The sequence below is a fragment of the Jatrophihabitans endophyticus genome, from assembly GCF_900129455.1.
GTDB lineage: Bacteria > Actinomycetota > Actinomycetes > Mycobacteriales > Jatrophihabitantaceae > Jatrophihabitans > Jatrophihabitans endophyticus.
Genome location: NZ_FQVU01000004.1, coordinates 399951 through 440844 on the forward strand (window position 1 = coordinate 399951; position 40894 = coordinate 440844).

Here is a 40894-nt window from a genome sequence, read left to right on the forward strand (position 1 = left end):
ACACGACGCCGAGGGAGTTGATCGACGCGCACGCGCGCAGCTCGATGTCGGCCCCGGTGCGCTGCGCCAGGAAGTCGCGGGCGAACGCGACCCGCTCGGCCAGCACCGAGCCGTCCTCGACGAGCTCGCGCAGCGGCCGCCAGCCACCGGCCGCGTCACCGGCCGGATCGGCGACCTCGAAGTACGCGCCCACCCGCGAGGCATGCGCCAGCGCGGCCCGCACGGCACGGCTGTCGGCGCTCATGCCGCCAGCGTGCCAGTCCAGGAAGGAGGGTCGTGACCCAGTTCCCGTTCAGCGCCGTCGTCGAGATGGCCGACATGCGCCTCGCCCTGCTGCTCAACGCGGTGTCGCCGGCGATCGGCGGCGTCCTCGTCCGCGGCGAGAAGGGGACGGCGAAGTCGACGGCCGTCCGCGCGCTGACGTCGGTCCTGCCGGCCGTCGACGTGGTGGCCGGCTGCCGGTTCGCCTGCTCGCCCGCCGCGCCCGACCCGCAGTGCCCCGACGGCCCGCACGAGGCCGGCGCCGAGGCGATGGTCCGGGCGACGCGGCTCGTCGAGCTGCCGGTCGGCTCCACCGAGGACCGGCTCACCGGCTCGCTGGACGTCGAGGCGGCACTGACCCGGGGTGTCACGAGCTTCCAGCCCGGCCTGCTCGCGGCCGCGCACCGCGGCGTGCTCTACGTCGACGAGGTCAACCTGCTGCACGACCACCTCGTCGACCTGCTGCTCGACGCCGCGGCGCTCGGCACGAACTACGTCGAGCGGGACGGCGTCTCGGTGCGCCACGCCGCCCGCTTCCTGCTCGTCGGGACGATGAACCCGGAGGAGGGTGAGCTGCGCCCGCAGCTGCTGGACCGGTTCGGGCTGACCGTCGAGGTGGCGGCGCCGCGGGAACCGGCGGCGCGGGTCGAGGTCGTGCGGCGCCGGATGGCCTTCGACGACGACCCCGACGCCTTCGCCGTGCGCTTCGCGGCCGAGGAGGCGGCGCTCGCGGAGCGCATCGCCGCCGCCCGGTCGGCCCTGTCGTCGGTGACGCTGCCCGATCACGCGCTGCTGCAGATCGCCGACGTGTGCGCCGCCTTCGACGTCGACGGCCTGCGCGCCGACATCGTCATGGCCCGCACCGCGATCGCGCACGCGGCCTGGGAGGGGCGCGAGACCGTCGGCACCGAGGACGTCCGGGTCGCAGCACGGCTCGCCCTGCCGCACCGCCGCCGTCGCAACCCCTTCGACGCCCCGGGCCTCGACGAGCAGCAGCTCGACGACGCGCTCGGCGAGCCGGAACCGCCGGACGACGACCCGTCGCCGACACCACCGGACGGCGATCCCGACGGTGGCGGCGACGGTCCCGAGCGGCCGGTGGACGCGCAGCCCGATAGCGGCGCCGACGACACCGCGGCAGCGCCGGAGCAGCCGACGGCACCGCCGGAACCGCGGGACGCCCCGGCCGGCCCCGGCGGCGGCACCCAGGCGGCCGCGGCGCCGGGCGAGACGTACCGCATCCGCCGCCTCGAGGCACCGGGCGTGGGCCGCGGCGCCGCCGGCCGACGCTCACGGGCCGAGACCGACACCGGTCGGGTGCTGGGCTCGCGCGTCCCGGACGGCCGGCTGCGGCAGCTGCACCTCGTCGCCACCCTCGCCGCGGCCGCGCCGCACCAGCGGGCCCGCGGCCGCCGCGGCCCGGGGCTCGTGCTGCAGCGTGACGATCTGCGTGACGCGCGCACCGAGGGTCGCGAGTCGAACCTGGTGCTGTTCCTCGTCGACGCGAGCGGGTCGATGGCGGCGCGCAAACGGATGTCGGCGGTCAAGGGCGCGGTGCTCTCGCTGCTGCTCGACGCCTACCAGCGCCGCGACAAGGTCGGCATGATCTCCTTCCGCGGCGGTGCCGCCGAGGTGCTGCTGCCCCCGACGTCCTCGGTCGAGGCCGGCGCGGCGCGGTTGACCACGCTCGCCACCGGCGGCCGCACCCCGCTCGAGGCCGGCCTGCTCGAGGCGCACGCGACCCTGCGTCGCGAGCGGCTGCGCGACCCCGACCGGCGCGCGCTGCTCGTCGTCGTCACCGACGGCCGGCACACCGCGGGCGGCGAACCCGGCCGCGCCGCGGAGCTGCTGCGTCGCGAGGGCGTCGCGGCCGTGGTGGTCGATTGCGAGTCCGGCCCGGTACGGCTCGGGCTCGCCGGGGCGTTGGCCGGTCAGCTCGGCGGGTCGGCGGTGCAGCTCGGCGAGCTCGCCGCCGGGTCGCTGGCCGAGGCCGTCCGCACCTGGCGGGAGGCCGCCTGATGCCGCAGGGTGTCCCGACCAGCGTCCCCGACGACGGCCTGACGACCCGGCAGCGCCGCAACCGGCCGCTGCTGATCGTCCACACCGGGGCGATGAAGGGGAAGTCCACCGCCGCGTTCGGCCTCGCGCTGCGGGCCTGGAACCAGGGCTGGGACGTCGGCGTCTACCAGTTCGTGAAGAGCGCGAAGTGGAAGGTGGGCGAGGAGGCCGCCTTCCTCGCGCTCGGCCGGCTGCACGAGCAGACCGGCGAGGGCGGTGCCGTCGCGTGGCACAAGATGGGCGAGGGGTGGTCGTGGATCCAGCGCGGCCCCGAGGAGGACCACGCGGTGAACGCCCGCGAGGGCTGGGAGCAGATCAAGCGCGACCTCGCCGCCGAACGCTTCGGCTGCTACGTCCTCGACGAGTTCACCTACCCGATGAAGTGGGGGTGGATCGACGTCGCCGACGTCGTCGCCACGCTGCGGGCGCGGCCGGGCCGCCAGCACGTGGTGATCACCGGCCGCGACGCGCACCCGGACCTGATCGCCGCCGCCGACCTCGTCGTCGAGATGACGAAGGTCAAGCACCCGATGGACGCCGGGCAGAAGGGCCAGCGGGGCATCGAATGGTAGGGCTCCGCGTGCCGCGCGTCGTCGTGTCCGCGCCCGCGAGCGGGCAGGGCAAGACGTCGGTGGCCACCGGGCTGCTCGGCGCGTTCCGGCAGGCGGGGCTCACCGTGTCGCCGCACAAGGTCGGGCCCGACTACATCGACCCCGGCTACCACACGCTCGCCGCCGGCCGGCCCGGTCGCAACCTCGACCCGTTCCTCGTCGGCGAGGAGCGCATCGTGCCGATGTTCGCGCACGGCGCGGTCACGCCGCAGCCCGCCGACGTCGCGGTGGTCGAGGGGGTGATGGGGCTGTTCGACGGCGCGTCCGGCCGGGCCGACTTCGCGTCGACCGCGCACGTCGCGCGGCTGCTCGCCGCCCCCGTCGTGCTCGTCGTCGACGCGTCGGGCGCCGCCCGCTCGGTCGCGGCGCTGCTGCACGGCTTCGCCACCTTCGACGACTCGGTGCGCCTCGGCGGGGTGATCTTCAACCGGGTCGGCTCGCCCGCGCACACCGCGCTGCTGCGCGAGGCCGTCGAGCCGCTGGGCATCCCCGTGCTCGGTGCGATCGGACGTCGCGACTCGCTCGCGGTGCCGTCACGCCACCTCGGGCTGGTGCCCGCGGCCGAGCGCAGCGCGGCCGCGCTCGACGTCGTCGCGGAACTGACCCAGGTCGTGCGCGAGGCGGTCGACCTGGAAGCGGTGCTGCGCCTCGCACGCTCGGCACCCCCGCTGGACGTGCCCGAGATCGGACCGCCGCCCCCGGCGCCGGTGTCGGCACGGATCGCGGTCGCCGCCGGACGGGCCTTCACCTTCGGCTACGCCGAGCAACCCGAGGTGCTGCGCGCCGCGGGGGCCGAGACCGTCCCGTTCGACCCGATGGTGGACGAGCGGCTGCCCAAGGGCGTCGACGGCGTCGTCATCGGCGGCGGCTTCCCCGAGGTCCACGCCGCCGATCTCGCCGCGAACGCCGCGCTGCGGGCCGAGCTCGCCGCGCGGGCCCGGGCCGGCATGCCGGTCGCCGGAGAATGCGCGGGACTGCTCTATCTCGGTCGCCGACTCGACGAGCACGAGATGTGCGGCGTGCTCGACAGCGAGGCCGTCATGACCGAGCGGCTCACGCTGGGCTACCGCGAGGCGGTGGCGCCGGTGGCGTCCGTGCTCGCCGCGGCGGGGACGACGGTCCGGGGGCACGAGTTCCACCGCACCGCGCTGGTGGGCCGCGGCGACGGCGAACCAGCGTGGCGGTGGCGCACCCGGACGGCCGACGTCGCCGACGGTGCGGTGCGCGGCAACGTCCACGCGTCCTACCTGCACCTCAACTGGGCCGGGAACCCCGGCATGGCCGAGCGCTTCGTCGCCGCCTGCGCCGCCGGTGCGGGGGCCGGGCCGTGACCGACGTCGACCTCGCCCACCACGGCGACCGCGACACCGTGCCGGGGCTCGTCGACCTCGCCGTGAACGTCCGGGCCGGCGGTCCGCCGGCGTGGCTCGGCGAGCGGATCGCGCAGGCCGACGTCGTCGCCTACCCCGACCAGACCGCCGCGCTCGCCGCCGTGGCCGCGCGGCACGGCCGGCCGCCGCGCGAGGTGCTGCTGACCGCGGGGGCGGCCGAGGCCTTCGTGCTCCTCGCGCGGGCGCTGCGGCCCCGCCACGCGGTCGTCGTGCACCCGCAGTTCACCGAGCCCGAGGCGGCGCTGCACGCGGCCGGCCACCGGGTCGAGCGGCTGTTGCTCGCGCCACCGTTCGGCTTCGACCCGGCGGCGGTGCCGGCGGACGCCGACCTCGTCGTCGTCGGCAACCCCACCAACCCGACCTCCGTGCTGCACCCGGCCGGGGCGCTCCGGGCGCTGCTGCGGCCCGGACGCACCGTCGTGGTCGACGAGGCGTTCGCCGACGCCGTGCCGGGCGAGCCCGAGTCGCTGGCGGGGGAGTCGCACCCGGGCCTCGTCGTGGTGCGCAGCCTGACCAAGACGTGGGGGATCGCCGGACTGCGGGCCGGCTACGTCCTGGCCGGGCACGAGACCGTCGACCGGCTGCGCGACGTGCAGCCCGCGTGGCCGGTCTCCGCCCCCGCGCTCGCGGCGGCCGCGGCGTGCTCGCTGCCGGCCGCCGTCGTCGAGGCCGAGGCCTGGGCCGCCGCGCTCGGCGCGGTGCGCGACGACCTCGTGACCCGCCTCGGGGCGATCCCGGACGTACGGGTCGTGCCGGCGCCGGCCGCGTCGTTCGTGCTCGTCGAGACGCCGTGCGACGACGTCCGGACCCGGCTGCTGCGCCGCGGGTTCGCCGTCCGGCGGGGCGAGACCTTCCCCGGGCTCGGCGCGCGCTGGGTGCGCATCGCCGTGCGCGACACGGCCACGTCGACCGCGCTGGCCGACGCGCTGCGCGCCGCGCTGGCCGAGGCGCCGGCGTGACGGGGCGGGTCGTGCTGGTCGGCGGCGGGCCGGGTGCCGACGACCTGATCACGGTGCGCGGCCTGGACCGGCTGCTCGCCGCCGACGTCGTGGTCGTCGACCGGCTCGCGCCGACCGGCCTGCTCGACCGGCTCGGCCCCGACGTCGAGGTGGTCGACGCCGCCCGCACCCCGACCCGCCGCACCCTCACCCACGACGAGATCGTCGCGCTGCTGGTCGACCGCGCCCGCGCCGGCAAGCTCGTCGTGCGGCTCAAGGGCGGCGACCCGTTCGTCCTCGCCCACGGCGCGCAGGAGGTCGCCGCGTGCGCCGCGGCCGGAGTCGAGGTCGAGGTCGTCCCGGGCGTGAGCAGCGCCACCGGTGCCCCGGTGCTGGCGGGCGTCCCGCTCACCGCCGTGGACGGGGCCACCGGCTTCACCGTCGTCTCCGGCCACGCGGACCCCGAGGACCCGGCGAACCCGCTCGACTGGAGTGCCCTGGCGCGGGGCGGGACGACGCTCGTGGTGTTGATGGGCATGAAACAGCTGCCCGCCATCACGGCCCGGCTGCTCGCCGAGGGCGTGCCCGCCGACGCTGTGGCCAGCTGCGTCGCCGACGCCAGCCTGCCGACACAACGCAGCGTGCGAGGCACATTGCGCGATTTCGCGCAGACCGTCGCCGACGCCGGCCTGCGCAACCCCGCCGTCGTGGTGATCGAGACGGGGGCACGGCACCCGGCGCGCCGCACCCTGGTGCTCGGGGGCAGCCGGTCGGGCAAGTCGGGCTACGCCGAGTCGCTGCTCGCCGGCCGTCCCGACGTCACCTACGTGGCCACCGCGGCCGACCGGCCCGGTGACGCCGAGTGGGACGAGCGGATCGCCCGGCACCGGCAGCGCCGGCCCGCCGCGTGGACGACGCTCGAGACCGGCGACCTCGTCGCCGCGCTGCGTGGCGCGCGCGGTGCCCTGCTGGTCGACAGCGTCACGACGTGGCTGGCCCGGGCGATGGACGACTGCGGGTACTGGACCGACGACGACCGGTCCGCCCCGACGGCCGAACAGGCGCTCGCCGACCGCGTCGACGCGCTGGTCGCCGCCTGGCGCGACTGCCCCGGCACCGTGGTCGCCGTGAGCGACGAGGTCGGCTCGGGCGTCGTCCCGGCGACCCACGCGGGCCGCGCGTTCCGCGACGCGCTCGGCGAGCTCAACCAGCGCCTCGCCGCGGCGGCCGACGAGGTGCAGCTCGTCACCGCCGGCATCGCCCGGCGGCTCCGGTGAGCGGGCAGCGATGAGCGGGCTGCGCACCGCGCTCGGGCTGTTCACCGTGCTCCCGGTCGGCGCCCCGCCGACGCTGACGCCGACCGACGCCCGCCGGGCGCTGCGCTGGCTGCCGGCGCTCGGTCTCGCCCTCGGCGCGGCGGCCGCGCTGCCACTGGCCGCCGTCCGCGCGGGCGCGCCGCACGCCGGGCTGCTCGGCGCGGTCGGGGCGGTGGCCCTGCTCGCGCTGCTCACCCGCGGCCTGCACCTCGACGGCCTCGCCGACACCGCCGACGGCCTCGGCAGCCGCGCCCCCGCGGCCCGCGCGCTCGCGATCATGCGGCAGTCCGACATCGGGCCGTTCGGCGTCGTCGCGATCCTCGTCGCCGTGCTCGTCGACATCGCGGCGCTGGCGGCGGTGCCGCACGGCACGTGGGCCGGCTGCGCCGCGCTCGCGGTGGCCGCCGCGACCGGCCGACTGGCCGTCGTGCACGCCGCCGCCGCGCGGCCCGCCCACCCCGACGGCTTCGGCGCGCTCGTGCAGGGCGCGGCGCCCGGCGGGGTCGTGGTCGTCGAGACGGCGGGCGTGCTCGCCGCGGGCGGGCTGCTCGCCGCCGCGGTCGGGGCGTCCTGGTGGTGGTGGCTCGGCGGTCAGGCTGTCGCGCTCGCCGCCGCGGCCGGGCTGCGGTGGCACGCGTCGCGTCGCCTCGGCGGCACGACCGGCGACGTCTACGGCGCGCTCGTCGAGACCGCCACCGCGCTCACGCTGGCGGGGCTGTGCCTGCGATGACGAGTTCGCGGTGCCGCCCCGGGTCGGCGAGCACGAAGACGGCGGCCGAGCGCACCGTCACCCACGGGCCCCGCGCCGGCTCGTGGCCGTCCCACCAGCCGACCGCGTGCCGGACGGCGTCGCCGTGACTCACCAGCACCGCCACGCGGTCGCGGTAGGCGGTCACGACGGCTGCCATCCGATCGTGCACCTGCCGCGCCGACTCGCCGCCGCCGATCGCGACGTCGGGATCGGTCCAGTCGACGCCCTCGGTGGCGGCGGCCGCGGCGTCGTCGGCCATGCCCTGCAAGCGGCCCAGGTGCTGCTCGCGCAGCCGCCGGTCCAGCACGACCGGCCGCCCCGCGGCCAGGATCGCGGCCGTCTGCCGGGTGCGCAGCAGGTCGCTGCTGACGAACACGTCGACCCGTCTGCCCGCCGCCTGCAGATCGGCGGTGATCGCCGCGCCCGCCGCCGCCACCTGCCGCCGGCCGCGTGCGGTGAGCGGCGGGTGCGACAGTTGACCCTGCGTGCGCCGCTGGACGTTCCAGGTGGACTGACCGTGGCGCACCAGGTAGATCACGAGACCGGAGCATGCCCTACGCAGCCGGGGAGGACGACATGACCTGGCCGCGCCCGGTGCCCACCGTCGGCGACCCGAGCTCGGCGGCCGAGCGGCGGGCCGACCCCACCGGCTGGGCCCTCGGCGCCGACGTCGTGGCCGCGCTGCACGAGGTCGTCGCCGCCCGCCGCGACGTCCGCCGCTTCCGGCCCGACGACGTCGCGCCCGAGCTGCTGGAGCAGGTGCTCGCCGCGGGCCACCGCGCGCCCTCGGTCGGACACTCGCAGCCGTGGCGCTTCGTCGTGGTGCGCGAGCAGGCCACGCGCGACCGGGCCGCGGGGCTGGCCGATCGTGAGCGGCTGCGGCAGGCCGAGGGGCTCACCCCCGACCGTCGCGCCCGGCTGCTGGACCTCCAGCTCGAGGGCATCCGCGAGGCGCCGGTCGGCGTCGTCGTCGCCTGCGACCGGCGGGCCGCGGCGGACGGCGTGCTCGGCCGCGCGACCTTCCCCGACACCGACCTGTGGAGCTGTGCCTGCGCGATCCAGAACATCTGGCTCGCCGCCCGCGCCGCGGGTCTCGGTCTCGGCTGGGTGACGCTGTTCCGTCCGATCGACCTCGCCGGGCTGCTCGGCCTGCCCGACGGCGTCGAGACGCTGGGCTGGCTGTGCCTCGGCTGGCCCGACGAGCGTCCGCCCGAACCGGGCCTGGAACGGCGCGGCTGGTCGCAGCGCGTGCCGCTGGCCGACGTGGTGCTGCACGAGCGGTGGCCGGCCGCCGGCGCGGCGCCCGAGCCGCCGCCGTCCTACCTCGCCGCGCCCGACCCGGCCGCCGTGGTCGCCGCTCGCGACACCGGCGACGACCTGCTCGCCGCCCCCGGCTCGCTCGGTGTCCTCGACGCGACGATCGACCGCGTCGTCGCGCTGCCGGGCGCCGACCCGGTGGGCGGGACGCTCGTGCTCGCCGCCGGCGACCACCCGGTCGCCGGGCTCGGGGTCTCGGCCTACCCGGCGTCGGTGACCGCCGACGTGCTCGCCGCGACCGCGGCGGGGGAGTCCCTCGCCGCCGTCACGGCCCGCGCGGCCGGGCTGCGCCTCGTGGCCCGCCATGCCGTGCCCACCCGGCCGCAGGGCGACCTGCTGCACGCCGACGCGCTGCACCCCGACGACGTCGCCACCCTGCTCGCCGACGGCGTCGCGCTCGGCCGCGAGGCGGCGGCGCACGGGCTCGTCTGCCTGGGCGAGGTCGGCATCGGCAACACCACCGTCGCCGCCGCGCTGGCCTGCGCGCTGCTCGACCGGCCCGCGGCCGAGCTCGTCGGGCTCGGCGCCGGCGCCGACACCGCCATGGTGCGACGCAAGACCGAGGTCGTCGCCGGCGCACTCGACCGGGTCGGCACGCGCGCTGCGGACGCCCCGGCCGCGGTGCTCGCGGCGCTGGGCGGCCCGGAGTTCGCGCTGCTCACCGGGGTCGTGCTCGGGGCGGCCGGCGCCGGCGTCCCCGTCGTGCTGGACGGTCTGGCGACCTCGGTGGCGGCGTTGCTCGCGGTCCGCACCGACGCGGGGGTCCGGTCGGCCCTCGTCGCCGGCCAGCGCAGCCGCGAACGCGGCCACGCGGCGATCCTCGTCGAGCTCGGACTCGAACCACTGCTCGACCTGCGGCTGCGCGCCGGCGAGGGCGTGGGCGCGTGCCTCGCCGCGCAGGCCCTGCGCAGCGGGCTGGCCGTCCGGCGCGCGGCGGGACGCACGCGATGACCCGGTCCCCGCTGCGCCGCCGCCTCGGGCGGGCCGCCGGGCTCGCGCTCGGCGTGCTCGCCGACCGGCGCTTCGGCGACCCGCGCCGCGGCCATCCCGTCGCGGTGTTCGGCTCGCTCGCCCACCGCGCCGAGGCCCGGCTGTACGCCGACGACCGCGCGCACGGCGTGCGGTACGCGGCGGCGTGCGTGGCCGGCCCGGTGGCGCTGGGGCTGCTGGCCGAGCGCGGCCGGTGGCGGCCGCTCGCCGTCGCCGCCGCGACGTGGACGGTGCTCGGCGGCCGCTCCCTCGCCGCCGAGGCCGAGGCGGTAGGCGCGCTGCTGGCGCGCGGCGAGCTGCCGGCCGCGCGGCTGCGGCTCACGCACCTGGTGGGGCGCGACACCTCGCAGCTCGACGAGGCCGGTGTCAGCCGCGCCGTGGTCGAGTCGGTGGCCGAGAACGCCTGCGACGCCGTCGTCGCGCCGCTGCTGTGGGGCGCGGTCGTGGGGCTGCCCGGGCTCTTCGGGTACCGCGCCGCCAACACGCTGGACGCGATGGTCGGGCACCGAACGCCGCGCTACGAGCGCTTCGGCTGGGCCGCGGCCCGCTTCGACGACCTGCTCAACCTGGCCCCGGCCCGGTTGACCGCGCTGCTCGCGGGCGTCGGCGCCCCGGCCGCCGGCGGGTCGCCGGCCGCGGCCTGGCGGGCCGCGCGTCGCTGGGGGCGGGCGCACCCGAGCCCGAACGCCGGGATGAGCGAGGCCGCGTTCGCCGGCGCGCTCGGGCTGCGCCTCGGCGGGCGCAACGTCTACGGCGGGACGGTCGACGACCGCCCCGTCCTCGGCGACGGCCGCGCGCCGGGGGTCGCCGACATCGACCGCGCGGTCGTCCTGCTGCGGGCGGTGACGACCGGGGCCGCGGCGGTCGCCGTCGTCGCGGCGGTGACGACGTGACCGGCAATGCCCCGACCGGCGGTGCTCCGACCGGCGGTGCCCTGCTCGTCGCCGGGACGACCTCGGACGCCGGCAAGAGCGTCGTCACGGCGGGGCTGTGCCGCTGGCTGGCCCGCGAGGGCGTGGCGGTCGCGCCGTTCAAGGCTCAGAACATGGCGCTGAACTCGGCGGTCACCCGCGACGGCGCCGAGATCGGCCGCGCGCAGGCGATGCAGGCGGCGGCGTGCGGCATCGAGCCCGAGGCCGCGATGAACCCCGTCCTGCTCAAGCCCGGCAGCGACACCCGCTCGCAGGTGGTGCTGCTCGGCCGGCCGATCGGCGAGGTCGGCGCGCTCGACTACCACGAGTTCAAGACCCAGCTCGAGGACGCCGTGCAGGCCGCGCTCGCCGACCTGCGCTCGCGCTTCGACGCGGTGATCTGCGAGGGCGCCGGCAGCCCGGCCGAGATCAACCTGCGCGATCGCGACATCACCAACATGGGGCTCGCCCGCCGGGCGGGGCTGCCGGTCGTGGTCGTCGGCGACATCGACCGCGGCGGGCTGTTCGCGGCACTGTTCGGGACGCTCGCCGTGCTCTCGCCCGACGACCAGCGACACGTCGCCGGCTTCGTCGTCAACAAGTTCCGCGGCGATCAGCGGCTGCTCCAGCCCGGCGTCGACATGCTCGACCGCCTGACCGGCCGTCCCACGCTCGGCGTGCTGCCGTGGCAGCGCGACCTGTGGCTCGACGCCGAGGACTCGCTCGACCTCGACTCCCGGCCGCGCACCGTCCTGCCACCGCTCGGCGCGCAGACGCTGCGGATCGCGGTTGTCCGGCTGCCGCGGCTGTCGAACGTCACCGACCTCGATCCGCTCGCCGCCGAGCCGGGCGTCGCGGTCACGCTCGCCACCGAGCCCGAGCAGCTCGCCGACGCCGATCTGGTGATCCTGCCCGGCACCCGCGCCACGGTCAGCGACCTGGCGTGGCTGCGCACGACCGGGCTCGCCGACGCGATCGTCGCGCGCGCGGCGGCCGGGCGTCCGGTGCTCGGCGTCTGCGGCGGCTACCAGATGCTCGCCGGCACGATCACCGACGACGTCGAGAGCCGGCGCGGGACGGTCGACGGCCTGGGGCTGCTGCCCTGCGACGTCCGCTTCGCGCGGGAGAAGACGCTGCGACGACCGAGCGGCACCGCTCTCGGCGAACCCGTCGACGGCTACGAGATCCACCACGGGGTCGTCACGGTCACCGGCGGCGAGCCCTTCCTTGACGGCTGCGAGCGCGGAACCGTACGCGGCACGACCTGGCACGGCATCTTCGACAACGACGCGTTCCGCCGCGCCTATGTGCGCGACCTTGCGCACATGACGGGTCGGGCGTTCGTGGGCGCCGACGACGTCGTCTTCGCCGAGGTGCGACGGCGCCGCTTCGACGTCCTCGCCGACCTCGTCGCGGACCATCTCGACACCGCGGCGATCCGCCGGCTGCTCGACGCCGGCGTGCCGCCCGGGTTGCCGACTCTGAGCACCCAGTTGTCCTGATCGTGGACCCAGCTGCTCGGAATCCGAGCAGCTGGGTCCACGATCGGTGGGGTCAGCGGGGCGGGCCGTCCGGAGCCGGCTCGGCGGCCAGGATCTCGACATCGTCGCCCACCGCGATCTGCGCGCCGGGGGTGTCGGGGACGAGGTTCATGGCGAACCAGGTGGCGCCGTCCCAGCGTCGGTACCGCGCGAGCGTCGCGATCGGCTCCTTCCCGCGGGCGGCCGTCCACGGGTCGGTGGTGGTCATGACGCAGCGGTCGCAGCCCTTGACGGCGCGGAACACGGCCTCGCCGATCCGCACCGACCGCCAGCCGTCCTCGGCCCACGGTTCGGCACCCTCGACCACGAGGTTGGGCCGGAAGCGGGTCATCGGCAGTGGCCCCTCGTCGGCGCGTCGACCCTCGGCGATCCAGCCGTTGAGCGCCGCCAGCGAGGAGGTGCTGGCGAGCAGCAGCGGGTAGCCGTCGGCGAAGGTCACCCGGTCGTCGGGGCGGGTGAACCGGGGATTGGTCGAGCGGCGGGTCGGGTCGTCGAGGTGGACGAGCCGCGCCGAGCGGCCGAGCAGCGTCGTGAGCCAGGCGTGCGCGGCCGGGTCGGCGGGCGTCGCGGCCACCGGTGTGCGGAACACGCTGACCTCGACGAGCTCCGGCCCGCGCGGCACGGCGACCGCGAGGTCGGGCAGGTCGGGATGCGTCAGCGTCAGCGCGCCGTCGGCGGCGAGCCGGGGGACGGCGAGCAGCAACCCCGGCAGCTCGCGCGCGGTGAGCTGCGCGCCGTCGTCGTCGACGACCATCCACCGGCGGTCGCCGGCCAATCCCCACGGCTCGACGACGGCCGAGTCGAGGTCCTCGCCGCGGCAGGACTTCACCGGGTACCGATGGAGGGACGCGAGCCGCACCCGACGAGCCTAGCTACGAGCTCGGCGGGTACTTCGCGTCGCGCAGCAGCCGCGCCAGATGGGCCGCATTGGCCGCGGCCACCTTCGTCGTGCTCGCGGTGCCCTCCGGCGTCTCGTCCAGGTCCTTGAAGTCGGTGGGATGCATGGCCTCGCCGTTCCAGTACGTGACGCCCTGGGCCGGGACGGTGAAGCCGGTGTCGCCCAGCACCTGCGCGGCGATGCCGCTGATGTGGTGCGCACCGTCCTCGTTGCCGACGACGGCGATGACCGCCACCTTGCCGAAGGTGTGCGGGTTGCCGTCCTCGCCCGTCTCCGAGATCTCGGCGTCGAGCCGCTCGAACACGCGCTGGGCGACGCTGCTGTGCTGCCCGACCCAGGTCGGGGTCGCCAGGACGAGGATGTCGGCGTCGAGCAGCTGCGCGCGGATCGCCGGCCACTGGTCGCCGTCGCCCATGTCGACCTCGACCCCCGGCTTCACGTCGTGGTCGACCACGCGGACCACCGAGCCGACCACACCGTGCCCGTCCAGCTCGGCGAGCACCTGGTGGGCGATGAGGTCGGTGCTGGAGTCGGCCGACCCCGGCTTGAGCGTGCAGACGAGGGCCAGGGCGCGCAGGGGGGTGGTCGCGGTCATCGGGACTCCGTTCGGTCGGCGCGGCCGTGGTGCCGCATCCGCCAACGCGGGTACCCCGGCTGCATGAGGACGTCGACGCTGCTCGAACGACTGGTCACGCGGATCGAACACGCCACCGTGCTCGACGCTCCGGCCGAGGCCTACGCGTCGGTGCTGCGCACCGTGGTGCGGCCCGGCCCGGTCGAGGACACGCTGAGCGGGGTGCCGGTCGGCCACCCCGTCCATCCGGCGCTCGTCGCCGTCCCGATCGGCGCCTGGGTCTCGGCCGGCGTCCTCGACGCGCAGGGCGAGCGGGGCGCCGCACGTCGGCTCGTCGGGCTCGGCGTGCTGGCCGCGCTCCCGACCGCGGCCACCGGGGGCAGCGACTACCTGACGACCGCCGGCGCGGAGCGGCGCGTGGGGTTCGTGCACGCCGCGACGAACCTCGCCGCGATCGCCTCGTACGGGGTCAGCTGGCTGCTGCGTCGCCGGGGCAACGATCGCGCCGGCGTGGTGGCATCGCTCGTCGGCGCCACGGCGCTCGGGGCGGGCGGCTGGCTCGGTGGGCACCTGGCGTACGCGCAGGGCGTCGGTGTCGACACCACCGCCTTCCAGAAGCTGCCGACGGAGTGGACCGAGGCCGCCCAGGTCGCCGACCTGCCGACGGACGGCTCGCCGAGCGAGGTCGAGGTCGACGGCGTCCCGCTGCTCGTGGCCGCCCTGGACGGCGCGTGGGTGGCGATGGCCGACCGCTGCACGCACCGCGGCGCGCCGTTGCACGAGGGCACGGTCGAGGACGGCTGCATCGTCTGCCCCTGGCACGACAGCGCGTTCGCCCTGGCCGACGGCAGCGTGCGGTCGGGCCCGGCCACGCGCCCGCAGCCCTCGCTCGAGACCCGGCAGGACGGCGGCCGGCTGCTGGTGCGCCGCAGCGAGGAGCGCACGCTGCGCACCAACCCGACCGGTCGGTGACCGCAGGTCGCGCGGTCGGGGTAGGCGACTGGCGACGGCCCGCGACGAAAGGCACATCGTGAAGATCGGTTACTTCCTGTCCTGCGAGGAGTACGGCCCGGATTCCCTGCTGCAGCAGGCCCGGCTCGCCGAGGAGGCGGGCTTCGAGTCCCTCTGGATCTCCGACCACTTCCACCCGTGGACCGAGGAGCAGGGCAACAGCCCCTTCGTGTGGTCGATGATCGGCGCGATCAGTCAGGTGACGTCGCTGCCGATCACCACCGCCGTAACCTGCCCGACCATCCGCACCCACCCCGCGGTCGTCGCGCAGGCCGCCGCCACCAGCGCCGTCCTGACGAAGGGCAACTTCGTGCTCGGCCTCGGGTCGGGCGAGGCGCTCAACGAGCACGTCACGGGCGCCCGCTGGCCGTCCGCGCCGGTACGGCTGGAGATGCTCGAGGAGTCGATCGAGGTCATGCGCGAGCTCTGGAGCGGCTCCGCGGTGGAGCACCACGGCACGCACTACACCGTCGAGGACGCGCGTCTCTACACGCTGTCCGACACCCCGCCGCCGGTCTACGTCAGCGGCTTCGGGCCCCGCGCGACCGAGTTGGCCGGCCGGGTCGCCGACGGCTTCATCACGCTCGAGCCCGGCCTCGACCTGATCGCGAAGTTCCGGGACGCCGGCGGCGCGGGCAAGCCCGTCCACGCCGGCTACAAGGTGTGCTGGGGGCGTGACGAGCAGACCGCGATCGACACCGCGCACTCGATGTGGCCCAACGAGGGCATGCCGGGCGAGATCGTCCAGACGCTCTACAGCCCGAAGCAGTTCGAGCAGGCGGCCGCGCTCGTGACGAAGGACGCGATCGCCTCCGGCATGCCCTGCGGGCCCGATCTCGACAAGCATGTGGACGCGTTCAAGCCGTTCGCCGAGGCCGACGTCGACGTCGTCCACATCGCCCAGATCGGCGCTGCTCGCGACGCCACCTCGGCCGAGGGGTTCTTCGAGTTCTACCGTGACCAGGTGCTGCCCCGGCTGCGAGAACTCGCCTGAGCGATACTGCCGCCGTGACGCCCCGGAACCGCCGTGACGCCGACGGGTACGCCGACCTGCGGTCCTACGCGGCGATCGGCGACGGTCGCACCGTCGCGCTCGTCGCGACCGACGGCCGCGTCGACTGGCTGCCGCTGCCGCAGGTCGACTCGCCGCCGCCGTTCGCCGCCCTGCTCGACGCGGAGCACGGGGGCTGGTTCGCCCTGCGTCCGGTCGAGGACTTCACCGTCGAGCGCCGGTACGTCGACGGCACCAACGTGCTCACCACCACCTTCCGCACGGCGACGGGCTCGGTACGCGTCACCGACTCGCTCAACACCGGCGTGGCCGGCCGACTGCCGTGGGCGGAGCTCGCGCGTCGCGTCGTCGGCGTCGAGGGCGAGGTGGAGCTGACCGGCGAGCTGCGACCGGGTACCTGCCTCAACACCGCGGCGCCGTGGATCGCCGACTCGGCGGCCGGTCCGGTCGTGCGCGTCGACCGGTTGACGATGGCGCTGCGCACGTCGGCGGTCGAGGTGAGGACCGGCGAGCGGGCGGCGACGTTCACGCTGCGGACGGCGCCCGAGAGCCGGCACCTGGTCGCGCTCGTGGCCACCGAGGCCGAGCCGCTGTTCCTGCCCGAGCCGGACGACATCGACGCCGGCATCGACCGCACCGCGCAGAACTGGTCGATCTGGTTGCGGACCTTCGGGTGGGACGGCCCGTGGCAGGAGGAGGTGAGCCGCAGCGCGCTGGCGTTGAAGCTGCTGATCCAGGCCTCGACGGGCGCGGTGATGGCGGCGGCCACGACCTCGCTGCCCGAGAGCCCCGCCGGTGGCAAGAACTGGGACTACCGCTACGCGTGGGTGCGCGACATGGCGTACTCGCTCACCGCACTGTTCCGCTTCGGATTGCGCGAGGAGGTGCAGGCGGCGATCAGCTGGCTGCTCGCGACGATCCGCGAGCACGGCCCGGACCCGCGCGTCTTCTACGCATCGGACGGGTCGGTGCCCACCGCCGACGTCGTCGAGCGTGACGTGCCCGGCTGGCGCGGCATCGGCCCCGTGCTGACCGGCAACCGCGCCGGCGGGCAGCTGCAGCTCGGCGTGTTCGGCGACCTGTTCAGCATCGTCCGGCTCTACGTCGACAACGGCAACGTGCTCGACGAGGCGACCGGACGGCTGCTCGCCGGCGTCGCCGACACCGCCTGCGACGCCTGGCGCAGCAAGGACTCCGGGATGTGGGAGCTGCCCGAGGAGCGGCACTACACGACCTCGAAGCTGGGGTGCTGGCAGGCGTTGACCAGCGCCGTCCACCTCGCCGAGCAGGGCGAGATCGCCGGCGACCCCGGGCGGTGGCGCACCGAGGCCGAGCTGATCCGGCGGTGGGTCGACGAGCACTGCTGGTCGGCCGAGCGCAACGCCTACGTCTGGTACCCCGGCAGCGAGCAGCTGGACGCGTCGATCCTGCTGCACGCGATCAGCGGATTCGACCGCGGCGAGCGGATGAGCGCGACCCTCGACGCGCTGCGCGCCGAGCTGGGTGCCGGGCCACACCTGTACCGCTTCTCCGGCGCGCAGCGCGAGGAGGGCGCGTTTGTCGCGTGCTCGTTCTGGCTGGCCTCGGCGCTGCACCTGTGCGGCCGACGCGACGAGGCGCGGACGCTGCTGGACGAGCTGCTCGCGACCACGCCGAACGACGTCGGGCTGCTCGCCGAGATGATCGACCCGGGGACCGGCGACTGGCTGGGCAACCTGCCGCAGGCGCTCAGCCATCTCGCGCTGATCCACGCCGCGATCACGCTGGCCGACGAGCCGTCCGTCGCCGACGCCGGCGGTGGCACGTGACCGACGCCGAGCATCTCGTCACCGCGCTGCGCCTGCCCGGGACGACCGCGGCGCAGCTGCGGGCGGGACTCGACCTGCTGCTCGCCGAGGCGGACCCGGGACCCGGGATCGCGCTGGCGCTGGACGTCCTCGCCGGCGGGCCACGGATCAAGCCGTCGCGTGGCCTGCTCGTCGACCCGGGCGACTCGGTGCGCGCGCGGTGGGGGTGCCGCGTCGTCGCGGCGGCGGCGCTGCTGGAGTCGGCCGCGGGCGCTCGCGTGGTCGCCGAGCTGCGCGACGAGCTGTCGGACTCCGCGGAGCTCGCCGCGGACGTCCGCGCCGCCTGCGCGCCCGACCCGTCGGTGGCGGCCGTCGCCGGGTCGCCGGCACCGTGGGCCGGCCCGTCGAATTGACGCTCCGACACGGCGCCGATCGCGACGCGAAGTCGGGCGCACCGTGTGAAGATCTGGTGCACACGCGTCCGCTCGCGACGCGCCCGGCCTTCGGGGGGAGGTCACGCCGGTGTATCGCGTCCGCACGTCACGCTGCGCCTGCTGCGAGCTCGAGCTCGACATCCCCGTCGACGTCGACCGGCCGTTCGACGCGCCGGTGTGCCCGCGCTGCCGGCTGCACCAGGACGACGACTGGGTGCGGCTGGTCGACCACACCGCCATGCTGCGCCACGTCGTCGCGGACGCGCGCGACGAGGCCGACCTCGCCCACGGCGAGCGCGACTTCTACCGCGAGCGCGCCACCGTCAACGCCAAGAGCGGTGAGGCGCTGGTCCGGGTGCTCACCGAGATCGACGACCTGCACCACCTGCGCGGCACCCGCTGCGCGTGCGGGGTCGTCGAGTGCCGCGTCATGGAGCTGCTCTCCGACCCGGCCGTCGCGCGGTTGATCGGCACCTACGACGAGCAGCGACACACGCTGTTCGAGCTGCGCCGCGCCAACCCGGGGGCATGGGCCGAGGAGTGGGACGACATCGACGTCACGCTCGTCTACCCGCAGCGTGCCCGGCGTGCCGGTGGCCGGCACCGCGCCGCGGGCTGACCCGCGGCGATCACCCGGCCCGCCCGCGATGCCCGGTGCCGGCGGACGGGTAGATCCTTGACGGAACGGGTGGCCGGTCGCGAGCACGAGCCGTCGCCGCCCGGCGAGAGGAGCGCATGACCACGATCGCCGCCGTCCGGGCCGTCCTGCCCGAGCACGCCTACCCGCAGGACCAGCTGACCGACGAGTTCGCGCGGCTGGTGCTGCCCGGCAACGCGCGCGCCCACGAGCTCACCGCGCGCTTCCATGCGAACTCGGGGGTGGTGACCCGCCATCTCGCCCTGCCGATGACGGAGTACCGCGAGCTCGCCGGCTTCACCGCGGCCAACGACGCGTTCCTGCGCGTCGCGGTCGAGCTCGGCAGCCGTGCCGTCGTCGAGGCGCTCGCCGACGCCGGCCTCGAACCCGCCGACGTCGACACCATCGTGTCGGTGACGACCACCGGCCTCGCGGTGCCGTCGCTCGACGCGCGCATCGCCGCCCGGATCGGGCTGCGTCCGGACGTGAAGCGGCTCCCGGTGGTCGGCCTGGGCTGCCTCGCCGGTGCCGCCGGGATCGGCCGGGTCCACGACCTCGTCCACGCGACGCCGGACGCGGTCGCCGTCCTGCTCTCCGTCGAGCTCTGCTCGCTGACCTTCCAACGTGACGACCGCAGCGCCGCCAACATGGTGGCCTCCGGCCTGTTCGCCGACGGTGCGGCCGCCGTGGTCGCCGTCGGCGACGAGCGCGCCCGCGACCTCCCGGCCGGCGGCCCCCGCCCGGTCGTCGTCGACTCGCTGAGTCACCTGTATCCGGGCACCGACCGGGCGATGGGCTTCGACGTCGGTGACACGGGGCTGCGCATCGTGCTCGGCGCCGAGGTGCCCGACCTCGTGCGCGGCTACCTCGCCGACGACGTCAAGGCGCTGCTCGACCGGCACGGCCTGACGATCGGCGACGTCGCCCGCTGGATCAGCCACCCCGGCGGGCCGAAGGTGATCGAGGCGATCGAGGCGGTGCTCGGTCTCGACCGCCACGAGCTGCAGCTGACGTGGGACTCGCTGGCCAACGTCGGCAACCTGTCCAGCGCGTCGGTGCTGCACGTGTTCGCCGACACGCTGGCGCGACGCCCCGCCGCGGCCGGTGACTGGGGCGTGCTGATGGCGATGGGGCCGGGGTTCGCCGCCGAGCTCGTGCTGCTGCGATGGTGAGTGCCGCCTGGTACACCGTGCTCGTCGCGCTGGTGGGCCTGGAACGACTGGCCGAGCTGGTCGTCGCCAAGCGCAACTTTGCGCTGAGCCTGCGCGCCGGCGGCCACGAGGCGTCGCCCGGGCACTACCCGGTGATGGTGATGCTGCACACCGGGTTGCTCGCCGGTTGCCTGGTCGAGGTGTGGACCGCGTCGCGCCCGTTCGTCCCGGTGCTCGGGTGGACGATGCTCGCGGTGGTCGTGGCCAGCCAGGCGCTGCGGTGGTGGTGCATCCGCACGCTCGGCTCGCAGTGGAACACGCGCATCGTCGTCGTGCCGGGCGCGCGACGGGTGACCGGCGGCCCCTACCGCCTCCTCGATCACCCGAACTACGTCGCGGTGGTGGCCGAGGGCCTGGCGCTCCCGCTCGTGCACTCGGTGTGGGTCACCGCGCTCGTCTTCACCGCGGCGAACGCCGTGCTGCTGAGCGTGCGCATCCGGGCGGAGAACGCCGCACTGCGCGCGGCCTACGTGTGAGCGCGGACGTCACGGCCGCCGCGGATGTCGTCGTGGTCGGCGCCCGGTGCGCCGGGGCGTCGCTGGCCGTCCACCTCGCGCGCGCCGGCGTGCGGGTACGGCTGCTGGACAAGGCGCGCTTCCCGAGCGACACCGCCTCGACCCACATCGTCCAGCCGAGGGGGACGGCGGCGCTCACGCGTCTCGGCGTCGCCGACCGGCTGCGGGCCGCCGGCGCCGCCGCGATCGAGCGGCTCGCCCTGCGCTACGACGACGTGCACCTCGAGGCGGAGTACGCCGACGCCCGCGCGCGGCCGGCACTGTCGACCGGCACGACGCCGGGTCTGTCGCTACGCCGGACGGCGCTCGACGCGATCCTGGTCGATGCCGCGCGCGACGCCGGGGCGCAGGTGTGCACCCGCACGGCGGTCACCGGATTGCTGCGCGACGGAACCGGCCGCGTGTGCGGCGTCCGCACGGCGACGGGTGACATCGCCGCGGGCGTGGTGGTGGGGGCCGACGGCCGCGACTCGACGGTGGCCCGGCTCGTCGGCGCGCGGCGGCACTCGGTCTACGCCGCACCTCGCCTCGCAGCCTGGGTGTATCTGCGTGGTGCCCGCGACGACGCCGGCCGGCTGCGCATCGGACGGATCGGTTCGTCGGCGCTGATCGCGGTGCCGGCCGAGGACGGCCTGCAGCTGGTGGGTGTCGTCCCGTCCGTACGAGAGCGTACGGAATTCCTCGCCGACCGTGACGACTGCTTCGAGCGCGAGCTGCGCCGCTGGCCCGAGCTGCACGAGCTCGTCGCCGGCGCCGAGCGGGTCGGGCCGATGCGGGTCGTGCCGGACTGGCAGGCGTACTTCCGCACGTCGGCCGGACCGGGCTGGGTGCTCTCCGGCGATGCCGGGCACTTCAAGGACCCGGCCGCGGCGCAGGGCATCACCGACGCGCTGCGCCAGGCCGAGTGGCTCGCGTCGTCACTCGCCGCGTCGCTGCCGCACGGCGCGCGGCACGTCGACGCCGCGACGCGGGACTTCGCGCGCCGCCGCGACGACGACTGCCGGGAGATGCACTGGTTCGCCCACGACATGGGCGCGGCCGGCCCCACCGGCCCGCTGCTGCGCGAGCTCGTGCGCGGTATCGCGCGCGACGACCCGATGCTCTTCGCGCGCGTGCTGAACCGCGATCTCGCCCCGAGCGAGGTGGTCACCGCCGGCCGGCTGGCACACGCCGCCGGGGCGGCGCTGCGCGGCGGACCCGGCATGCTCGTCCCGCTCGGGCGGGAGGTCGCGTCGGTCGGTCGCCGCCGGACGCACCGGGCGCTCGCGCGAGCGGCGCGCGGACGGGGTAGGAAGCCGGTATGACCCAGGTGACCGCGCGACGGTTGTGGCAGCTCCTCGAGCCGATCCACGCGGTCACCTATTTCTCGCCCGAACCGCTGGCCGCGCTGCGCTCGGCCGGCTACCGCGGCTTCTGGATGGGCTACTTCGCCGGGCGGGCCGCGCCGCTCGGCCCCATCGGCGCGGACGTCGTCGCGGCGCTGTTCTACAACTTCGACCCGGCCCGGGTCGCCCGCGCGCTGCCGGCGGCGTGGGACTTCGCCGCGCCCGCGGCCGCGCTCGCGGCACGTCAGGAGGGCTCGACGGCGGCGCTGGCGCGGCTGCTGAGCGCCGAGGCGCCGGACGCCGATCCCGCCGACCCGGTTGACTCCGCCGACCCGGTTGACTCCGCCGACCGGGTCGACCCCGTCGACCCGGCCGCCGTCACCCGGGTGGCCGACCTGGCCCTGGACGCCGCGGCGTCGGCCCCGCTCGCCGGCCGGGCGCTCTTCGCGGCGAACCACGCCCTGCCGGTGCCGAGCGACCCGGTCGCGCGCCTCTGGCACGCGGCCACCCTGCTGCGCGAGCACCGCGGCGACGGCCACGTCGCCGCCCTGCTCGCGTCGGGCGTGGGCGGTCGCGAGGCGCACGTGCTGCTCTCGCTGGGTGCGGGGACCCCGCGCGAGGTCTACCGCGCGGCACGCGACTTCGACGACGACGAGTGGGCGGCCTGCCGCGCGGCGCTCGCCCGCCGCGGACTCGTCGACGCCGACGGGCTCACCGAGCTCGGCCGGGTGATCCGCAACGACGTCGAGCGGCGCACCGACGAGCTGGCGGAGTCCGCCTTCGCGAGCCTCGGGGCCGACGGACGGGACGAGCTGGCGGCTGGGCTGCTGCCGATCACGCGGCGGGTCGTGGCGGCCGGTGAGATCCCGTTGGACTCGCCGATGGGCCTGGACCTGCGCGTCTCGGCCTGACCGCCGCGCGGCGCGTCCGGCGGGCGAATCCGCCCCTTCCCGGCATCTCAGCGGGTGTTCGCTTCGCAATCCGATGATGTCCGTCGTTCGACACGGGACCTAGGTCACTGTTGTGCGTCGGTCCTCGGCCGAGCCCCTTGTGCCTTTCACTGTGCGTCACGTAGGAAGTGCGCACCTAACCTCGTCTTTACACGAAGGGCCTGCCATGAAGTTGTCGGGATTTCCCGGGGGGCGTGACGCCGAGTCGCGTCGTCCCTGGGGCCTGCCGGGACGGCGTGCCGTCTCGCTGATCGGTGCGGCGAGCACCGTCCTCGCGGGGGCGGTGCTCGCGCAGGCGCCCAGCGCCGCGGCCGACTCGCCCTGCGCCGACGGTTCCACGCCGGCGCTGCTGTCCAGCGTCACCTGCAACGCGGCGGGCAACTACACGTTGACCGTCCCCGGTGGCACGACCGACGTCGACGTCGACGCCATCGGCGGTGGCGGCGGCGCGGGCTACCCGGCGCGGTCGCACATCGGCGGCAACGCCGCCGAGGTGACCGGCAACCTGACCCTGCCCGCGGGCACCGCGTACCTGTACGTGATCGTCGGCACCGGTGGCTCGGGCGACAACCACGGCAGCGGCATCGGCGGCGGCGCGTCGGCGGTCCTCGCCGAGGACTCCGGCCACAACCTGATCGCCAAGCTCGTCGTCGCGGGCGCCGGCGGCAGCGGCGCCTACAACGGCGACGGCGGCAACGCCGGCTCCGCCGGCACGTCGGAGAACACGTCGCTGTCCAACGCCGGCACGCCCGGAATCGGCGCGACCGGCGGCGCGGGCGGCACCGGCAACTACGCCGCCGGCAGCGCCGGCGGCACCAACAACCCCAGCGCCTTGACCGTGGCCGCGGGCGGCAACGGCGGCGGCGTCCCCGGCGGCGCCTACGGCGGCGGCGGTGGCGGCGGCTACGGCGGCGGCGGCGGCGGCGGTGGCGGCACCAGCGGCGTGCTCACCCGTAACGTCGCCGGCGGCGGTGGCGGGTCCTCGCTCGCCTCGGCCTACCTGGGCGCAGCGGCGATCTCGGTCAAGTCGGGCACCGGCGGCGTCCAGCTCCCCGGCCTCGTGGCCGGCGACGGCGCGACCGGCACGGTCACGCTGACCTTCAACGGCCTGGCCACCCCCGGCACGCCGACCGGCGTCACCGCGACCCCCGGGGACGGCAAGGCGTCGGTGTCGTTCACCGCGCCCGGTGACAACGGCAGCCCCATCACCTCCTACACCGTCACGGCCAGCCCGGGCGGCACCACCAAGACCTGCCCCGGCTCGCCCTGCGTGATCGGCGGCCTCACCGACGGCACGTCGTACACGTTCACCGTGCACGCGACCAACGCCAACGGCGACTCGGCGGAGTCGTCGGCCTCGAACGCGGTCACCCCGGCGATGGTGCCGGGCGCCCCGACCGGCGTCTCGGCGACCGCGGGCGACGCCCAGGCCTCGGTGTCGTTCACCGCGCCGGCCTCGAACGGCGGTGCCTCGATCACGTCGTACACGGTCACCAGCAGCCCCGGCGGCATCACCACCACCTGCCCCGGCAGCCCCTGCACCGTCGGCTACCTCGACAACGGCACGAGCTACACGTTCACCGTGCACGCCACCAACGGCATCGGCGACGGCCCGGAGTCCGCGGCGTCCGCCGCGGTCACGCCGGTCGGCGTGCCGAACGGGCCGGGCGACGTCACGCTCACCCCGGGCGACGAGCGCTTCACCGCCTCCTTCCCCGTTCCCGACGCCAACGGCGCGCCCATCACGGGCTACCAGGTGTCGCTCGACGGCGGTCAGACCTGGCAGACGCTCGACGCGACCTCGGCGAATGGCACGGTCACCGGCACGGTGACCGGCCTGATGAACGGCGTCACCTACTCGGTGCAGCTGCGCGCGGTCAACTACGCCGGCACCGGCTGGGCCTCCAAGGCGCAGGACGTCACCCCCGCCAGCAAGCCGGGCGCGCCCACCGGAGCGGTCGCCACCGCCGGTGACGGCCAGGCCTCGGTGAGCTTCACCGCCCCGTATTCCGACGGCGGTGCCGTCATCTCCTCCTACACCGTCACCGCGAGCCCGGGCGGCGCCTCGGCGACCTGCCCCGGCAGCCCGTGCACCGTCACCGGTCTCGACAACGGCACGACCTACACCTTCACCGTCCGCGCGACCAACGACATCGGCGACTCGCCCGAGTCAGCCGCGTCGGCGGCGGTGACCCCGGTCGGCCCGCCGAGCGTCCCGACCGACGTCACGTTCACGCCGGGCAACGAGCGCATCGACGTGTCGTTCCCGGTTCCCGGCGACGGCGGCTCGGCGATCGCGGGCTACCAGTACACGCTCGACGGCGGGCAGACCTGGAGCACCCTCAACGCCGCCGTCGCGAACGGCAAGGTCACCGGCACGGTGACCGAGCTGGTCAACGGCACCACGTACGCGGTGCGGGTGCGCGCGGTCAACGCCAACGGTCCGGGCGACGCGTCGGACGCGCAGTCGGTGACCCCGGCCACGGTGCCCCACGCCCCCACGGGTGTGACGGCGCAGCGCGGCGATCACAGCATCTCGGTGTCGTTCACTGTGCCGGACTCCAACGGCGGCGCGCCCGTCACGTCCTACCGGGTGACCACCTCGCCCGGCGGCAAGACCGCCGTCTGCGGCTCCACGCCGTGCGTCGTCGACGGGCTGACCAACGGCACGAGCTACACCGTCACCGTGGCGGCGACCAACGACGTCGGCACGTCCGTGGAGTCGGCGGCGAGCAACCCCGTCACGCCGGCATCCGTGCCCGACGTGCCGACCGACCTCGTCGTGCAGCCGGGCAACCAGCAGGCCGTCCTCACCTTCGGCAGGGCCGACAACAACGGGTCGCCAATCACCGGCTACGAGTACTCCCTCGGCAGCGAGGGGACCTGGCAGACGCTGACGACCACGGGCAGCGGCACGCTGACCGGCACCGTCACCGGCCTGACCAACGGCACGGAGTACAAGATCTCGGTCCGCGCCGTCAACGCCGTTGGCGCAGGGCTGCCGGCCAAGCCGGTCCGGGTCACCCCGGCCGCCGTGGCCGACGCGCCGAAGGACGTCCACGCCATGGGCGACGACGGCAAGGCGGTCGTGTACTTCACCGCGCCGGCGTCCGACGGCGGCTCGGCGATCACCTCGTACACGGCGACCGCGAGCCCCGGTGGCGCGTCGGTCACCTGCCCCGGCAGCCCGTGCACGGTGCCGGGCCTGAAGAACGGCACCGCGTACACCTTCACGGTGCACGCCACCAACAAGGCCGGCGACTCCCCGGAGTCGGCGGCGAGCCAGCCGATCACCCCGGCCGGTGCGCCGATCGCGCCGGCGAAGCCGACGCTGGAGAAGGCCACGGCGACGTCGGTCACCGTCTCCTTCCCGCCGGCGGACGACAACGGTCTGCAGATCCTGAAGTACCAGTACTCGACCGACGGCGGTGACACCTGGACGACCCTCGACACGCAGCAGCACGGCGACCGTCTCGTCGCCACCGTCACGGGTCTGCAGCCGGGCACCGGGTACAAGCTCGTCGTCCGCGCCCTGAACGAGATGGGCACGAGCGACCCGTCGCCGGCGGTGGCCGTGGCCACCACCCCGGCCGCCGTGACCGTCCCCGCCGCCAAGGCGGGTGTCTCCTCGGTGCTGGTCAGCTGGCCGCGCACCCAGGGCGACGACGCGACCACCGGCTACACGGTGTACGCGTCGCCGGGCAAGGCGACCTGCTCGACGTCGAGCCGCACGGACACCTCGTGTGTCATCGGCGCGACCGCGGGCGTCCGGTACCGCTACGTCGTGGTGGCGCACAGCGCCGGCGGCGACGCAGTTCCGTCCGCGGCGTCCGCCCCGGCCGTCGCCTCGGCGCCGAAGGTGCCCGCGGCCACGCCGGCCAAGGCGACCAAGCGGCTCACCACCCCGTCCGGCGCGCTGCACTCGGTGCGTCCGGGGCAGCGGGTCACGCTGGTCGGGACCGGGTTCCTGCCGCGCTCGTCGGTGACCCTCGTGGTCTACGGCAAGCACGGGACGGTCCTGCGCAAGGTCGTCACCGACGCCAAGGGTGCGTTCCGCGCCGCGGTCCGCTCGCCGAAGTCGGCCGACGTGCGTCGCGAGACGTTCGTCGCGCTGGGTGTGACGAACGCGGGCTCGACCAGGGCCATCCGCATGCCGGTCTCGGTCGCGCAGTCGACGGGATGGTTCACCGACCCGATGACCAAGGCGCAGCGTCGCCACCTGGCCACCGTGCCGGCCCACCCGAGCTCGGCTCGCGGCAAGGCGCGCATGACCAAGGCGTGGGAGCGCACGCACGGCGGCAAGCTCGCCGTGCCGGTCACCAAGGCCCGCGGTCACCAGCTGACCAAGGGGCAGGCCGTCCAGCTCACCGGGCTGTTCGCGTTCGACTCGGCGCGGCTGTCCGCGAAGGGTCGCCAGATGGTCCGCACGCTGGCCCACAGCCTGAAGTCCGCGCACGGCATCACCTGCGAGGGCTACGCGGACTACGCCGGTCCGGCGTCGCGTGCGCAGCGGCTGTCGGTGGACCGGGCCCGTGTGGTCTGCGCCGCGCTCCGGCACTACCACCCGGGTCTGCACGTGAAGACCGTCGGCTACGGCAACACCCGCCCGGTCGTCATCGGCGGCACCAGGGGCGAGCGCGCCGCGAACCGTCGCGTCGACGTCCTGGTCCCCAAGGGGTAACCCGCAAGACCGGTAACACCTGACACCGCGGGCCGGTGAGTCGCAGTCACGACTCACCGGCCCGCGGCCGTTCACGTAGTGGGCTGCTCGGGGGTCGGACGTTCCGGGGTCGCGGCGCCGTCACGGCGGCGCCGCGCCCGGCGACGCGCCTCGTCACCGACGATGCCGCCCACGCCGGCGGCAGCGCCGGCCCAGACGCCGCTCCACACGCCGCTGCCGTGGAAGCCCAGGACGAAGCGGAACAGCAGGCCGAACGCGACGGCGACCGCGACGGCGAGTGCCGCGCAGATCCAGGTGCCGCGCTCCTTCATCGCCGCCGCGTAGTCGCGGCGGGTCGGCCGCGTCGCCGGCCACGATCGTCGCCCGTCGCGGCGCCGCCACCCGTGTCGTCGGCCGTGTCGTCGGCCGTGTCGTGCCACGGCCGCAGACTAGTGCCAGACGCGGCCGTTCGTGGCGCCGGCTGCTCCGGTGAACGGCCGGAGGTCGGTCCGTGGAAGGTATTGCGATCGCCCGCTGGTGGGTGGAGCATCACCTGCGCTGCCAACCGAGGGGACACACAATGCACCGGAACGCACGCCACGCTCTCGCCCTCGTCGCCGCAGGACTGTGCGCCGGGGTCGCGACGGCGGTGCCGGCGGACGCCGCCGGCACCTTCTACTCGGTGTCGACCTCGTGGGGAACGGCAGGCTGGAATCCCACGACCAATCAGCTGCGCGTCACGGACCAGGCGTGCGACGGGTTCGCCGTGTACGCCCGATGGGACTGGGGCGGACGCTCGGACACGCCCGTCAAGCTGTGGGACCACAACTGCTACAAGACCGACGGGCCGATCACGGCCACGCTGCAGGTGCCCAGCGGGGTGAAGTCGATCAACATCCAGCTCTGCAAGTACTACAAGTCGAAGGCCGACCTCTGCCCGACGCAGGCCAGCGAGAGCGTGGTGACCTGAGCCCCGACGGCTCTGCGCGCAGCAGTTCCCGGCAGCGCACCCCACCGCGCGTGACGGCGGTGCTGGTGGCGGCGGCCCGACTGACCGGGACCGTGCCGGGAGTGGTCGCCGTCGGCCTCGCCGGCTCGTGGGCGCGCGGGACGGCCCGGCCCGACTCCGACGTCGACCTCGTCGCGCTGACCGACCGGCCCGAGCGGCTGCTCGGCACCCACGACTGGTTCGCCGCGTTCGGGCCGGGGGCGGAGCTGGTGCGCTCGGCCGACTTCGGCGCGATCCAGGAGCGTCGGCTGCGGCTGCCGGACGGGCTCGTGGTCGAGGTGGGGGTGGGATCGCCGTCGTGGGCGGCGACCGACCCGCTCGACGCCGGGACGGCGCGGGTAGTGCGCGACGGCTTCGTCGCGCTCGCCGACCCCGCCGGTCTGCTGGCCGCGCTCGTCGCCGCGGTGCGCTCGTCGTGACGCCCGCGGTCGACTAACGCGTCTCGACGAACGGCCAGACGGCGTCGATCAGCTCCTGCGGCGTCTCCAGCTGCGGCAGGTGCCCCGTGCGCTCGAGCAGCGTGAACTCCGCACCCGGGACGGCGGCGGCGTAGGCGCGGCCGAACTCAGGGTCGCCGATCCGGTCGGCCTCGCCCCAGACCACGAGCATCGGTGTCACCACGTCCGCGAGCCGCCCGGCGAGGGTCGGGTCGGTCATGCCCACGCCGCCGTACACGGCGATCGTCTGCCGGTTGCCGGCCATGCGGGCGAGCGCCTCCGGCGGGAGCGTGCTCGGGTCGAGACCGTAGGTCGCCGGGTCGTGGTAGCTGCGCTGCGCGAGCTCGGCGGGGGAGAGGGCGAAGAAGTCGGCGACCGGGTGCCCGGGCACCTCGATGCCCACCGCGTCCACCAGGACGTACCCGCTCACCCGCGGCGGCGCCAGCAGCGCGAGCTCGGCGGCGATCCAGCCGCCGATCGAGTTGCCGACGACCGTGACGTCGTCCAGGTCGAGCTCGTCGAGCAGGGCCGCGTAGACCGCCGCGAGGCCGGGGATCGAGTCGAGCGCGTCCGGCCGCGGCGTCCCGTCGAAGCCGGGGTGCACGGGGGTGATGACCCGGGCGGGCCGCAAGGCTGCGAGCCGGTCGGCCCACGGGGCGACGGTCCCCGGTCCGCCACCACCGTGCAGCAGCAGCACCGGGCGGCCCGCCCCGCGGTCGGTGACGGTGACCTCGACGGCGCCGATCGCCGCGACGTCGAGCGGGTGGGTGGAGCTGGAGGTCATGTGGACTCCTTCGTGTCGGATGAGCGGTGATGGGGAGGGAGTGGTCAGCGACGCGCGGCGGCCAGGACGCCGCACACCGCGAGCGTGGCGGTGCCGAGCACCACGAGCAGGACGACGACGCAGGCGTGCACGGCCCCGGTCGTGCCGACGGTGTGGGGCGAGAGCACGCCCCCGACGACGGCCGGGCCGAGCGCACCGCCGAGTTGCCGCACGACGCTGTTGGCGGTCCCGGCCATGCCGGCGAGGGAGGCGGGCACCGACTGCACCGCGACGGCCGTGCTGGTCGCGACGACGGTGCCGCAGCCGGCGCCCACGAGCGCGAGCCGCCAGGAGAGTCCGGCCATCCCGGCCAGCTCGCCGGCGTCGGTCGACAGCAGGGTGACGAGGCCGCCGACGGCGACGAGCAGACCGGCGACGAGGACCGGCCGGGATCCGTAGCGCGTCTGCACCAGGCCCGCGAGCACGCTGGCGATCGCGTTGCCGGCGAACAGGCAGCCCAGCCGGGCCGCGATGGCGAGGTCGCCGACGTGCGCCCCGGCGAGGACCAGGCTGACGGCGAACACGACGCCGATGACCGTGAACAGCGCGACCGTCGCGGCGATCGCGGCGGCGGTGAAACCCGGGAACGTGAACAGCGACGGTCGCAGGGTCGGTGCCTCGCTGCGCGACTCGACGACGAGGAACGCGACCAGGGCGACGACGCCGGCGGCCAGGGCGAAGAGTGCGGCCGGGTCGTGCCAACCCGCGGACCCGCCCCGGATCACCCCGAAGACGAGCACGACGATGCCGGCCGTGCCGAGCAGCCGGCCGAGGCGGTCGCGCGTGCCGGTGCGGTGACCGGCGACCTCCCGCGAGCACGCGGCGCCGACGGCGGCGACCAGCGCGGCGCAGCCGACTATCGGCGGGAACAACCACCGCCAGCCGGCGAGCTCGGTGATCGCCCCCGACAGGAACGGCCCCGCCCCGAGCCCCACCACGTTCGCGGCCGCCCACACGGCGATGGCCCGGGTCCGCGCCTGCGGGGACGGTGCGGTGGCCGCGACCAGCGCCAGGGTGGCCGACATGACCAGCCCGGCACCGAGCCCGGCGAGCCCCTGGCCGACCCAGAGCACGCGGATCCCCGCCACCCCCGACACCCCGCCGGCCACGAAGCCGACCGACGACCCCAACCCGGTGAGGGCGAGCCCGACGATCGTCACCCGGCGCCGGCCACGGCGCTCGGCGAGTGCGCCACCGGCGAGGACGGCCCCGGTCAGCGCGACCGTGAAGGCGTCCACGACCCACTGCAGGTCGCCGGTGCCGGCGCCGGCACCGCGGCCGATCGTCCCCAGGACGCCGTTGACCGCGGACAGCGGCAGGTAGCTCACGAGCATCGCCGCGGCCGCGAAGGCGACGGTGGCGCGGACCGAACGGTCGCGCGCCGCGGTGGCCGGGACGGCGGCGGGCGGCGCGGCGGCGGAGGACATGCCGACGACGCTATATCAGCAAACTTAGATAAGCAACCTTAGAAAGCTACGACGTGGCCTTGCCCAGCAGCTCGACGAGGGTTGCGCGCTCCGCGCGGGTGAGTCGGCCGACCGATTCGCTCAGCACGCCGTCGAAGACGCGGGAACCCGCCTCGCGCAGCCGTTCGCCCTCGGCGGTCAGCGTGTGTCGCACGGCGCGGCCCGGGCCGCCCACCCGCGCCAACAGGCCACGGTCGATCATGCGGCCGGCCAGCGCGCCCATCGACTGGTCGGTCTGGAAGGTCAGCGTGGCCAGTGCGTGCAGCGACGCGTCGGGATTGTCGTGCAGGTGCCGCAGGACGTCCCATTGCGGCAGGGACAGGCCCAGCTCGGCCAGTCGGGTGTTCGCCTCGCGGTGATGCCGCCACTGCAGGCGTTTGACCGCGAGTCCGACGTCCTGCAACGACACCGCCATCTGCTCCTCCGTCCGTAGGACTAAGCAAGCTTACTTCCGTGTGGACGCGGCGGGGTGACGTCAGCGGCGGGTGGTCACCGACCCGCGGGGCTGCTCGATCGGCGTGAGCAGCTTGCGCCGCGAGTGCCTGCCCTCGGCCACGGCGCGCACCGTGCGCTCGACCGCGTAGCTCACCAGCTCGTCGACCGGCCAGCGGAAGTTCGAGAGCGGGGGCGTCAGCAGTCGCGACACCGGGTCGTCGTCGTAGCCGAGGACCGACACGTCCTCGGGAATGCGCAGCCCCAGGTCGCGCGCCGCCGCGTACACGCCGTAGGCCATGGCGTCGGCGAGGCAGAACAGCGCGGTCGGCACCACCGGCCGGCTGAGCACGTCGCGGGCCACCGCGGTGGCGCCGTCGAGGTCGTAGGGCGTCATGTGCAGGTCGATCGCGAGACCCAGGTCGCCGGCGACCCGTCGGATCGCCCCCTCGGCCGGGGTGTCGGGGGTGTTGCGATCCGACGGCGTCAGCACGGCGACGTGCTCGTGCCCCGCCTCGGCCAGCCGGCCCAGCGCGGCCTGCACGCCGACGTCGTTGTCGAAGACGATCTCCACCGCGGTCGCCGCCCCGGGCAGCCCGTCGCCGATCGACACGAGCACCGTGCGACGGGCGATGTCGGGCCAGTGCGGAGCGTGCGGGTTCGCCCAGAGCACGATCAGCGCGTCGACCCGCTGGTCGACCAGCTGGTTCGCGAGCTCTTTCTCGAGCTCCGGGCTGTTGGACGCGTCGACGATGAGCGCGTGCCGGTCGTGCTCCAACAGGCCGCGGCCGAGGGCCGCCGCGACGTTCTGCTGCCAGATGTCGGACAGCGAGCCGCAGAGCACCCCCACGTACCCGGTGCGCCCGGACGCGAGCGCGCGGGCGATGGGGTCGACCTGGTAGCCGAGCCGGTCGGCGACCTCGCGCACCCGGGCCTGCGTCTCCGGCGGCACCTGCAGGCCGCGCAACGCGTAGGAGACGGCCGCGGTCGACAGCCCGCTCTCCTGGGCGACGTCACGCAGCGTGACCCGTTTCGCCCGCTCACGCATCGCACGATCGTAACGAGCCGGGAATCCGCCGGTAGTGGTCACGGGGTAGCTTAAACGCTACAGTGAAGCGGTTCACAAGACCGTGAGGAGATGAGAGGCATGACCACGTCCACGACGTACACCCGACTCGACAGCGGTGGCGGGGTGCCCGCCCATGCGGCGCGCGCGATCGCCGACGTCGCGGCGGGGAACGGGCTCGTGGACGTCCCGGTGCGCCGCCTCGACCAGGCCGAGCTGCTCGCGCTCGCCGCGTCGGTCGCGGCTCGCCCCGAGCAGTGGCGCGAGCACCTGCGCTTCCCCGGCACCGACGACCCCGCCGACGACACCGGCCGCCACTACGTCTGCCTGTCGCGTGACGAGCACGTCGACGTGTGGCTGCTCTGCTGGACGCCGGCCGACGACACCGGCTGGCACGACCACGACGTCTCGTCCGGCGCGGTCGCGGTGGCGCAGGGCCGGCTCGTCGAGCACAACCTGGGCGTCGGCCGCCCCGAGGTGCGCACCGAGGTGCCGGCCGGGCAGGTCTACAGCTTCGGCCCCGACCACATCCACCGGCTGAGCGGCCTCGACGACGCGAGCGTCAGCATCCACGTCTACTCGCCGCCGCTGCAGACGATGGGGCAGTACGTCGTCGACGACCACGGCGTCCTGCACCGCACGTCGGTCACGTACGCCGAGGAGCTGCGGGCGCTGGCGGAGGTTCCGGCATGAGCCAGGGTCCGGCCTACGAGTCCGAGGACGTCCTCGATCTCGTCGTCGTCGGCGGCGGGGTGATGGGGCTGTTCACCGCCTATCACGCGTCGGCCGCCTTCGACCGGGTCGTCGTGCTGGAACGCGGCACCGTCGGCGATCCGACCACGGCCTCGTACGGCCGGACCCGCTCCTACCGCAAGGACTACCTCGATCCGCTGTACGTCCGTCTCGCCGACGACGCGATGACGCTGTGGTCGCAGTTCGAGCGCGAGACCGGCACCGACGTCCTCGTCCGCTGCGGGTGCATGAACATCGCGTCCGCCGCCGTCACGCCCGACCTCGCCGACACCTACGCGCAGCGCAGCACCGACGTCATGGCGCGCCTCGGCGTCGCGCCCGACCTGCTGCGCGACGACGAGATCGCCGCGCGGTACCCCTACCTGCGCGCCGACCTCGCCCACCTCGACCCCGCCGCCGGGCTCGTGGACCTCGCCGCGGTCACCGGCGCGCTGACCCGCACGCTCGCCGCGCGCAAGGTCGCCGTCCACGAACGGGTGGAGACGACGGCCGTCGTACCCGACCTCGACCTCGTCCGCGTGCAGACCGACATCGGCGAGTTCACCGCGCGGTCCGTGGTGATCACCGCCGGTCACGGGACGAACGACGTCCTCGCCGCCGTTCCCGGGTGCGACCTGCAGGTGCCGCTGACGAAGGACCGGCCGAGCGAGGCCAAGTACTTCGTCCCGCCGGCCGGCGAACGGCACCGCTACACCGCCGACGCCATGCCGGTCATCGCCTACCTCGACACGGGCGTGTACGTGCACCCGATCGTCGACGGCGTGATCGACGCGGTGAAGGTCGGCTACTACAACCCGCCGGACATCCCGCGCGACCGCACCGGCGTCAGCGACATCGCCGACTTCGTCGCCAAGGTGATGCCCGGGCTGGCCGACGCTTCGGCGAGCGACGTCCGCGACGTCGACCAGTGCGACTACGACCTCGTCGCCGACGACGAATTCGTCCTGGGTGCCGTGCCCGGCGCGCCGCACGTGTACGTCGGCGTCGGCTGGCGCGGCACCGGGTACAAGTTCGCGCCGTGGGTGGGCCGCACCCTGTTCCAGCTCGCGCTGCAGGACGGCACCGTCTACGACATCGCGCGCTTCGACCCGAGCCGGTTCACCGATCCCACCGTCGCCGCCGCCGCCGACGGGCCCACCGCACCCGAGGAGGACGCGAGATGACCCGATCCCCCGCGAGCCGGCCGTCGGCCCGCACCTTCGAGCAGCGGCTCGCCGACGGCGTCATGGTGGGCGCCGAGGGCTACGTCTTCGAGCTGGAGCGTCGCGGCTACGTCAAGGCCGGCCCGTACGTCCCGGAGGTCATCCTCGACGCGCCGGACGCGCTGCGGCAGCTGCACCGCGAGTTCCTGCGCGCCGGTGCCGACGTGATGGTGGCGCTGACCTACTACGCACACCGCGAGAAGCTGCGCGACGTCGGCCGCGGCGACGACCTGGAGCCGATGAACCGGCAGGCCGTCCGCATCGCCAACGAGATCGCGGCCGAGGGCGGCGCGCTCGTCGCCGGCAACATCTGCAACACGTGGTGCTACGACCCGGCCAACCCGGCCGAGTCCGGCGCGATCGTGCGCGACCAGTACCGCGAGCAGCTCGGCTGGGCGGTCGAGGAGGGCGTCGACTTCGTCATCAGCGAGACCAACGACTTCCTCGGCGAGGCACTCGTCGGCCTCGAGGTCTGCCAGGAGCTCGGCCTGTCGGCCATGGTCACGCTCGCGAGCGTCCGACCGGACACCACCTACGACGGCTACGACTACGTGGAGGCGTGCCGCCGGCTGGCGGACGCGGGCGCCGCGGTCGTCGGGCTCAACTGCTCGCGCGGACCCGCCACCATGCTGCCGCTGCTCGAGCGGATCCGGGACTCGGTCGACGTCCCGGTCGCCGCGCAGCCGGTGCCCTACCGCACCGACGACGCGACCCCGGCCTTCGAGTCGCTCACGGGTGCCGACGGCGGCCGGCTGTTCCCCGTCCGGCTCGAGAGCGCCGGCCACACCCGCTTCGAGATGGCCGAGTTCGCCCGCGAGGCGCAGGCCATCGGCATCGACTACGTCGGCATCTGCTGCGGCGGCTCACCGCACCTCGTCCGCGCGATGGCCGAGGCCATGGGACGGGAGACACCGGCCAGCCGGTACTCGCCCGCGCTCGACCTGCACCCGGTCCTCGGCGAGGGGCACAACGACGTCATGGGCGACTGGAGCGCCACCGCCTCCTGACCCGCCCGATCGTGGACCCGACTGCTCGCTCCGGCGGCGTGTCGGTCCACGATCGGTGTGGCTAGTCTCGGCTGCCGCCGAAGATCCCGCCCAGGCTCGCCGGGCCGGTGTCGTCGCCACGCTTGGCGTTCTTCGCCAGCGCGCCGGCCAGGGCCCCGAGGGTCATCGACTGCAGGATCACCTGGCCGTTGCCCGACAGCGTCGCGAGGTTGAAGCCCTCGCCGCCGAACATCGCGTTCATGACGCCCTGCCGGTTCAGTGCGCCGACCCGCTCGATGCCGTAGGAGATGTTGTGGTCCCACGCGACCACGCAGCCGGTGTCGACCTTGAGCCGGCCGCCGTAGTCGGCCGGGTTGATCTCGATGAAGTTGCCCGCCCCGGCGATGATCAGGCTGCCGCGTCCGGTGAACTTCTCGAGCACGAACCCCTCGCCGCCGGAGAATCCCTGTCGCAGCCCCGAGAACGCGACGTCGAAGTTCACCCCGGCCTCCGCGGCCACGAAGGCGTCCTTCTCGGCGAACCACGTCGTCGCGCCGTCGAGCTCCAGGACCCGCATCTCGCCGGGGAGGACCCCGGCCAGTGCGAGCAGCCCGTCGCCGCCGGTCGAGTGGAAGTGGCAGAACGCGAACGACTCGCCGGCGAGCATCCGCTTGCCGGCATCCATCGCCCCGCGCAGCAGACCGCCGAGACCGCCCGCGCCGCCGGCGGGACCACCGGCCGGGCCACCGCCCGGCTGACCACCTCCGCTGGGCTGGCTGAGCTTGGTCTCCATGACGACGTCGGCGGAGCTGAACAGGAACTTGCCGGCCTCGCTGTAGACGACCTGCCCCGGGCGGAGCGAGACGATCGCCATCTGCATCGCGTTGCCGGAGATCGAGATGTCGAGCATGGCTACAGCATGGTGCATCCGCGCGGCCGTCGTCGCGGCGCGGGTTCAGTCGAGGACGACCCAGCCGTGGCCCGGGACGGTCCAGCCGCCGTCGGCCCGCTCGGCGGTCCCCGCCGCCGGCGCGCCGTCGTGCTCGACGCGCAGCGGCTCGTCGGCGAGGTTCAGCGCCACGACCAGCACGCCGTCGTCCGGGCCGCCGGTCAACCGCAGCACCAGGGTCTCGTTGGTCAGGGAGACGGGCTCGCTGCGAGCCCGGTGCAGCCACGGGTGACGGCGTCGCAGGCCGATCATTTCCTGGTGCACCCGCAGGACGTCGGGGTCGCCGCCGAGCTCGGGCACCGCCTCGGGGGAGTCGGGGAACGCGGGACGGATCGCGTCGTCGCCGCCGGCCCGCTCCTCCTTCACCGCCTGCAGGCCGAGCTCGTCGCCGTAGTAGACCGCCGGCGTGCCGCCGAGCGTCAGCAGCAGCACCGCGGCGTGGGGCCGGTGCCGCGCATCCGCTATCCGGCTGGCGATGCGGGTGACGTCGTGGTTGCCGACGAACGTCCACGGCACGAAGGTGTCGAGGAAGCCGTCGTGTCGGCGCAGGGTCCAGTCGAGCTCGAAGAAGTTGCGCTCGGAGAGTGAGCTCCAGACCGCCTTCCACAACTCGTACTGCGTGACCGCGTCGACCCCCGAACGTCGGACGTAGTCGGCGTAGTCGCCGTGCAGCATCTCGCCGACGACGTAGACGTCCGGGTGCGCCGCCCGCACCCGGGGCAGCACGGCGGCCCAGAACTCGGCCGGCACGGCGTAGGCGGCGTCGAGGCGCCAGGCGTCCGCGCCGCGGTCAAGCCAGTGCGTCATCACGGTGGCGACGTGGTCGGCGACGTCCGGGTTGTCGTGGTCGAGGGCGAGCAGGGCGCCGTGCCCCTCGAAGGTGCGCGGCCGGCCGTCCCGACTCCGCCGCAGCCAGTCGTCGTGACCGAAGCCGGCCGCGACGTGGTTGAAGACGCCGTCGAGCATGAGGCGGATGCCCCGGTCGTGCGCCGCGGTCACCAGTCGGTCGAACGCCGCGTCGTCGCCGAGGCGCGGGTCGAGGTCGAAGTGGTCGACGGTGTCGTAGCCGTGGGTGGCGGAGTCGAAGACCGGGCCCAGCGCGAGACCGTTCACCCCGAGGGTCACGGCGTGATCGAGCCAGCGGGTCAGTCGGTCGAGCCGCGGGGCGGGGGTGCGGTCCCGGCCGGTGGTGTCGGCGCCGACGAGGCCGAGCGGGTAGACGTGCCACCAGATCGCGTGCTCGACCCAGCCCGGCTCGCGCGCGCCGGGGGTGGTGTCGGCGTCACCGGCCGCGTCGTTGCTCACCGTCGTCAATCTAGTGACACCGCGACGGCCGGGAGCGGGGGCCGTGGACGCCGCGTGCGGTCAGCGGGCCGCCTGCTGGCAGGCGCGGCTGCCGTGGCAGTGCACCAGCGCATGCAGGGTGCGCGGCAACGCCGACGGCACGCCCTCTTTCGCCTGGTTGTGCAGCTCGGCCGGGTCCTTCGTGGTGTCGTAGTACTCCCGCTGGCCGTTCGCGTACTCGACGTACAGCGCGTCGGCCGTGCGCACCGCCTCGTAGCTGGGCGGATTCGCATGCTTGGCGTTCTGCCGGTCCGGGTCGTCGGCGCCGTCGTTCGGGCCGTGGTGCTCCACGAGCACCGCCTGCTGCCAGTCGGCCGGATGCCCGCCGTGCCACAGCGGTGACAGGTCGGTGCCGTCGACACCGGAACCGACGGTGCTGTGGGTCAGCGACTCGAACGTCGGGGCGAGATCGATGTTGGATGCGAGCTGATCGCTCGAGTGACCCGCCGGCACCTTCGGTCCCGTCACCACCAGCGGCACGTGGACGTCGGTGTCGAACGCGGTCTGCTTGCCGGCGAGCAGCCGGTACTCGCCCATGTGGTAGCCGTTGTCGGAGCTGAACACGACGTAGGTGTTCTTCGCGACGCCCTTGGCCCGCAGCGCCGACTGCAGGTTGCCGATCATGTCGTCGACGCTCTGGACCGCCGCGACCCGCTTGCGGTAGGCCGCGGCGAGGTTGTCCTGCTGCGCGGTCGTGAGAGCGGGGCGTCCCGCGAGCCACGACGGCGGGTCGGTGGGCTTCGCGTCGTAGGCGGGCGTCTTCGGGTACGTCACGCCCTTGGCCGACCCGACGTCGCGGGGTGCCGGCGTGTACGGGGCGTGGGGCGCGAACGTCGCGATCTCGAGCGCGAAGGGCTTCGTCGCGGACGTGATGAACGCGCTGCCCTTCTTCGACACCACGTCGGTCAGGTAGTCCTGCGGCTGCGTGCCGTAGTGGTGGACGGTGCCGTTCTGGTTCAGGTCGTAGTTGAACTCCGGGTAGCCGTTGCCGGCGACGTCCCACTCGTCCCAGCCGGGCGGGACCGGGTCGGTGGGCTGGTAGCCGTTGAGGTACTTGCCCATGAAGCCGGTGCGGTACCCGTTCTTGTGCAGTGCGACCGCGAACGCCTTCGCCTGGTCGCCGTTGGCGTTGTACGCGCCGTACCCGCCGTCGTTCCCGGTGTTGGTGAAGACGCCGTCGTCGTGGGGGTACTGCCCGGTGAAGATCGCCGAGCGGACGGACAGCACAGCGAGTCGACCGTGTAGTAGCGGTTCAGGGTGGTGCCGGTGCGCTGCATCGCCGTCACGTGCGGCATGTGGGCGAGCAGGTTCATGGACAGGTCGTCGGTGAGGACGAAGACGATGTTCGGCCGCGTCGGGTCGTCGGCGCCGGCGTCGGCCCGCCCCGAGGTGGTCGAGCTGCAGGAGGTCAGCGCCAGCCCGGCGACGAGGGCGGCCGCGGCGGCGATCCGGGTGCGTCTCATGACCGTCGAGGCTGGCCGTCGTCCGTCTGCGCCGGGTGCGGGGAACGTCAGGGTTGTGTACGGGACCCGTGCGGTTCGCGCAGCGGGGAACGGGTCCGGGCCGGAACTGCAATCCAGGGGTTGCGCTTCGGTGGGCTGAAATGCAACCCTGTGGTTGCGATCAACCGCTGCCGACACGAGGAGACACCAATGACCGCGACCACCTCCGGACTCGACCCGCTCGATCGCATCGAGAAGAGCATCGACATCGACGCGCCCGCCTCGACGGTCTTCGCGCTCGTCAGCCGGCCGGGCTGGTGGATCAACAACGGCGAGGTGGACGCCGAAGCGGACCTGCGACGGGACGGTGACGTGTGGGTCGTCACCCATCCCGAGCACGGCGAGTTCCGGTTCGAGACGATCGAGTCGACGCCGCCGTCCTACGTGGCCCATCGCTGGCATCACCGCCTGCCCGACGACGGCGTGGACCGCGCGACGCTGGTCGAGTTCCGTATCGAGGACCGTCCCGGCGGCGGGGTCCGGCTGAGTGTCGTGGAGAGCGGATTCTCGTTGCTGCACAAGCCCCGCGAGCAGTGGTTGGCCGACCGGGCGGACAACGACCGCGGCTGGGACACCGAGCTCGCGGCCGCGCGTGACTTCGTGACGGCCCCGTGACCGTCGCCGCCGGGTCATCCGCCGTGGTCTTCGCGGCATTGAGCGACGACACCCGCTGGGCCATCCTCACCCGCCTCGGACGGGAGCCGGCCTCCGCGTCCGCCCTGGCCCGAGAGCTCCCGGTGAGCCGGCAGGCCATCGTCAAACACCTCGATGTCCTGGCCGCCGCGGGGCTCGCGGAGTCCGAGCCCCGCGGTCGCGAGGTCGTCCACCGTGCCCTCGGCGCGCGGCTGAACGAGGTCGCGCACGACCTCGAGGCCATCGCCCGCGGCTGGGAGCGTCAGCTCGCCCGCGTCAAACAGCTCGCGGAACGAACGGCGAAGGAGCAGTCGTGACCGTCGCCGCACCCGGACCGGGCCGGTCGCCCGACTCGCCGCCGCAGGGGTGACGTGGGCGGTGCCCGCTGGTCGGGCAGCGAGCTCTGCTCCGGCACGTGACGCGACGCCCGCGTTACGATTCCGGCCGCGTGGTCGCGCCGGCCGTGGGCCGAGCGAGGCCGGGCGGGAGGGAATGACATGACGACGGCACTCGACGATCCCGCTCCGGCGACCGGTGGCCGCCCGGCGCGGCGCACCCGGCGGTGGTGGTACGTCGGCGCCGCGGCCGTGCTGGCGGTGACGGCGGTCGTGGTCACGCTCGTCGTCGCACTGCGCGACGACGACCTGCACGTGTTCGGCGACGGCGGCGGCGGAGGTACCGGGGTGAACCGGTTCCTGCCCGGCAGGACGATCTTCTTCAACACCGAGCTAGGGCTCGACGAGGTCGACGAACCCATCGTGCTCGACGCGGTCGAGCCGGTGACCGCGTTCGACTCGGCGCGATCGACACTACGGATCGTGGTGTGCGAACCGCGCGGCGAGTTCTCGACGCTGGGCGCGGGATATTCCGCCGACGTGCGGGCCGAGTGCCGAACCGTGACCGCGCTCGTGCCGGGTCGTACCGAGATCGACGCGCGGAGCGCGATCATGCTGGCGATGACGCCCCGCCGGGAGGGCGTCACCACCGTTGAGGGGTTCCGGGTCCGCTACCACCGCGGTGACCGCTCCGGCGACGAGCGGGCGGGAGCGCACATCGAGCTGCGCACGCGGGGAGTGCCGAGCCTGCCCGGCGACTAGGTGTCGTGACCCAAGACGTTGTTGACGGCGTGCCTGCTTGAACGTGGGAGGACCTCCTGGCGGAGTGGATGTGTCTGGCATTCACCCGCAGGAGGT

Annotated in this window: 39 protein-coding genes (1 of these 39 running past the window's edge); 27 read left to right on the top strand and 12 right to left on the bottom strand. The window is 74.8% G+C overall.

Features of this window, described 5'->3' with window-relative positions:
• Positions 1-244, bottom strand: partial view of a (2Fe-2S)-binding protein gene (locus tag BUE29_RS16435; protein WP_073391497.1) — the 5' portion only. The gene continues 521 nt to the left of window position 1, outside the view; 244 of the gene's 765 nt are visible here — the first part of the coding sequence; its start codon is at positions 242-244; its stop codon lies off the left edge, out of view.
• A gap of 65 nt (positions 245-309) precedes the next feature.
• Here BUE29_RS16435 and BUE29_RS16440 point away from each other — a divergent pair, with 65 nt between their 5' ends.
• From BUE29_RS16440 to BUE29_RS16465, 6 genes are read left to right on the top strand one after another with little or no spacing between them, the layout of a single operon-like run.
• Complete coding sequence (locus tag BUE29_RS16440; RefSeq protein ID WP_073391590.1) at positions 310-2280, top strand: VWA domain-containing protein; 1971 nt, start codon at positions 310-312, stop codon at positions 2278-2280.
• Positions 2280-2891 (top strand): cob(I)yrinic acid a,c-diamide adenosyltransferase, encoded by a 612-nt coding sequence (cobO, locus tag BUE29_RS16445; RefSeq protein ID WP_073391498.1) that lies wholly within the window; start codon positions 2280-2282, stop codon positions 2889-2891. Before BUE29_RS16440 ends, cobO begins: the two co-directional genes overlap by 1 nt.
• Positions 2885-4261: a cobyrinic acid a,c-diamide synthase CobB gene (locus tag BUE29_RS16450; RefSeq protein WP_073391499.1), complete on the top strand. Its 1377-nt coding sequence runs from the start codon at positions 2885-2887 to the stop codon at positions 4259-4261. The genes cobO and BUE29_RS16450 overlap by 7 nt, the downstream gene beginning before the upstream one ends.
• A complete protein-coding gene (gene cobC / locus BUE29_RS22120; RefSeq protein ID WP_407657336.1) occupies positions 4231-5280 on the top strand; it encodes an Rv2231c family histidinol phosphate aminotransferase CobC in 1050 nt (349 codons plus the stop codon). The genes BUE29_RS16450 and cobC overlap by 31 nt, the downstream gene beginning before the upstream one ends.
• The gene (cobA, locus tag BUE29_RS23220) at positions 5277-6536 is read left to right on the top strand and encodes a uroporphyrinogen-III C-methyltransferase (protein WP_073391501.1); all 1260 of its coding nucleotides are present in this window, start codon (positions 5277-5279) and stop codon (positions 6534-6536) included. The genes cobC and cobA overlap by 4 nt, the downstream gene beginning before the upstream one ends.
• Positions 6537-6546: 10 nt before the next feature.
• Positions 6547-7305 carry an adenosylcobinamide-GDP ribazoletransferase gene (locus BUE29_RS16465; protein ID WP_073391502.1) on the top strand — a complete coding sequence of 253 codons (759 nt, stop codon included), beginning with the start codon at positions 6547-6549 and terminating at the stop codon, positions 7303-7305.
• Here BUE29_RS16465 and BUE29_RS16470 read toward each other — a convergent pair.
• A complete protein-coding gene (locus BUE29_RS16470; protein WP_073391503.1) occupies positions 7277-7864 on the bottom strand; it encodes a histidine phosphatase family protein in 588 nt (195 codons plus the stop codon). The two genes, BUE29_RS16465 and BUE29_RS16470, sit on opposite strands and share 29 nt — an antisense overlap.
• 38 nt (positions 7865-7902) lie before the next feature.
• On the opposite strand from BUE29_RS16470, the gene bluB reads away from it, so the two are divergent.
• From bluB to BUE29_RS16485, 3 genes are read left to right on the top strand one after another with little or no spacing between them, the layout of a single operon-like run.
• Positions 7903-9594: a 5,6-dimethylbenzimidazole synthase gene (gene bluB, locus BUE29_RS16475; RefSeq protein WP_084181268.1), complete on the top strand. Its 1692-nt coding sequence runs from the start codon at positions 7903-7905 to the stop codon at positions 9592-9594.
• A complete protein-coding gene (locus tag BUE29_RS16480; protein ID WP_073391505.1) occupies positions 9591-10526 on the top strand; it encodes a cobalamin biosynthesis protein in 936 nt (311 codons plus the stop codon). Before bluB ends, BUE29_RS16480 begins: the two co-directional genes overlap by 4 nt.
• Positions 10523-12046, top strand: a complete 1524-nt coding sequence (locus tag BUE29_RS16485; RefSeq protein ID WP_073391506.1) for a cobyric acid synthase — start codon at positions 10523-10525, stop codon at positions 12044-12046. Before BUE29_RS16480 ends, BUE29_RS16485 begins: the two co-directional genes overlap by 4 nt.
• Positions 12047-12098: 52 nt before the next feature.
• Here the strand turns inward: BUE29_RS16485 and BUE29_RS16490 are convergent, their stop codons facing one another.
• Together BUE29_RS16490 and BUE29_RS16495 are read right to left on the bottom strand one after the other, a co-directional pair.
• Positions 12099-12944, bottom strand: coding sequence for an MOSC domain-containing protein (locus tag BUE29_RS16490; protein ID WP_073391507.1), 846 nt, complete (start codon positions 12942-12944; stop codon positions 12099-12101).
• Positions 12945-12957: 13 nt separating this feature from the next.
• A complete protein-coding gene (locus tag BUE29_RS16495; protein WP_073391508.1) occupies positions 12958-13578 on the bottom strand; it encodes a flavodoxin family protein in 621 nt (206 codons plus the stop codon).
• Between the two features lie 63 nt (positions 13579-13641).
• Here BUE29_RS16495 and BUE29_RS16500 point away from each other — a divergent pair, with 63 nt between their 5' ends.
• The 10 genes from BUE29_RS16500 (at position 13642) to BUE29_RS22555 (ending at position 27120) form a co-directional block, all read left to right on the top strand.
• Positions 13642-14529, top strand: a complete 888-nt coding sequence (locus BUE29_RS16500) for a Rieske (2Fe-2S) protein (RefSeq protein ID WP_073391509.1) — start codon at positions 13642-13644, stop codon at positions 14527-14529.
• 55 nt (positions 14530-14584) lie between these two features.
• The gene (locus BUE29_RS16505; protein WP_073391591.1) at positions 14585-15562 is read left to right on the top strand and encodes a TIGR03557 family F420-dependent LLM class oxidoreductase; all 978 of its coding nucleotides are present in this window, start codon (positions 14585-14587) and stop codon (positions 15560-15562) included.
• Between the two features lie 14 nt (positions 15563-15576).
• Complete coding sequence (locus BUE29_RS16510) at positions 15577-17388, top strand: glycoside hydrolase family 15 protein (protein ID WP_073391510.1); 1812 nt, start codon at positions 15577-15579, stop codon at positions 17386-17388.
• Positions 17385-17780 (top strand): hypothetical protein, encoded by a 396-nt coding sequence (locus BUE29_RS16515; RefSeq protein ID WP_073391511.1) that lies wholly within the window; start codon positions 17385-17387, stop codon positions 17778-17780. The genes BUE29_RS16510 and BUE29_RS16515 overlap by 4 nt, the downstream gene beginning before the upstream one ends.
• 109 nt (positions 17781-17889) lie before the next feature.
• Positions 17890-18420: a hypothetical protein gene (locus tag BUE29_RS16520; protein ID WP_073391512.1), complete on the top strand. Its 531-nt coding sequence runs from the start codon at positions 17890-17892 to the stop codon at positions 18418-18420.
• 53 nt (positions 18421-18473) lie between these two features.
• On the top strand, positions 18474-19610 hold the full coding sequence (locus tag BUE29_RS16525) for a type III polyketide synthase (protein WP_268766589.1): 1137 nt from the start codon (positions 18474-18476) through the stop codon (positions 19608-19610).
• Positions 19604-20125 (top strand): isoprenylcysteine carboxyl methyltransferase family protein, encoded by a 522-nt coding sequence (locus BUE29_RS16530; RefSeq protein ID WP_073391514.1) that lies wholly within the window; start codon positions 19604-19606, stop codon positions 20123-20125. The genes BUE29_RS16525 and BUE29_RS16530 overlap by 7 nt, the downstream gene beginning before the upstream one ends.
• Positions 20122-21468 carry an NAD(P)/FAD-dependent oxidoreductase gene (locus tag BUE29_RS16535; protein ID WP_073391515.1) on the top strand — a complete coding sequence of 449 codons (1347 nt, stop codon included), beginning with the start codon at positions 20122-20124 and terminating at the stop codon, positions 21466-21468. The genes BUE29_RS16530 and BUE29_RS16535 overlap by 4 nt, the downstream gene beginning before the upstream one ends.
• On the top strand, positions 21465-22400 hold the full coding sequence (locus BUE29_RS16540; RefSeq protein ID WP_073391516.1) for an SCO6745 family protein: 936 nt from the start codon (positions 21465-21467) through the stop codon (positions 22398-22400). Before BUE29_RS16535 ends, BUE29_RS16540 begins: the two co-directional genes overlap by 4 nt.
• Before the next feature lie 205 nt (positions 22401-22605).
• Positions 22606-27120, top strand: a complete 4515-nt coding sequence (locus BUE29_RS22555) for a fibronectin type III domain-containing protein (RefSeq protein ID WP_073391517.1) — start codon at positions 22606-22608, stop codon at positions 27118-27120.
• Between the two features lie 71 nt (positions 27121-27191).
• On the opposite strand, the gene BUE29_RS16550 is transcribed toward BUE29_RS22555, so the two are convergent.
• Positions 27192-27431 carry a hypothetical protein gene (locus BUE29_RS16550; protein ID WP_073391518.1) on the bottom strand — a complete coding sequence of 80 codons (240 nt, stop codon included), beginning with the start codon at positions 27429-27431 and terminating at the stop codon, positions 27192-27194.
• Between the two features lie 248 nt (positions 27432-27679).
• On the opposite strand from BUE29_RS16550, the gene BUE29_RS22885 reads away from it, so the two are divergent.
• Together BUE29_RS22885 and BUE29_RS22890 are read left to right on the top strand one after the other, a co-directional pair.
• Positions 27680-28069 (top strand): hypothetical protein, encoded by a 390-nt coding sequence (locus tag BUE29_RS22885; RefSeq protein ID WP_073391519.1) that lies wholly within the window; start codon positions 27680-27682, stop codon positions 28067-28069.
• A 50-nt stretch (positions 28070-28119) separates the two neighbouring features.
• Positions 28120-28527, top strand: a complete 408-nt coding sequence (locus BUE29_RS22890) for a nucleotidyltransferase domain-containing protein (protein ID WP_200800259.1) — start codon at positions 28120-28122, stop codon at positions 28525-28527.
• A gap of 13 nt (positions 28528-28540) precedes the next feature.
• On the opposite strand, the gene BUE29_RS16565 is transcribed toward BUE29_RS22890, so the two are convergent.
• From BUE29_RS16565 to BUE29_RS16580, 4 genes are read right to left on the bottom strand one after another with little or no spacing between them, the layout of a single operon-like run.
• Positions 28541-29329, bottom strand: coding sequence for an alpha/beta fold hydrolase (locus BUE29_RS16565; protein WP_073391521.1), 789 nt, complete (start codon positions 29327-29329; stop codon positions 28541-28543).
• A 44-nt stretch (positions 29330-29373) separates the two neighbouring features.
• Positions 29374-30795: an MFS transporter gene (locus BUE29_RS16570; RefSeq protein WP_073391522.1), complete on the bottom strand. Its 1422-nt coding sequence runs from the start codon at positions 30793-30795 to the stop codon at positions 29374-29376.
• 46 nt (positions 30796-30841) lie between these two features.
• On the bottom strand, positions 30842-31249 hold the full coding sequence (locus BUE29_RS16575; protein WP_073391523.1) for a MarR family winged helix-turn-helix transcriptional regulator: 408 nt from the start codon (positions 31247-31249) through the stop codon (positions 30842-30844).
• Between the two features lie 60 nt (positions 31250-31309).
• On the bottom strand, positions 31310-32314 hold the full coding sequence (locus BUE29_RS16580) for a LacI family DNA-binding transcriptional regulator (protein WP_073391524.1): 1005 nt from the start codon (positions 32312-32314) through the stop codon (positions 31310-31312).
• Positions 32315-32413: 99 nt separating this feature from the next.
• Here BUE29_RS16580 and BUE29_RS16585 point away from each other — a divergent pair, with 99 nt between their 5' ends.
• Genes BUE29_RS16585 through BUE29_RS16595 form a run of 3 tightly spaced genes read left to right on the top strand, consistent with a single transcriptional unit; the run spans position 32414 to position 35294 of the window.
• On the top strand, positions 32414-33025 hold the full coding sequence (locus BUE29_RS16585; protein WP_073391525.1) for a cysteine dioxygenase: 612 nt from the start codon (positions 32414-32416) through the stop codon (positions 33023-33025).
• Positions 33022-34248, top strand: a complete 1227-nt coding sequence (locus BUE29_RS16590) for an NAD(P)/FAD-dependent oxidoreductase (RefSeq protein ID WP_073391526.1) — start codon at positions 33022-33024, stop codon at positions 34246-34248. Before BUE29_RS16585 ends, BUE29_RS16590 begins: the two co-directional genes overlap by 4 nt.
• The gene (locus BUE29_RS16595) at positions 34245-35294 is read left to right on the top strand and encodes a homocysteine S-methyltransferase family protein (protein ID WP_073391527.1); all 1050 of its coding nucleotides are present in this window, start codon (positions 34245-34247) and stop codon (positions 35292-35294) included. Before BUE29_RS16590 ends, BUE29_RS16595 begins: the two co-directional genes overlap by 4 nt.
• Positions 35295-35355: 61 nt before the next feature.
• On the opposite strand, the gene BUE29_RS16600 is transcribed toward BUE29_RS16595, so the two are convergent.
• From BUE29_RS16600 to BUE29_RS16610, 3 genes are read right to left on the bottom strand one after another with little or no spacing between them, the layout of a single operon-like run.
• On the bottom strand, positions 35356-36183 hold the full coding sequence (locus BUE29_RS16600; protein WP_073391528.1) for an AIM24 family protein: 828 nt from the start codon (positions 36181-36183) through the stop codon (positions 35356-35358).
• A gap of 45 nt (positions 36184-36228) precedes the next feature.
• Positions 36229-37527 (bottom strand): alpha-amylase family glycosyl hydrolase, encoded by a 1299-nt coding sequence (locus tag BUE29_RS16605; protein WP_073391529.1) that lies wholly within the window; start codon positions 37525-37527, stop codon positions 36229-36231.
• 60 nt (positions 37528-37587) lie between these two features.
• Positions 37588-38793 (bottom strand): sulfatase family protein, encoded by a 1206-nt coding sequence (locus BUE29_RS16610; RefSeq protein WP_200800260.1) that lies wholly within the window; start codon positions 38791-38793, stop codon positions 37588-37590.
• A gap of 425 nt (positions 38794-39218) precedes the next feature.
• On the opposite strand from BUE29_RS16610, the gene BUE29_RS16615 reads away from it, so the two are divergent.
• From BUE29_RS16615 to BUE29_RS16625, 3 genes are all read left to right on the top strand, one after another.
• Complete coding sequence (locus BUE29_RS16615) at positions 39219-39683, top strand: SRPBCC domain-containing protein (protein WP_073391530.1); 465 nt, start codon at positions 39219-39221, stop codon at positions 39681-39683.
• The gene (locus BUE29_RS16620; protein WP_073391531.1) at positions 39680-40018 is read left to right on the top strand and encodes an ArsR/SmtB family transcription factor; all 339 of its coding nucleotides are present in this window, start codon (positions 39680-39682) and stop codon (positions 40016-40018) included. The genes BUE29_RS16615 and BUE29_RS16620 overlap by 4 nt, the downstream gene beginning before the upstream one ends.
• Before the next feature lie 180 nt (positions 40019-40198).
• On the top strand, positions 40199-40798 hold the full coding sequence (locus BUE29_RS16625) for a hypothetical protein (protein WP_073391532.1): 600 nt from the start codon (positions 40199-40201) through the stop codon (positions 40796-40798).
• Positions 40799-40894: the final 96 nt, after the last annotated feature.

Coding starts and splice junctions, on each gene's coding strand:
- BUE29_RS16440 (WP_073391590.1), top strand. CDS start 310: ATGGCCGACATGCGCCTCGCCCTGCTGCTCAACGCGGTGTCGCCGGCG.
- cobO (WP_073391498.1), top strand. CDS start 2,280: ATGCCGCAGGGTGTCCCGACCAGCGTCCCCGACGACGGCCTGACGACC.
- BUE29_RS16450 (WP_073391499.1), top strand. CDS start 2,885: ATGGTAGGGCTCCGCGTGCCGCGCGTCGTCGTGTCCGCGCCCGCGAGC.
- BUE29_RS16465 (WP_073391502.1), top strand. CDS start 6,547: ATGAGCGGGCTGCGCACCGCGCTCGGGCTGTTCACCGTGCTCCCGGTC.
- bluB (WP_084181268.1), top strand. CDS start 7,903: ATGACCTGGCCGCGCCCGGTGCCCACCGTCGGCGACCCGAGCTCGGCG.
- BUE29_RS16480 (WP_073391505.1), top strand. CDS start 9,591: ATGACCCGGTCCCCGCTGCGCCGCCGCCTCGGGCGGGCCGCCGGGCTC.
- BUE29_RS16495 (WP_073391508.1), bottom strand. CDS start 13,578: ATGACCGCGACCACCCCCCTGCGCGCCCTGGCCCTCGTCTGCACGCTC.
- BUE29_RS16500 (WP_073391509.1), top strand. CDS start 13,642: ATGAGGACGTCGACGCTGCTCGAACGACTGGTCACGCGGATCGAACAC.
- BUE29_RS16530 (WP_073391514.1), top strand. CDS start 19,604: ATGGTGAGTGCCGCCTGGTACACCGTGCTCGTCGCGCTGGTGGGCCTG.
- BUE29_RS16540 (WP_073391516.1), top strand. CDS start 21,465: ATGACCCAGGTGACCGCGCGACGGTTGTGGCAGCTCCTCGAGCCGATC.
- BUE29_RS22555 (WP_073391517.1), top strand. CDS start 22,606: ATGAAGTTGTCGGGATTTCCCGGGGGGCGTGACGCCGAGTCGCGTCGT.
- BUE29_RS16550 (WP_073391518.1), bottom strand. CDS start 27,431: ATGAAGGAGCGCGGCACCTGGATCTGCGCGGCACTCGCCGTCGCGGTC.
- BUE29_RS22885 (WP_073391519.1), top strand. CDS start 27,680: ATGCACCGGAACGCACGCCACGCTCTCGCCCTCGTCGCCGCAGGACTG.
- BUE29_RS16565 (WP_073391521.1), bottom strand. CDS start 29,329: ATGACCTCCAGCTCCACCCACCCGCTCGACGTCGCGGCGATCGGCGCC.
- BUE29_RS16570 (WP_073391522.1), bottom strand. CDS start 30,795: ATGTCCTCCGCCGCCGCGCCGCCCGCCGCCGTCCCGGCCACCGCGGCG.
- BUE29_RS16575 (WP_073391523.1), bottom strand. CDS start 31,249: ATGGCGGTGTCGTTGCAGGACGTCGGACTCGCGGTCAAACGCCTGCAG.
- BUE29_RS16580 (WP_073391524.1), bottom strand. CDS start 32,314: ATGCGTGAGCGGGCGAAACGGGTCACGCTGCGTGACGTCGCCCAGGAG.
- BUE29_RS16585 (WP_073391525.1), top strand. CDS start 32,414: ATGACCACGTCCACGACGTACACCCGACTCGACAGCGGTGGCGGGGTG.
- BUE29_RS16590 (WP_073391526.1), top strand. CDS start 33,022: ATGAGCCAGGGTCCGGCCTACGAGTCCGAGGACGTCCTCGATCTCGTC.
- BUE29_RS16595 (WP_073391527.1), top strand. CDS start 34,245: ATGACCCGATCCCCCGCGAGCCGGCCGTCGGCCCGCACCTTCGAGCAG.
- BUE29_RS16600 (WP_073391528.1), bottom strand. CDS start 36,183: ATGCTCGACATCTCGATCTCCGGCAACGCGATGCAGATGGCGATCGTC.
- BUE29_RS16615 (WP_073391530.1), top strand. CDS start 39,219: ATGACCGCGACCACCTCCGGACTCGACCCGCTCGATCGCATCGAGAAG.
- BUE29_RS16625 (WP_073391532.1), top strand. CDS start 40,199: ATGACGACGGCACTCGACGATCCCGCTCCGGCGACCGGTGGCCGCCCG.